Here is a 56,379-nt window from a genome sequence, read left to right as displayed (position 1 = left end):
CCGGCCATTGGTCGACATGGTCGTCGAGCGAACACTGCACATAGTAGCGGCTGCGTTTGGTCGAGCGCATGGTGCAAAGCGCAAAGCCGCGGGCGTGGTTGGAGTAGATCAGCTCACGGCTGACCGGCGGCGTCTCCGACAGGATGCCAAGCCAGCCGAACGGATAGACCCGCTCGAACTCCTCGATCGCCCCGGCCGGGACGCTGGCGCGGCTGACGCCGTGAAAACCGTCGCAGCCGGCGATGAAATCGCAATCGATCTCGTGGGTGACGCCGTCCTTGACCCAGGTTACGCGCGGGTGACTGCCGTCGAAATCATGCGGCTGCACGTCCCTGGCCTCATAAACCGAGATCAGACCGGCGGCTTTGCGCGCGTTCATCAGATCGAGCGTGACCTCAGTCTGGCCGTAGATCATGACCGTCTTGCCGGTCGCCGCCTTCATGTCGATGCGGTGACGGCGGCCGGAAAAGGCCAGCTCGATGCCTTCATGGACCAGGCCCTCGGCATGCGCCCGCGCCCCGGCGCCGATCTGGTCGAGCAGCGCGACGGTTCCCTCCTCGAGCAGACCGGCGCGGATGCGACCGAGCACGTAATCCGGGCTCTGCCGCTCCAGAATGACATTGTCGATGCCGTAAGCGTGCAGCAGTTGCCCAAGCAACAATCCGGCCGGTCCGGCCCCGATGATTGCGACTTTTGTCCGCAATACTTGCTCCTTCCGATCCTGTAGGCTTTGCGCGCGGCTCGCTTGTCGCGTTGCTCCGCGCACGATAATTATATCATATAACGGTTGGGCAAAAGGGGAGGGCCGTCGCCGGGCAGCGACAAATCCATGCAGCATGGCTGACGCAGACGGCGCGGCCAGGTGCGCGCCAGTTCCGGCTTGAACGCGCCGGCCGATTAGATAACATGTTAATTAACGAGACCGGGCCATCGAAGCCCGCCGTCGAAAACAGGGAGAGACGTGTGATGAGGAAAGCCTGTCTGGCGTTGCTGCTGGCCGCAAGCGTGACGCCTGCGTTTGCGCAGGACAAGACCTTCGATTTGAAGATCTCGCACTGGGTGCCGGCTTCGCATCCGCTGCAGAAGTCGCTGGAAGACTGGGCTGCCGCGGTCGAGAAGGATTCCGGCGGCACCATCAAGGGCAAGGTGTTTCCGGCCCAGCAGCTCGGCAAAGCATTCGACCACTACGACATGGCGCGCGACGGCATCGCCGACGTCACCTATGTCAATCCCGGCTACCAACCCGGCCGCTTCCCGATCGTCGGCGCCGGCGAGCTGCCGTTCCTGATCTCGGACGCCAAGGGCGGCTCGATGGGGCTGGACGCCTGGTATCGCAAATATGCCGAGAAGGAGATGAAGGACGTCAAATACTGCCTCGCCTTCGTCCACTCGCCCTCCTCCTTCCATTCCAAGTCCAAGAAGATCGTGCTGCCCGAGGACGTCAAGGGCATGAAGATCCGCCCGGCGCACGCCACCATGGCGAACTTCGTGACGTCGCTCGGCGGCACCAATGTGCAGTCCTCGGCGCCTGAGGTCCGCGACATCATCGAGCGCGGCGTCGCCGACGGCGTCACCTTCCCCTGGGGCTCCCTGGTGCTGTTCGGCATCGACAAGGTGACCAAGTACGACATGGAGGCGCCGCTCTACACCACGACCTTCGTGTTCGTGATCAACAAGGACAAGTACAACGCGATGTCCGACAAGCAGAAGGCCGCGATCGACAAGAACTGCTCGGTCGAAATGGCGGGCATGGTCGGCGAGCACTGGGGCAAGTTCGAGGATGCCGGCATCGACAAGGTGAAGGCGGAATCCGGTCACGAGGTCTACAAGCTGACATCCGAGCAGACCGCTGCCTGGAAGAAGGCCGCCGAGCCGCTGGTGAAGACCTGGTCCGAGGGCGCCAAGAAGGCCGGAGCCGATCCGGACGCCGCACTCGCGGATCTCAAGGCCTCGCTGAAGAAGTACAACGCGCTAGCGGAGTGAGGCCCAACGGCGCCCGCACACTCGCTCGACCTCCCCCGCTTGCGGGAGAGGTCGGCGCGTCCGGGCGATGCGAAGCATCGTCCCGCGCGCCGGGTGAAGGCTCTCTCCCCTTGGGGAGTCTCTCTGTGGAGGCACCCCCACCCCTCCCCCGCAAGCGGGAGAGGGAGCCCAGCACCGTCGTGGATGCAACGCACTCATCTTGAACAGGACCACCCCATGAAGCGCTCCTGGATGGACCGCATCATCGACACGATCGAATGGATCGCGGCCGGCTTCGTCGGCATCGTCGCGCTCGACATCTTCCTGTCGGTGCTGCTGCGCAACACGCTGAATTATTCGATCCCCGATTCGTTCGACATCGGCCGCATGTTGCTCGGCATCCTCATCTTCTGGGGCATCGCCGCGACCTCCTATCGCGGCACCCATATCACCGTGGACCTCGTCTGGGGCAATGTCGGACCGCGCCATCAGCGCTGGATCGACGTGTTCGCAACCCTGGTGCTGCTGTTCGTCGTGACGGTGCAGACCTGGACGCTGTTCGACAAGGTACGCGGCACCTACAACGACAATGTCCTGACCTTCGACATGCACATGCCGACATGGCCGTTCTTCGCGATCGCCTGGGTCGGTGACGTCTGCGCCGTGCTGCTGATCGCGATCCGCACCTACCGCCTGATCTTCCACCCCGAAGACATGCACGATCCCAAATTGAAGGCGACGGAGTAATCATGAGCACCGATGCCGTCGCCGTAATCGGCTTCGTCTCCCTGTTTGTCCTGATGCTGCTGCGCGTGCCCGTCGGCATGGCCATGGGCCTCGTCGGCGTCTCCGGCTTCGCCTATCTCGTCAACGGGACGGCGGCCCTGAAGCTGGTCGGCCAGACCTCGATGCGCACGGTGACCGACTACACCTTCGGCGTCATCCCGATGTTCCTGCTGATGGGCTCGTTCGTGTCCAATTCCGGCATGAGCCGCGAGCTGTTCCGCGCCGCCAACGGGTTCGTCGGACATTTGCGCGGCGGCCTCGGCATCGCCACCGTCGGGGCCTGCGGCGGCTTTGCCGCGATCTGCGGCTCCTCGGTCGCGACCGCCGCGACGTTCTCCGCCGTCGCTTACCCGGAGATGCGCCGTTTCGGCTATCCGCAATCGTTCGCCACCGGCGTGATCGCCGCCGGCGGCACGCTAGGCGCGATGCTGCCGCCCTCCACGGTGCTCGCGGTCTACGGCATCATCACCGAGCAGGACATCGGGAAGCTCTTCATCGCCGGCATCATCCCGGGCCTACTGGCGATGAGCATGTACATGATCACGATCTTCCTGATCGGCTATTTCCGCCCCGACTTCCTGCCCAAGGGCAAGGTGACACCGTGGCGCGAGCGCTTTGCGGGCCTGAAGGAGATCTGGGCGCCGGTGCTGCTGTTCGTGTTCGTGATCGGCGGCCTCTATGGCCTGCCCTATTTGCCGCGCTTCACGCCGACGGAAGCCGGCGGCGTCGGCGCCGCCGGTGCGTTCATCATCGGCGTGCTGACGGGCCGGCTCGACCGCGAGAAGATCCTGGCCTCGCTGCTGCAGGCGACGCGCACCGCGGCCGCCGTCTTCACCGTGCTGATCGGCGCGCTGATCTTCGGCTACTTCCTCACGGTAACGCAGACGCCGCAGAAAGTGACCGAATTCCTCACCGGCCTCGGCCTCGGCAGTTACGGCGTGCTGGCGCTGATCATGGTGATGTATCTCGTGCTCGGCTGCCTGATGGACGCAATGGCGATGATCATCCTCACCGTGCCGATCATCTTCCCCGTGATCACGCATCTCGGCTTCGACCCGATCTGGTTCGGCGTCATCATCGTCATGACCGTCGAGCTCGGCCTGATTCACCCGCCGGTCGGGATGAACGTCTTCGTCATCAAGAGCGTGGTGAAGGACGTCTCCTTCTCCACGATCTTCAAGGGCGTGATTCCGTTCGTGGTCACGGACCTGATCCGCCTCGTGATCCTGATCGCCTTCCCGCTGCTCGCGACCTGGCTGCCGACGCGGATGATGGCGCATTGACAGGGTGAAGCATGACGACACCGGCGCTCGAGACGAAATACGTCTTCACCATCACCGCGCGCATCGGCGACGTCGTCATCGCCGGCGAGACCGGCATCGGTGTCCGCCGCATCATCCCGATCATCGGCGGTGAGGTCACGGGCGCGATATCAGGCAAGGTGCTGCCGTTCGGCGCCGACTTCCAGACCATCCGACCCAACGAGCTGATCGACCTGGAGGCGAAATACGCCTTCGAGACCGACGACGGCGCCATTGTCTATGTCGAGAACAAGGGCATGCGTTTCGGACCGGTCGAGCTGCTGCAGAAGCTCAAGCGCGGCGAGCCGGTCGATCCCAAGCTGATCTATTTCCGAACCGTGCCGAAATCGAGACCGGGCACGACAAGTATCGCTGGCTGATGGAGCACATTTTCGTCGGCTCAGCCGCGCGCCACGCCGACCGCGTCGTGATCGACGTCCATCAGGTGATGTGACCATACGCTCTGCGGTCGTCCCTGCGAACGCAGGGACCCATACCGCGGAATCTATCGATTGCGGGCGGTGGCGAACGGCAAGTCTTCGCCAAACTCCTCCCTGGGGTTATGGGTCCCTGCGTTCGCAGGGACGACATCGAATGTGGGGAAGGATTTTGCTCCTAACCGGTTAACTCCACGAGTCAGCCCCTCCTTGACTCGCCCAAAATTCGTTATACAACATAACTATTCTGACAAGGACGCAAATGACACAGGGAAACGCCGAGACCGCTGACGCGGGTGCCTCCGGGCTACTCCGGATCGAGAGGGCGGACCGGGTTCTGACCGTGGGTCTGAACCGGCCGGCCAAGCGCAACGCGCTCAACGATGGCATCATCCTGGAAATCGGCGAGTGTTTTGCGTCCCTGCCCGAGGATATCGGCGCGGTCGTCATTCACGGCATTGGCGATCATTTCTCCAGCGGCCTCGACCTCTCCGAGCTTACCGAGCATGACGCGACCGGCGGCCTGCTCCATTCCCAGATGTGGCACCGGGTGTTCGACCGCATCCAGTACAGCCGCGTCCCCGTGATCGCGGCGCTGAAGGGCGCCGTGATCGGCGGCGGGCTGGAGCTTGCCTGCTCGGCGCATATCCGCGTCGCCGAGCCCTCGACCTATTTCGCGCTTCCGGAGGGCCAGCGCGGCATCTTCGTCGGCGGCGGCGGCTCGGTGCGTCTGCCGCGATTGATCGGCGTCGCCCGGATGATGGACATGATGCTGACGGGCCGCGTCTACAGCGCGACCGAAGGCGCCTCCTACGGCTTCGCGCAATATGTCACGGAGGCCGGCAACGGGCTCGGCAAGGCGATGGAGCTTGCGACCAAGGTCGCCTCCAACGCCCCGCTGACGAATTTCGCCGTGCTCCAGGCGCTGCCGATGATCGCGGAGGCCAATCCGCAGACCGGCCTGCTGATGGAATCGCTGATGGCGACCGTCGCGCAGAGCGACAAAGAGGCAAAGCGCCGGATCCGCGAATTCCTCGAACACAAGACCGCAAAGGTAAAGCCCAAGTCATGAGCGCGCAGCCGTCCTCTTCCAGCATGGAGCGCGGCGCGAGCACTTTCCCGCTGCGGCCCATTTCGTTCGGCGATCCCGTCGTCGACATCGAACGCCGCGACGACGGCACGATCTACCTCAGGCCGAAGCAGCCGCTCGGCGACTATCCGGTTCGCCTCACCGACCGCCTGCATCACTGGGCCAACACCACGCCGGACCGCGTCTTCATGGCCGAGCGCGAAGGCGGCCGTGGCTGGCGCAAGATCACTTACGCCGAGCTGCTCGTTGCCAGCCGGCACATCGCATCCGGCCTGATCGCGCGCGGCCTGTCGGCGGAGCGGCCGGTTGTCATCCTCTCCGGCAATTCGATCGACCACGCCTTGCTCGCGTTCGGCGCGTTCTACGCCGGCATCCCGTTCTGCCCGGTGTCGCCGGCCTATTCGCTGGTGTCGAAAGATTACGGCAAGCTGTCCTATCTGATGAAGCTGCTGACGCCCGGCCTCGTCTTCGCCGAGGACGCCGACAAATTCGCCGATGCGCTTGCCGCCAACGTCTCGCTCGGCACCGAGATCGCCGCGTCCTACGGCCAGGTGCCGGGCCGCGACGTCACCACACTCGCCGACCTCATGGCGACGCCGATCCGCAGCGATCTCGACGAGGTCCACGGCAAGATCGGCCCCGACACGATCGCGAAATTCCTGCTGACCTCGGGCTCGACCGGCAATCCCAAGGCCGTCATCAACACCCAGCGCATGATCTGCGCCAACCAGGTGATGTTGCGCGAGACGCTCGCCTTCCTCAAGGACGAGCCGCCCGTCATCATCGACTGGCTGCCCTGGAATCACACCTTCGGCGGCAACCACAATATCGGCCTGACGCTCTACAATGGCGGCTCGATGTATCTGGACGCCGGCAAGCCGATGCCCGGCGGCATCGAGGAGACCGTGCGCAATCTCCAGGAGATTTCTCCGACGGTCTATTTCAACGTGCCCAAGGGCTATGAATCGCTGCTGCCCTATTTGCGTGACGATCAGGGCCTGCGCGCAAAGTTCTTCGACCGACTGCATGCGATGTTCTTCTCCGGCGCCGCGCTGTCGCCATTCATCTGGGACAGCCTCGACGAGCTCGCGGTGAAGGAAAAAGGCTATCGGGTGCCGATGCTGACCGGGCTCGGTGCGACCGAGACCGCGCCGTTCTTCATGTCGGTCAATCCGCGCACCAGCCGCTCCGGCCATGTCGGTCTGCCCGTGTCAGGCAACGACGCCAAGCTGGTGCCGAACAACGGCAAGCTGGAAGTGCGCGCCAAGGGGCCGAATGTGATGCCCGGCTACTGGCGTCAGCCCGACATCAGCGCGAAATCCTTCGACGAGGAAGGATTTTACAAGATGGGGGATGCGCTCAAGCCCGCCGATCCCGATGATCTCAACGCCGGCTTCGATTTCGACGGCCGTGTCGGTGAAGACTTCAAGCTCGCCAGCGGCACGTGGGTCAGCGTCGGCCCGCTGCGCGCGCGCCTCACGGCGGCCTGCGCCCCGCTGGTGCGCGACGTCGTTATTGCCGGCATCAATCGCGACGAGGTCTCGGCGCTGGTTGTGCTCGACCTCGACGGTTGCCGGCTGATCAATCCGACGCTGCCGACCGACGATCTCGTCGTCGCGACACGCGACCGGCTGGTGCGCGAGGCGTTTCGCGAGCGCCTGGCCGGTTTCCTCAGCCAAGCCACGGGTTCCTCGACCCGGATCACGCGCGCGATCCTGATGGACGCGCCGCTCTCGATCGACAAGGGCGAAGTCACCGACAAGGGCTCGATCAACCAGCGCGCCGTGCTCGAGCACCGCACCGAATTGATCGAGGAGCTCTACGCTGCCAATCCGTCGGACCGTGTGATATCGGTCGGCTAACCCGGACATAAGCTACAGGAGAACGCCATGTTGTTGAAAGATCAGGCAGCCATCGTCACCGGCGGCGCATCGGGACTGGGCGCTGCCACCGCGCGAAAACTGGCGGCGCAGGGCGCCAAGGTCGCAGTGTGCGATCTCAACGCCAAGCTCGCGGAGACTGTCGCCGCCGAGATCAAGGGCGTGGCAATCACTTGCGACGTCTCCGATGCCGCTTCCGCTGAGGCTGCGATCGCGCAGGCGACCAAGGCTCTTGGCGCGCCGCGCGTGCTGGTTAATTGCGCCGGCATCGGCGTGGCCAAGCGCGTGGTCGGCCGCGACGGCCCGATGGCGCTCGCCGATTTCGACAAGGTGATCAAGGTCAATCTGATCGGCACCTTCAACATGCTGCGCCTGGCCGCGACCGAGATGTCCAAGCTGGAGCCGCAGGCGACCGGCGAGCGCGGCGTCATCATCAACACCGCCTCCGTTGCCGCTTATGACGGCCAGATCGGGCAATCAGCCTATTCGGCTTCCAAGGGCGGCATCGTCGGCATGACGCTGCCGATCGCGCGCGAGCTGGCGCAGTTCGGCATCCGCGTGCTGACCATCGCGCCCGGCCTGTTCCTGACCCCGCTGCTCGCGAACCTGCCGCAGGAAGCCCAGGACTCGCTCGCGGCCGCGATCCCCTTCCCGCGCCGGCTCGGCCACGCCGACGAATTCGCCGCGCTCGCGCTGCATATGGTCGAGAACTCCTACCTGAACGGCGAAGTGGTGCGCCTCGACGGCTCGCTGCGCATGGCGCCGAAATAGGGCGCGCGACACATGTTCGTGAACCGGCGCGACGTACAGATCCAGTGGGGCGATTGCGACCCCGCCAACATCGTCGACTACCCGCGCTATTTCGCGATGTTCGACGATTCGACCTCGACCCTGTTCGAGGTCGCCGGATTCTCCAAGCAGGATCTGGTCCGCAAATACGGCCTGGTGGGAATCCCCATGGTCGACACGCGATCCAAGTTCTACATCCCCTCGACCTATGGCGACTGGATCACCATCGAGACGAAGATCGAGAGCATCAGGCGCTCGAGCTTCGAGGTGAAGCACAACGTCTACAAGGGTGACGCGCTGGCGATCGAGGGTTTTGAGACCCGCGTCCTCGTCGGTCGCGATCCCGTTAACCCCGACAAGCTGAAATCGGCACCGTTCCCGGCGGAAATGGTAGCCAAATTCACGGGGAGTTAAGTCCGGAGCTAATCGCCGCATCGCCAAAAGAGGGGGCTGAATTACCCCCCGATTTCTGCTTTCAAAGAAACACGTAACGGGAGGAATAGATGAAACGCTTTTACCTGACCGCCGCCATCACCGCGGCGACGCTTGCCCTGCCGGCGCTGCCCGCGCTGGCCCAGACCAGCGAAATCACCATCGGCATCACCACCACCACGACCGGCCCCGGCGCCGCGCTGGGCATTCCCGAGCGCAACGCGCTGGAATTCGTGCCGAAGGAAATCGGCGGCGTGCCGCTGAAGGTGATCGTGCTCGACGACGGCGGCGATCCCACCACCGCAACCACCAACGCCCGCCGCTTCGTGACCGAATCCAAGGCCGACATCATCATGGGCTCGGCGCTGACGCCGCCGACGATCGCGGTCTCCAACGTCGCCAATGAAGCCGGCATTCCGCATTTCGGCCTGGCACCGTTCCCGATCACGCCCGAGCGCATGAAGTGGTCGGTGGCGATGCCGCAGCCGATCCCGATCGTGGGCAAGGTGCTGTACGAGCACATGAAGAGCAAGGGCGTGAAGACGCTCGGCTATATCGGCTATTCCGACTCCTATGGCGACCTCTGGTTCAACGATTTGAAAGCCCAGGCCGTGCCGATGGGCATGACCATCGTCGACGAGGAGCGCTTCGCCCGTCCCGATACGTCGGTGACCGGACAGGTCCTGAAGCTCGTTGCCGCCAATCCCGACGCGATCCTGGTCGGCGCGTCAGGCACCGCGGCCGCGCTGCCGCAGACCGAGCTGCGCGAACGCGGCTATCAGGGCCTGATCTACCAGACCCACGGCGCGGCCAGCATGGATTTCATCCGCATCGCCGGCAAGGCGGCGGAGGGCGTGCTGATGGCCTCCGGTCCCGTCATGGATCCCGAGGACCAGCCGGACAGCGCGCTCACCAAGAAGCCGGGCCTTGCGCTCAACTCGGCCTATGAAGCCAAGTACGGCCCGAACAGCCGCAGCCAGTTCGCCGGCCATTCCTACGACGCGTTTGAGATCCTCAAGCGCATCATTCCCGCTGCGCTGAAAACCGCAAAGCCCGGCACGCCGGAATTCCGCGAGGCGATTCGCCAGGCGTTGCTGTCGGAGAAGGAGCTGGCGGCGAGCCAGGGCGTCTACAACTTCACCGAAAAGGACCGTTACGGCCTCGACGACCGCTCGCGCATCCTGCTGACGGTGAAGAACGGCAAGTACTCGCTGGTGAAATAGACGCGGCGAAAGTTGAGAGACGACGAGAGCCGGCCCAATGGGCCGGCTCTTTTTGTTTTGGCCTGTAGAAACGAACTGTTTCCACCGTGTCGCTGCGCTCCCTCTCCCGCTTGCGGGGGAGGGTTGGGGTGGGGGTGCCTCCGCGTTGGGACTGTCTCCGAATTTCCGAGGAAATCCCCCAGAGGAGAGAGCCCCCACCCGGCGCTTCGCGCCGACCTCCCCCGCAAGCGGGAGAGGTTGCACCGAGCCCGCGGATACGCCGCGGCCCTAAGCCGCCTGCCGCAGCGGGGTCCAGGCGAACTCCGGATAGTAATTGTCCATCATGCGATCGACATAGGCGGTGAGGTTCGGAAAACCCTCGGCGCGCTCGCGCAGGGCCGATTCGAAGAACGGCGAGAGGATGCCGGCGAGCATACCGAAGGCGGTGGCGTCGACGCCGCAGGGCTTGTTGCCCATCAGATAGGACTTGTCGCCGAGCTGCACCGAGAGCGCGAACAGCGAGCGCACGGCGAGCTCGACATCGTCATCCGGCCCATGGCGGCCGAGCCCAGAGAGCAGATAGTTCTCGGCGACGCGGAATTGCGCATCCTCGCGCAGTTTCTCGCGGTTGTGCTCCGGCGCGCCGTCGAAGAAATGCGCGGGACCCTTGGCGAAATTCACCGGATCGACCCAGCGCGCCCCGACCAGCCCCCAGTAGATGTGGTGCTCGATCATGCGCTCGAACGCCCAGGCCTGCGCACGCTCGGTGAGCGACAGCCCGGCATCGAAATCGAAGCCGTAGCGGCGCTCGATATGGGCGCGAATGAAGGTGGAATCGGCCACCGCCTCGCCGCCGTCGTCGATGAAGGGCAACTGCCCCTTCGGCGAGGCCGGCGGCATCGCCCGCTCCTTCCGGTAGGGCAGTCCCGCCATCTTGAGCTGCACTTCCGTCTTGGTGACGAAGGGGCTGATTTCCGGCAGGCCGAAGCCGGTGCCAAATCCGTAGAGCGTGATCATGAAAGCTTCTCCTGAACCACCGAAAAAGTTGACGGAACCTAGTGCCGGGCTGCTGCCACCATGGTGGCAGCAGCCGTGATATCTTCTGCGAAACGGGCCCCCCGCCAGGCACGGCCCATCACATGGCGGACCAGCGCGTCCGCGGCCTGGATCAGCGGGCGTGCCACCACGCTTGCGAGGGCAAACCGGAGGTCGACGGCCATGAGATCGAGCGAAACGAGGCGACCGAACGCCGACGCGGACCACGCCTGTGCCCGCAACATCGGAATAGCCGGGCCGAAATGGGTCGGAATGATCATGGACAAATCCTCTTCAGTCGATGTGTTGTCCCGGTATAGAACCCCCCTGCTGCCAACATCCTGTCAGCAGCCGCGCGCCGCTTTCTGAAAAGACCACAACAAGAGACCCGTCATGAGACGCGCCGACCGGCTGTTTCAAATCATCCAGGTGCTGAGGCGCACGCGTAAGCCGCTGACGGCGGACGCCATCGCGGCCGAGCTCGAGACCTCGAAGCGCACGATCTATCGCGACATCGCAACGCTGATCGGCCAGCGCGTGCCGATCCGCGGTGAAGCCGGCATGGGCTACATCCTGGAAAAGGGATTTGATCTTCCGCCGCTGATGCTGACGCCCGACGAGATCGAGGCGGCGGTGCTGGGCGCACAGTGGGTCGCCGGCCATGCCGATTCGGCACTGGCGCGCGCGGCCGAGGATCTGATGGCCAAGATCGCGGACACCGTGCCCGAGCGGCTGCGTCCGTTCGTGCTGGAGCCCGCGAGCCGGGCACGGCCGAGCTGGAACAGGGAGCCGGACCGCCTGGACATGGTGCGCACGCGCACCCAGATCCATGAAGGCAAGAAGATCATGCTGCGCTATCGCGACGAGCAGGGCCGCGCCAGCGAGCGCATGATCTGGCCGATCTCGGTCGGCTATCTCGAAGCCGTGCGCCTGCTGGCAGCCTGGTGCGAGCTACGCGGCGACTTCCGCAGCTTCCGCACCGACCGCGTGGTCGACGCCAACTATCTCGACGAGAGATATCCGGAGCGGCGCGACGTGCTGCGCGCGAGATGGCGGCAGAGCCTGGTCTGGGGCCCGCCCAAAGACACCTGACAAGGACATTTGAGGACGATGGAAGAGAGTTCCCCCGTCGATCTGTCGAGCTGTTGCCAGAGTTGCGGCGCCTGCTGCGGCTATTCGGCCAACTGGCCGCGCTTCTCGATCGAGAGCGAAGAAGAGCTTGCCGCGATTCCGGAGGCGCTGGTCAACGACCGCCAATCCGGCATGCGTTGCCAGGGCGACCGCTGCTCAGCCTTGCAGGGGGATATTGGAAGAGCGACCGCGTGCGGCATCTATGCGGTACGGCCGGAGGTGTGTCGTACCTGCATGCCGGGCGACGCCGAATGCGCGATGGCGCGGCGGAAGTTCGGGCTTCCGGCTATCGAAGCTAGTTAGGCCGGAACGGCTTCGCCGATTTCGTCGTCGATCTCGTCGTCCAGCGGTGCGAGCACCGAGAGCGGCTTGGTCGACAGCGTGATCGGCTTGCGCCCGCCCGACAGCGACGGCGAGGATTTCGCCGTGCCTTCGCGCGACAGCGCATAGAGCGTCGAGCCGACGCGACCGCCGTTTTCGATCAGGTCGCGCTCGTTGCAGCTCGCTGCGATCGCGACCGCCAGCGAGTGCAGATGGCTGCGGCGATAGCAGAACAGCGCCAGCCTGGCGCGCGCGTCAGGGGAAACACTCTCAACCAGCCTCGGCAGGCCACTCTCGCTAGCGCGATACATCTCGCCAAGGAGCTCGTCGCGAACCGGGCAGAAATCGCTTTCAAAAGTATCGCGGCTTGAAAACATTGCAGTTCTCCCTCGTGTGCGGAAGATGCAGCGCAATTCTCTAATGAAAGGTTAACCACGCTACCCGGTAGTCACCCGGGGTGCTTGCGCGCTCGCGGCGAATCGGAAGGTGGCGGTGGGACCGGGAATTACCGCGCTGGCTGGAGAACGGGCGGCAGCGGCGTCATGGCCGGGCTTGTCCCGGCCATCCACGAACGGCCAAGACGCAGGAAGAACGTGGATGCCCGGGACAAGCCCGGGCATGACGACCTTTAGTGCCGATGAAGGCTTGCCCACTCAGAGGGCCGTCAGCCCTCAGTTCGCCGCCATGAAGATGGACAGACCGAAGCCGGTGAGATGGTGCAGCGCCTGGTCGACGCCGATCAGGGTCCAGAACCAGGGATGTGCAAGGTCGACGCCGAAATTGGCCGAGACGAACCCCTTGGCGCGGTCGATGGTGATGTGGATCACGAAGTCGATGAAGGCGACGAACCAGAATTTCGGCGCGACGATCAGGATCAACGGTAGCGCAACCGCAAGGTGAATCAGGCAATGCACCAGCAGCGGCAGGGCCCAGCCGTGCTTCTGGTCCTTGCCGTGCGCCATCCAGGCGGTCTGAAGAACGAAATCGGCGATGATGTGCTTGAAGGTGAGCAGCAGCATCCAGCCAATGAGCGCTTCGACCGGAACCGCCGATGACATGGATGGAAACGACAAAGCCGACGCCCTCATTGAGGTGACAAGAAAAATTGGAGCGTTCAGCGCAACTTCTTCTTGGACCGGTCAAATCGCCGGGACCTTCGATTTATGACATCTCCCGCGGCGGAATGCAGCCGGGGGGAACCGGAAAATCGCCAAGTGTGGCTAACTGGTGATAGGATGACCTTTCGCCGCGGCCACGTCGAGTAAGGTTACCCTCGGCTCGAAATTTGCTTTCCGGTCCCGGCGCGTTATCATTGCCGGCACAGAATATCATTCTTTTTTCAGATGTTTAGGAATTGCAGGGCGCCCGCCGCGATCACGTCCGCGAGCCGCCCGTGACCTGGGAATAAGGCCAGAGTGCTGCCATGAGTACTGAAGGCCCCACCACATCCCCGATCGAGCCGCCGCCGCGGCGCCCGAAGGTGATCAAGACCAATCAGCAACAGGTCTTCCTCTACGTCGTGCTGACCCTGCTGCTGTCGCTCGCCACCGTCTGGGGCGGCCGTGCCATGCTGCACAATTCGGAGACGCTGACCTTTGCCGTCGGCGCTCCCAACAGCGACGAGGCGCTGTTCGCGGCCAAGCTTGCTGCCGTGCTTAAGACCAACGCCTCGCGCTTCCGGATCAAGATCGTCAACAACGCAGACAATGCCAAGGCGCTCGCGCAGTTCGACCGCAAGCAGGCCGATCTGGCCGTGCTGCGCACCGACGCCAAGGTGCCACTGCGGGCGCGCACGCTCGCGATCCTCGAGCACGATCTCGTGCTTCTGCTCGGTCCCGGCAACAAGAAGATCAAGTCGATCGCCGAGCTGAAGAAAAAGAAGGTCGCCGTTCTCGCCGAGAACGAATCCTCCCTCGCCTTCGTCCGCAGCATCCTCGATATCCCCGACGGTCCGGACGCGGCCAAGATCCAGATGGCGCCGCAGGGCACGACGCTCGACAAGCTGTTCGCGCCGTCAAACGGCTTTGGCGCGGTGATCGCCATCGTTCATGCCTCCAGGGCAGTGCGCGACAAGGCCTATGAGCAGGTCGCCAAGCGTGGCGGCTTCACGCTCAACGCGATCGACGAGGCCAAGGCGCTGGCGCGCAAGCTCCCGGGCATTTCCAGCGAGACGCTGACGGCGGGCACGCTGTCGACGTCGCCGCAAATCCCCGATGACGATCTCGACACGATCGGGCTCGAATGGCTGCTGGTCACGCAATCCAGGATGTCGCCATCCACGGCGGGCGAGCTGGCGCGCACCATCTACGAGAACAAGTCCGCGCTCGGGCTCGACAACGGCTTTGCCAGCAGGATCGAGCCGGCCTCCGTCGAGAAGGACGCCTTTGTGATGGCGCACCAGGGGGCGGCCGATTACATCAATGACGACACCAAGTCGTTCATGGATAAGTACAGCGACTTGATGTATCTGGGCGCCGCCGCGCTCAGCGTCATCGGCTCGATCTTCGCGGCGATCTACGCCAAGATCACCCGGATCGCGCCGGAGAAGGCCAGCGAGCTCTCCACCGCCATCCTCGACATCGGCGAGCGGATCGAGCACGCCCACTCTCTGGATCAGCTCGAATGTCTCCAGGACGAACTGGAGGGCATTTTACGCGGGGCGGTCATCGGGCTCAGAGACGGCTCGATCAGTACCGACGGGCTCGACACCTTCAAGCTCGGCTACGAATTCGTCCGCGACGAGATCGGCATGCGTCGCGACTATCTGAAACGCCATGCCGGCGAAACCGAGAAGACGGTGCAGGACGGCGGCCCTGCCCAGCACGACGACAGCAATGTCGTGGTGGTGAAGACCGCCCAGAGTGCCTGACGGCCGCCCGATTGGGCCGCCCATCAATCTCTTGTCCCAGCAAGCCGCAATGCCGAAGGCGTTGCGGCGCCGAGCCGGGACCCAGGAACCGCAGCTTGCGCTGCTGGATGGGCCCCGGCTCTGCAGCGCATCACTCGGTGCTGCGCTGCGGGGCACAAGAGGGAGATCGTGACGGCCGGCCGTCTGGAACCCAGCCCACCTGCAACCGTTGGTTCGCGACTACAACCGGAGACCGCAGCATGCGTGCACTCCTCATCATCCTCCTTCTGGGAATGCTGGCGGCGGCCGGCTACTTCGCTTATTCCGCAATGGCGGTCGAAGGTGAGCCGATCCCGACGGAAGGCTATGTGGCGCTGGCACTGGGCGCGGGGTTTTCCGTCATTGTCGGCGTCGGGTTGATGGTGCTGCTGTTCTTCAGCAGCCGCCGTGGCTACGACGAGCCGCCGCATTTCAGGTAAGTGCATTCCGCCAACCATGGCGGCACGGACCGGCCGCCCGGCGCAGCAGTGCCGATCACGCCGCCTGCCTGTCGTTGACGGCCCCCGCCCAGGCGGGCACTTTGACGCCGGCGTCCCGCCGGGACCCGAGGACTTGTCTCAAGACCGAGCCGCCTGCCCGCATGTCCAAGCCGCTGATTTCCGCTCTGGCCCAGTTCGCGGCCGCCACGGCCGGCCGCAACATGACCAAGGCGGCCTATGTGGCTGTGACCGTCGGCGTGCTCAGCATGGTCCTGCTGTCGGACAAGCGCGCCCAGGAGGCGCATGGCTGGATCAACACCCTGCTATGGACCTGCCTCGCCTATTTCGTGTTCGAATGGCTGGTGCGGCTGCGCCACATGACGCAGCAGGGGCGGCTCTCGCTGTACATGTCCTCCTCCGCCGGGCTGGTCGACGCGATCGGGGCGCTGGCGGTGCCGGTCGCGCTTCTCCTCGGTGCCGAGCCGAAGACGGCCTGGCTGCTCAGCGTGCTCTGGGTGTTGAAGGTGGTCCCCGGCATCCCCGGCCTTCGGCAGCTTCGCCGCGTGCTGGTGCTGGAATCGGGCCCGCTGCTCAGCGTGCTCGTGATCTTCCTGATGGTGGTCTTCCTCGCCTCCGTCGCCGAATATTTCCTGGAGCGGGACGTGCAGCCGCAGACTTTTGGCAGCGTCCCCGCTGCGCTGTGGTGGGCCGTCGTCACACTTACGACCACCGGCTACGGCGACGTCGTGCCGGTTACGCCGCTCGGCCGCATCGTGGCGGCCGCGGTGATGATCTCCGGCCTCGGCGTGTTCGGCCTCTGGACCGGTATTTTGGCGACCGGATTTGCCGCCGAGACGCGGCGCGACAATTTCCTCAAGACCTGGGAATCCGTCAGCAAGGTACCGTTCTTCGCGGCGCTCGGCCCCGCCGCGATTGCCGACGTTACCCACATGCTGCGGACCATGGAGCTGCCGGCGCGCACCATGATCATCCGCAAGGGCGCGCAGGGTGACTGCATGTATTTCATCGCCGCCGGCGAGGTCGAGGTCGAGCTGCCCGGCAAGAAGGTGCAGCTCGGCGAAGGCGCCTTCTTCGGCGAGATGGCGCTGCTCGGCAACAACATGCGCGGCGCCAACGTCTCGACCACGAAAGTGTCGCGGCTTCTGGTGCTCGACCTCGTCGACTTCCGCGTGTTGATGGCGCGACATCCAGATCTCGCCGAGACCATTGACGCCGAGGCGAAACGACGCGCACTCGAAAACAGGTAAAAGGAGACAAGATGTCGGACATCACCGACGCAGCCACCGGCCCCGTGCTCGAACGCGACGGCGCACGCGCCACCATCCGCCTCAATCGGCCGAAGCATCTCAACCGGCTCCAAGCCGAAGACCTCGACGAGCTCGTCAGACTGTTCGATCTGGTCGAAGCCGATCCAGCCATCCGTGTGCTGGTGCTGACCGGCACCGGACGCGCCTTCTCGGCAGGCTATGACCTCAATTCGGTCGCCGAGCGCGCCGTCAGCGCCAACGAGCAGCAGAGCGCGGGCTCTGCATTTGAGCTGGTCGTCAACCGGCTGGAGGATCTGGGCGTGCCGACGATCTGCCGGCTCAACGGCGGCGTCTATGGCGGCTCGACCGACCTCGCGCTCGCCTGCGATTTCCGCATCGGCGTCGACACCGCCGAGATGTTCATGCCGGCAGCGCGGCTCGGGCTGCATTATTACAGGAGCGGCATCAAACGCTACGTCACCCGGCTTGGCGTCGACAACGCGAAGAAGCTGTTCCTGACGGCGCAGAAGATCAGCGCGCCGGAGATGCTGCGCATCGGCTATCTCACCGCGATGGTACCGGTGGAATTCCTCGACGAGGAGGTCGACAAGCTCGCCGGAATCCTCGCCGGCAACGCGCCGCAGGCGATGCGCGGCATGAAGCGCGCGATCAACGAATTCGCCCGCGGCGAGCTCGATGACCGCGCCGCCGACCAGCGCCACCGCGACAGCATGCGCGGCGACGAGATCAAGGAAGGCATCAAGGCGTTCGCGGAGAAGCGAGCGCCGAGGTTTTGAGGGGATTGGTCAGGGAGTACGAGCGCGCGGCAAGCGCAACTGTCGTCCCGGACAAGCGAAGCGCAGATCCGGGAGCCATAACCACAGGGAGTGGTTATGGAGCAAAGCTGATCACTCCGGGTCTTCGCAAAATATCTCCCTGTGGTTATGGGTCCCGGGTTCGCGCTACGCGCGCCCCGGGACGACAGTGGAGATTGAGGCGCTTGCTCAGCCTCCAACCGCCTTCGCATGCAGCGCCGCCATCTCGTCGTCCGCCGCATTGATGCGCTGGAACGCAGGCCGCGCGGTCATGCGCTCGGCATAGCGGACGAAGACGTCCTTCTTCGGCACGATGCCGAACATCATGGTCCAGCTGAACGCCACGCCCCACAACACGTCGGCAGCCGTCATCCGCTCGCCAAGCAAATAGGGCCCCTTCGACAGCTGCGCTTCGAGCGCACCTAACATGGTGTCGTAGTCGGCATAGGGCGACTGCGTGATCGGCGCCGGCTCGCGCTGCATGAACTTGTCGATCAGCGCCGGCTCGAAAGATGAGCCGTAATAGGCGATCCAGCGCAGATAAGGACCGCGCAGCGGATCGTTCAGCGCGGGCGTCAAACCGGCCTGCGGGAAGAGATCGGCGAGATGGATGGTGATCGCGACCTGCTCGGTCACCAGGGCATCGCCGTGGCGGATCGCCGGGACCTTGCCGAGCGGATTGATGGCGAGATAAGCGGGCTGACGCTGCTCGCCGGCCTTCATGTTGAGGACGTGCAGATCGTAGGGGGCACCCAGCTCCTCCAGCAGCACCCGACAGCGTGATGCGGTTCGGATCGGTCATGGCAGGTCTCCATCGGGCCAGCGGGCGGTGGCGCAGCTTGTAGCGGGCCATACCTGACATCCTGTGTCAGGTATGGTTTAAGCAATCATGCGCGCGAGCCGAATGTTGTCGATCCTCACCACCCTCCAGGCCAGGGGGCAAGTCACCGCGCCCGAGCTCGCGGAGGCCTGCGAGGTCTCGGTCCGCACGATCTATCGCGACATCGACGCGCTCGCGGCATCAGGCGTTCCCGTTTACGCCGACCGTGGCGCGGAGGGCGGCTATCGGCTGCTCGACGGCTATCGCGTGCGGCTGAACGGCCTGTCGCAGAGCGAGGCCGAGACGCTGTTCCTGGCGGGCTTACCGGGCCCGGCGGCGGCGCTCGGGCTGGATGCGGCAATGATCGCCGCGCAGAACAAGCTGATGGCGGCGCTGCCCGTCCATCTGCGCCAGGACGCCAGCCGGATGCAGGAACGCTTTCATCTGGACGCGCCGGGCTGGTTCGGCGAGGCCGAAGAGCCGAAGCATCTGCGCACGATTGCCGGCGCGGTGCTGCGCGGGACACTGATCAAGATCCGCTACCAGAGCTGGCGCGCGGAAAAGCAGCGTCGCCTCGCGCCGCTAGGTCTCGTGCTGAAGGGCGGGAGCTGGTATTTCGCCGGCGAGGTCGACGCCAGCGTGCGCACCTATCGCGTCGCGCGCGTGCTCGACTGCACAGCGCTCGACGACGGCTTCGATCGGCCGGCCGATTTCGATCTCGCCGCCTATTGGCAGGCCGCGACGCTGCGTCTCGAGGCCGAGATGCATCCCAATGTCGCGATCGTCCGGTTGTCGCCGTTCGGCGTCAAGCTGCTCGATGCGCTGAGCCAGCCCTACATCAAGGCGCGTACGGAGATTGAAGAGACCAGCGATGCAGACGGCTGGCGCATTGCGCGCGTGCCTGTCGGCAAGACGTCCTGGCACGCCGCGGCCGAATTGTTGCGGCTCGGCCCCGAGGCCGAGGTGCTGGAGCCCGCCGACCTCCGCGACAAGATGGCGGAGTTGACGCAGGCGATGGCCGCGCGCTATCGCACGGCGCGGAAAACATAAGGCCGGCATATCTCGCCGCAGCCCACGAAACACTCCTGAAACACGATTCTCCTCCTCACGGGTGAACGCATTCGCGTCTCGGCCCGACCGAGATGCAGGGACACAACAACGGCCTTAGCGCCACACTGGAGAATGAAGATGTTTCGTAAGCTTGCTCTCGGTCTGATCGCCGCCGGTTCGCTCGGCGTTGCCGCTCTCGCGCCCACCGCCGCCTCGGCTGGCGGTTTCCACCATCACCATTGGGGTCATGGCTGGGGTCCGGGCTGGGGCTTCGGCGGCGTCTACGTCAACACTGGCGTCAGCAACTGCTACCAGGAGCGCCTCGTTCAGACCCGTCACGGCATGCGCGTCCGCATCGTGAACGTCTGCGCGTACGGGATCTACTGATATCCCGCCTTCCAAACAAAGCTCCGGTCGCGCCGCGGCCGGAGTTTTGCGTTGAGTTAGCCGGCCTGCCGCTGCCGGCGAAACCAGGCCCAGGTTTCGCGCGTCGTCTGGATGTAGCCGCGGCCGCGATAAACGATCTCACCGTCGACGATCTCGTTCAGCTTCGGCAGCGCGTGAAACGGGATCGAGGGATAGGCGTGGTGCTCGACATGGTAGGGCATGTTCCACGCGAACCATTTGACCAACGCAGCGGTGTAGGTGGTACGGGTGTTCTGAAAAGCGCTGCGGGTCCGCTCGCAGCCGGTGTGCTCGGCATAGAGATAGGGCCGCAGGAAGAACTGCCCGATGACGAGCGGGACGATCCAGACCCAGAGCAGCAGCGCTGATGAGAACCCCAGCGAGAGCGCGAGCAGCAGGACATAGACCGCGACATAGGCACGCGCCTCTCTCACGATGACGGCGCGTTTGTTTTCGGGGATCCAGGGCACGGTGACCTTTCCGGTGACCGCATGGCCAAGCATCAGCCGGAGACGACCGGCGACCTGGAGCAGGCCGCTATAGGCGAGCGCGAGCTGCGTGTCGGATGTCGGTTTCAAGCCGACGATCAGCTCGGGATCCTTGTCCGGATCCTGGGTGTAGCGGTGATGGTCCCAGTGAAACAGGCAGTAATATTCGTAAGGCAATCCGATGAGGAAGGCCGAGAGATAACCGACGACGAGGTTGAGGCTGCGGCTTTTGAACGCGGTCTTGTGCGCGGTCTCGTGCACCGCCATGAACAGGAAGGCGACGACATAGCCCTGCACCGCCATCAGCGGCAGCGCCCAGAGCACGCCCCACGTCGACGAGATCTTCCAGATCAGCGCGCCCACCAGCATGATCACGCCGTAATGGCCAAGGCTCTGCGCCGCGCCTCTGAGATTGGAGCGGACCGACAATTCGCGCAGCAGGGCCGGCGTCAGCGGCTTCAGGCGGTGGCCGGACTCTGAAACGGTCGCGTCGGTCATGATCAAAATGCCTGCCTTACTTGCCGAGAAGCGCCGCGACCTCGGCCTTGAGAAAAGCCTGGTCGCGCGGATTGCCAACGGGATTGCCGGCGCGATGGCCATGCAGCGACGGGATCGGATGCAGCACGGCCGATTTCGCGTTGACCAGCCGGCCGAGCTCATCCTCGTTGTCGCGGACGTCGAAATAGCGGTCGGTCGCGCCCGGCATCAGCAGCATGTGCGCCTTGATCGCCGCCAGTGCGCGATTGAGATCGCCGCCGAATGCCTCACAGCGGCTGATGTCGCCCCGCTGCCAGATGCCGACCTGCGCCAAGAGATCGTTGGCGTCGCGCCGGGCGAACGTCGCGTCCCAGACGCGGACGAGATAATCTTCCAGCGAGGTGAAGCCGGCCTCGCGCCAGAGCTCGTCGCGATAGAAGCCGTGCGACATCGCCCAGCCGGCATAGACCCGCCCCATGGCGCGATAGCCGGCGACGGGTTTCTCGGCGAAGCGGCCGTCGCGGAAGGCGGGATCTGCGGTGAGCGCGGCCTTCACACTTTCCAGGAAAACGTAATTGTAGGGCGCGCAGCGGGCACTGCCGCAGACCACGGCTGCACGCTCGACCATGTCGGGGTGCAGCGCCGCCCAGTGATAGGCCTGCATGCCGCCCATCGACCACCCATAGACGAGGGCCAGCTTTGAAATGCCGAAGCGCTCGGCGAGCAGCCGGTGCTGGACCGCAATCGCATCGTGATAGGTCACCGCGGGGAACGGCGCTGCGCTATTCGACGGCGAGGACGACAGGCCGTTGCCGAACAGGTTCGGGATGATGATGAAGTAGCGCGCGGGATCGAGCACGCCGTCGGGCCCGATCAGCCACTCGGTGTCAAAATGCTGCGCGCTGAACGAGGTCGGATAGAGGATGACGTTGTTCTTTGCAGCGCTCAGCGTGCCATAGGTCTTGTAGGCAAGCTTCAGCGAAGGAAAAACGGTCCCGGACTGGAGGACAACGTCGCCAGCCTCGAAGATCTCGTAGTGCGCCGTCATGAACCGAACTCCGTTTACGCGGCCGCACAGCGCCGCGGCTTCCACGATGCATCGATCATGCCGGGCTCGCAGCTGCGTCATGGCAGCAGATTTAATAACTGTACTTATAGTACAGTTATTCGAGGCCGGCAAGATAAATCAAATCCGCTCGCCGGCTCAGCTGATGGCCGCGATGTAGCGCTCCACCGACGCCGCAAAGGCGGCCTTGGCGCCGCCAGCGATGTTGCGGCCCCACCAGGCGCCATAGATGCGATCGAAGGCAAGCGGCTCGACAGCGGCCGCAATCCGCCGCACCGCGGCGGCGTTGAGCGGCATGTAGTTGGGGTAGGAATACATGAAGCTGACGAAGCGGCGGTCCATCGTCACCTGGGCGATGTCGCCGGCGAGCAGCGCGCCCCTGCCCTCGGCACCGCGTTGCCAATGCAGCATGGTGGCGCCGGCGAAATGACCGCCGGTGCGTAGCAGCAGCACATCGTCTGAGATGCGGTGGCTCTCGCCGGTCCAGTGCACGATCGAGGGATGCGGCCGCGTGACGAAAGCGCGATCGTCGGCATGCAGATAGACCGGCACGCCGCCAAAGGTATCGCTCCAGTCGGCGACCGCGCCGTAGTAATGCGGATGCGAGATCGCGATCGCCTTCAGTCCGCCGAGCGCTGCGACGTATTCGATGGCCTCATCGGTTGCGAGCGGAATGCAATCCCACATCACGCAGCCGTCGCCCTGAGGCACCAGCAGCGCGCGCTGTCCGATGGCGAAGCTCGGCTCCAGGGCGATCCCGGTGAGGCCAAGATCGTCGCGTCCCACCAGTCGGTGCCCCCGCGCGAGCTCCTCGCGCGTGAGAAAGGTCTGCCCTTTCCAGTTCACGAACTGCCGCTCGTCCTCGCAGATCACGCAGGAGGCGGGCGGATTTCCGCCGTTCGGGAATTGCGCACCGCAGGTTTCGCAGGTCCAGAGAGGCATGACCAGAGCTCCGTGGGAAGATCGCAGGATGACATTGCGACCGCGCTTTCGGCAAGATCGATGAGCGCAAGGACAGACTGGAACCAACGCGGCGAGCGCCCGTTACGTTCAGGTCCACGCCGGAAGGCTTGGTCAAGAGGATCGCGACACACGAAGAGCATGTTTGGGTATCGATGACATCGCGGCCTCCCTCCTCGTCCCGTATCTGGCCTCTGTTCGCGCTCAACTTCTTCATGGCCGACATGCAGTCGGGCATTGGGCCGTTCGTCGGGGTCTTCCTCCAGGAGCGCGGCTGGGCGACCGGGCTGATCGGCACCGCGATGACGATCGGCAATGTCGCGGGCATGCTGGTCACGACTCCGATCGGCGGCTTCATCGATTCCAGCCGCAACAAACGGCTATGGGTCGTCATTCCCGGCATCTGCGTCGTTCTCGCCTCCGCGATCATCCTGATCTCGCAGAACTTCTGGGCGGTGACGTTCTCGCAAGTGGCGCAATCGCTGGCGAGTGCCGCCATCGTACCGGCGGTAACGGGCATCACGCTCGGCATCGCCAAGCAGAAGGGATTCAACGCGCTGAACGGCCGCAACCAGGCGTTCAACCACGCCGGCAACATGGTCGGCGCCGCATTGTCTGGCTATCTCGGCTACAGGTTCGGCTATGTCGCCGTGTTCGTGCTGGCGGCCGTGTTCGGCGCCATCGCGATCGCCTGTGTGATGATGATCCCCGCCAAGGCGATCGACGACCGTGCCGCACGCGGCAGCAAGGAAGACGACTCCAAGGCTCCGCCGGATGCGATGACGATGCTGCTCAAGCACAAGCCGCTGCTCGTGTTGGCACTTGCGCTCGCCCTTTTCCATCTCGGCAATGCCGCCATCGTTCCGCTCTACGGACTTGCGGCGGTGGCCGAGGGACAGGCCAACGGCCCGAGCTTCGTCGCGACCACCGTGGTGATCGCGCAAGGCGTCATGATCGTGACCTCGCTGATCGCGATGAAGGCCGCGAGCAAGCGCAATTACTGGCCCGTGATCCTGGTGTCCTTCATGTTCCTGCCGATCCGCGGCGTGCTGGCCTTCTTCGTCACGGGATGGTGGGGCGTCGTACCGATGCAGGTGCTCGACGGTATCGGCACCGGCCTGCAGACGGTTGCCGTCCCCGGCATGGTCGCGCGCGCGCTGAACGGCAGCGGCCGCATCAATCTCGGCCAGGGCGCCGTGATTACGGTGCAGGGCATCGGCGCCAGCCTCAGTCCGGCGCTCGGCGGCTGGATCGCGCAATGGATCGGCTACGGGCCGACCTTCCTGCTGCTCGGCGGCTTCGGCCTCGCCTCAATGGTGCTGTGGCTGGCGTTCGGGGCGGCAGTGAAGAAGTACTGAAGCTCACCGCCACCCGAACGCCACGGCGCAAAGTGCTTTTGCACTCCACGCACACGGGGACTGCGGCACCTGGTCGCGGTCTCTGCGCGCCATTGCGAGTGGCTTATCACGCAATCGGCCGCTTTTGCCGTTGCGGGCCACCGGCCTGACGATACAACCTGCCGTAAACCGCCAACAAACCTGCCCTTCCGATCGATGATCCAGCCACAACTCTCATTCGATGGCGACCCGAATGGCCCGGCCTATGAAAGATGGCGCGAGCAGTTTTGCCGTCAGGTGGCTAACGTCGATTTCGTGCCGGTCGGCGACGGGCGTGTCCACCGGACCATAGCGCCGGCAATTCTTCCTCGTGTCAGGCTCTCGGCCTCTTTCGGCACGCCAATGTCTTTCGTGTCATTGGGCACGAACGACGAATTGATCATTACGATGTCGCCCAATTCGGCGCTGTCCGGGGCCATGGGAAGGCGCCCGCTGGAGATCGCCGCGGGCGACGTCACCATCGGCGACCCCTCGATCAAGGGCGCATGCATCACCCAGATCGAGCACGGCAATTTCCAGACCGCACTGCTGCCCCGCAAGGCGCTGCTGCGCGCGTGCCCGAATGCCGAGGATTTGATTGCACGCTCGATCCCCGGCGCCAATCCGATCACATCGATGTTCCTGCGCTATTATGATCTCGCGCATGAGTATGCCGACAAGCTCGGCCCCGCCGAGCTGGACGCGGTCTCGCAGCACCTGTTCGATCTTTCGGTGCTGATGATCGGAGCGCGCGGCGATGTCGCCGAGCAGGCTCGCATGCGCGGCCTGGCGGCAGCGCGTCTCGAAACCCTCAAGTCCGACATCCTGGCGCAGCTCGACAGCCCTGCACTGTCTCTCACCCTGCTTTCAGCCGCGCACCGGGTCAGCCCGCGCACGATCCAGCTGCTGTTCGAGCAGGCCGGCATCACCTATAGCGGCTTCGTGTTGGAGCAGCGTTTGCTGCGCGCCGAACGCCTGCTGCGAAATCCCGCCATGCGCATGCGCAAGATCATCGAGATCGCGCATCTCGCGGGCTTCCACGACGTATCCTACTTCCATCGCGCATTCCGCCGCCGCTTCGGGCAGACGCCCGACGACGTCAGGAAGCTGGCCGGCGGCGCCGGCTAGCGAACTCGATCACGACGCAGCCAATAGCCGCCCGGCCTTACGCGCCAAAATTCTTCTGGATCGCCTTGTCGAGCGTCTCGCCGCCGACGAAGCGCTGGCGCAGCTCGCGCTTGAGCAGCTTGCCGCTCGGATTCTTCGGCAAGGCATCCACGAAGATGACGCGCTTGGGCACCTTGAAATGCGCCATCTGGCCGGCGCAGTGCTTGATGACGGCGTCCTCGTCCAGCTTTTCGCCGCTCTTGACCACGACGATGGCGGTGACCGCCTCGATCCAGCGCGGATCGGGCAGGCCGACGACGGCGACCTCGGAAACCGCCGGGATACGATACACCATCTCCTCGACCTCGCGGCTGGCGACGTTCTCGCCGCCGGTCTTGATCATGTCCTTGACGCGGTCGACCACCGTGATGTGGCCCTCTTCGTCGACGGTGGCGAGGTCGCCGGAGTGAAACCAGCCGCCGGCAAACGCTGCCGCAGTCTTCACGGGATCGTTGTAATAGCCGGACAACAGATGCGGCGAACGGTGCACGATCTCGCCGACCTCGCCGACCTCAACGTCTTCCATCGACGTGTTGACGACGCGCGTCTCGACATTGAGCACCGGCTTGCCCGCCGAGCCTGCCTTGCGCAGCTGGTCCTCCGGCCGCAGCACGGTCGCGAGCGGCGCGATCTCGGTCTGGCCGTAGAAGTTCCAGAATCTTACGGCGGGCAGGCGGCGCTGAAGCTCGAGCAAAACTTCCACCGGCATGATCGAGGCGCCGTAATAGCCCTTCTGCAGGGACGACAGGTCCGACTTGTCGAAATTCGGCGAGCGCAGCATCGCGATCCAGATCGTCGGCGGCGCGAAGAAGGAGGTAATCTTGTGGGCCTGGATCAGGGCCAGGATGTTGTCGGCGGTCGGCTTGCCCGTGATGACGCCGGAGGCGCCGAGATAGATCTGTGGCCCGAGGAACACGTCCAACTGGGCGCAGTGATACAGCGGCAGCGCGTGCAGGAACTTGTCGTCCACGCTCATGCCGCCGTCGATGATACAGCTGACATACTGCCACATCACCGCTTCGTGGGTCAGCATCGCACCCTTGGGCAGCGATTCGGTGCCTGAGGTGTAGACGATCTGCGCGAGATCGCGGCTATCGACCGAGGCATCCAGGAACGAGCCCTCGGAATGAAGCAGATCGTCGAAGGTGGTGAGGCCCGCCGGCGCCGACGCGGGATCCTCGCCCGGCAGCCAGATCATTTTTTCGACCGCACAGTCTTTCGCGCTGGCGGCCTTCGCCGGCTCGACGAAATCGGGACCGGTCGCGAGTAACTTTGCGCCGGAGCTTTTCAGGATGAAATTGATCTCGTCCGGATTGAGCATGAAGTTGATCGGCACCAGAACCGCGCCAATCCGCGCCACTGCGAAGCGCAGCGCGGCGAAGGCGTGCGAATTGCGCGACAGCACCGCGAGGCGGTCGCCCTTCTTCACGCCGAGCCCGAGCAGACCGCGGCCGAGCCGGTTGCAGATCGCGTCCATCTCGGCAAAGGTCCAGCTCACATCCCCGCAACTCACCGCGAGCTTGTTCGGTTCGCGCCCTGCCGAGCGGCGCAGGAGATCGCCGATGGAATGTTCGCGTGCCTTCGCGATGGTGGCTGCGGTCTCGCTCATGTGTCCCTCCGGGTGATGTCTTTGTTTGTTGGATTTCTTGTTTGAGATCTTGCGTCTTCTCTTTTGCGCATGATCTTGCCGGAAAACCGCTTCACACTTTTCCGGATCATGCGCCGCTATCTTCGCCGGGCCGCCTGCGCGTGCTCCATGTACATGTGCTCGACCGAGCGATCGAGCGAAGCAATCTTCTCGAAGCCGCGGCGCCAGTCCTGCAAATGCCGGCGTGTCCAAAGCACGCCGGCCTCGCGGTCGCGGTCGCGGATCGCGTCGATGAGATGGCGGTGCGCCGCGACGAGACGCGGACCGCCTTCGGCGACACCGGTCACGATCATCTCGGTGGTCGGATAGAACAATTGCGCCGCGGGCTCGCGCGCGAGCTGGAGCACGCGGTTCTGCGAGGCTTTTGCGACCAGCACGTGGAATTCGGCGTCGCATTCGGCCAGCATCGCGGGATCGCCGACCACGGCCTCGCTGCGCAGCAGATTGGCGTCGAGCTCGGCGAGGTTCTCGTCCGTCGCGCGCTCCACGGCGCCCTCGATGCTGGCGACCTCCAGCGTCATCGAGGCTTCATAGAGCTCGCGGAAGGTGACCTCATGCAGCACCAGCGCGCGGCTGAGACGGCTTGCGAGCTTGCTGTAGCGCGGCAGGCAGGCGTGCAGGCGGCGCGAGGAATCGCGCCGGATCAGCCCGCCCTCCTCCAGCACACGAATGCCTTCGCGAATGGTCGAGCGATTGACGCCGAACTGGCGGACTAGGTCGTGCTCGGTGCCGATGGGATCGCCGGGCTTGATTCGGCCATTGACGATCTCGCGTTCGATGGCGTCGGCGACCTTCTGATAGGCCGGCGCGACATCGATCGGTCGGAACAGCGGCGCGATGGGCAAACCGGCCTCCAATGGCGATTGTCGGACAAACTATAGGCGCTGACGTCAGGTGCGTCAAACTACATCATTCATAACATCCGCGGAGGAAATTGACTCCGCCGGAACCCGGCTCTAGCTTTGTCGGACAAAGGGACAGAGTAGCCCCGCTCAAGAGGAAACGTATCCATGAGACCCATCGCAGCACTCGTGTCTGCGGCCGGCTTGCTGTCGGCTGCCCTGATCACCCCTGCCTCGGCCCAGCAGGCGCCGCTCAAGATCGGCGTGCTCTCCGACTTCTCCTCCGTCTATTCCGACATCGGCGGCATGGGGAATGTCGAGGCGACCAAAATGGCGATCGAGGATTTCGGCGGTCAGATGTTCGGCAAGCCGATCGACATGGTCTCGGCCGACGTGCTCAACAAGCCCGACGTCGCCTCCACCATCGCCCGCAAATGGTGGGAGACCGAAGGCGTCGACATGATCATCGACCTGCCGACGTCGGCGACCGCGCTCGCGGTGATGGAGTTGTCGAAGCAGTACGAGAAGATCATGATCGTGACGGATGCGGCCAGCTCCGACATCACGGGAAAATCCTGCTCGCCCTACACCGCGCACTGGACCTACGACACCTATGCCAACGCGCACACCGTCGGCAGCGCCATCGTCAAGAACGGCGGCGACACCTGGTTCTTCCTCACCGCCGACTACGTATTCGGCCATTCGGTCGAGCGCGACACCGGCGATGTCGTGAAGGCCGCGGGCGGCAAGGTGCTGGGCAGCGTCAAGCATCCGCTCAATACCGCCGATTTCTCCTCGTTCCTGCTCCAGGCCCAGGCTTCCAAGGCCAAGATCATCGGGCTCGCCAATGGCGGCGGCGACACCATCAACGCGATCAAGCAGGCCGGCGAGTTCGGCATCGTCGCCGGCGGCCAGAACCTGGCCGCGATCGTGATGTTCATCTCCGACGTGCACAGCCTGGGCTTGAAGCTCGCGCAAGGCCTGATCATCACCGAGGCCTATTACTGGGATCTCAACGACAAGACCCGTGCCTTCGGCAAGCGCTTCCTCGAGCGCGTCAAGCGCATGCCGACGATGAACCAGGCGGCGACCTACAGCGCGACGCTGCATTACCTCAAGGCGGTGCAGGCCGCCGGCACCAGGGACACCAAGACGGTGATGGCGAAGATGCGCGAGCTGCCGGTGAAGGACGCCTTCACCGACAACGGCGTGCTGCGCGAGGACGGCCGCATGGTGCACAGCATGTATCTGTTCCAGGTGAAGAAGCCGGAGGAATCGAAGGGGCCGTGGGATTACTACAAGCTGCTCGCCGAGGTGCCCGCCGATCAGGCGTTTCGGCCCCTGAAGGATGGCGGTTGCCCGCTGGTGAAGTGAAGCGGCCTGGATCGCGGATGGTCATCTGTTCAGCAAGCCTCGCTCGTCCGCTTGGGCAATCTGTGCGGACGAGCGGCGACGATGGCGCGCCGCCCAAACATGAGGCACGGGTGCAGCGCGCCGCCGTCTGATCTGCATCAAGTTGCGATGCAAAATTCGCTGCAATGTTGGGCTCGCCCTTCCGCGCCTTCGGCGGCCGGGCGTTCGTGTCTCAACAGTGGGCGCCGCCTCACGGCGTTTTGAACAGATGAACTTCACCCCGGGTCGCGTCATCGCCGCGATCGCCGTGCTCGTTGCTGGCGGCGGCTATTACTATTGGCAGCACCGCGATACCAACACACTGCCGGCAGGCTTCGCCCGCGGCAACGGCCGCATCGAGGCGGTCGAGATCGACATCGCGACCAAGACGCCGGGCCGGATTCGCGAAATCCTGGTCAACGAAGGTGACTTCGTGCGCGCGGGCCAGGTTCTGGCGCGCATGGACACCGAGCAATTGCAGGCCCAGCGCCGCCAGGCCGACGCGCAGCTCAAGCGCGCGACGATCAATGTCGAGACCGCGAAGAGCCTGGTGAACCAGCGTGAAGCCGAACGCAGGGCCGCCGAGGCCGTGGTCGACCAGCGCATCGCTCAGCTCGACACCACGAGCCGCAAGCTCGATCGTTCCGAGCAACTGATCAGAACCAGTGCGGTATCGCAGCAGGTGCTGGACGACGACCGTTCCGCCAACGCCACGGCCAAGGCGGCGCTCGCCGCGTCCCACGCTCAGGTCGCCGCATCCGAGGCCGCGATCAGCTCCTCTCGCGCCATGGTGATCGACGCCGGCGCCTCGGTCGACGCTGCGAAGGCCGCGATCGAGAGCATCAATGCCGACCTCAACGACAGCGTGCTGAAGGCGCCGCGCGACGGCCGCGTACAGTATCGCGTGTCGCAGCCCGGCGAGGTGCTCGCCGCCGGCGGCCGCGTCCTCAACATGGTCGATCTCGGCGACGTCTACATGACGTTCTTCCTGCCGACGGCCGATGCCGGGCGCGTCGCGATGGGCGCCGAGGTTCGCCTCGTGCTCGACGCCATCCCGCAATACGTGATCCCAGCCAAGGCCACCTTCGTCGCCGACGTCGCACAGTTCACGCCCAAGACCGTCGAGACCGAGGAGGAACGCCAGAAGCTGATGTTCCGCATCAAGGCGCATATCGCGCCGGAGCTGCTGCGCCAGCACATCGAGCATGTGAAGACCGGCCTGCCCGGCATGGCGTATGTGCAGCTCGATCCGGCCGCGCAATGGCCCGGCAATCTCAACATCAAGCTGACGAGATGAGCACGACGGCCGCAGCCGAGCTGCCTGCCGGGCGCGGCAGCGTGGTGCATCTGGAAGGCGTGGGCTTGAGCTACGGCAAGGCCCGGGCGCTAGATGCCATCACGCTCGACCTGCCGTCCGGCTGCATGGTCGGACTGATCGGCCCCGACGGCGTCGGCAAATCGAGCCTGCTGTCGCTGATCGCCGGGGCCCGCGCGATCCAGCAGGGGCGCATCAACGTCCTCGGCGGCGATATGGCGAGTTCGCGCCATCGCCGCAACGTGTGCCCCGACATCGCCTACATGCCGCAGGGCCTCGGTAAGAATCTGTATCCGACGCTGTCGGTGTTCGAGAACATCGACTTCTTCGGCCGCCTGTTCGGACACGACAAGGCCGAGCGGCACAGGCGGATCGCCGGCCTGCTGCGCGACACCGGGCTCACGGCTTTCGCCGACCGGCCGGCGGCAAAACTCTCCGGCGGCATGAAGCAGAAGGTCGGCCTGTGCTGCGCCCTGATCCACGATCCCGAGCTCTTGATCCTGGACGAGCCGACCACCGGCGTCGATCCGCTGTCGCGCCGCCAGTTCTGGGAATTGATCAGCTCGATCCGCGACAGCCGGCCCGGCATGAGCGTGATCGTATCGACCGCCTACATGGAAGAGGCCGCGCAGTTCGATGTCCTGATCGCGATGAACGCCGGCCGCGTGCTGGCGACCGGAACGCCTGCCGAGCTCAAGCGGCAGACCGGGGCCGACACGCTCGATGACGCCTTCATCCGCCTCTTGCCCGAAGCGGATCGCGGCGACCATACCGATGTCGTGATCCCGCCGCGGAGTGAAGACCACGACGAGATAGCGATCGAGGCCGACCACCTGACCCGACGGTTCAACGGCTTCGTCGCCGTCGACGACGTCAGCTTCCGCATCAGGAAGGGCGAGATCTTCGGCTTCCTCGGCTCGAACGGGTGCGGCAAGACCACGACCATGAAGATGCTCACCGGCCTCCTGCCCGTAAGCGAAGGCACCGCGCGGCTGTTCGGCAAGACCATCGATGCCGGCGACATGTCGGTGCGGCGGCGCATCGGCTACATGTCGCAGGGCTTCTCGCTCTATTCGGAGCTCACGGTCGCGCAAAATCTCGACCTGCATGCGCGGCTGTTCGAGCTGCCGGCGGACACCGTCGCCCCGCGCATCAAAGAGATGATCGGCCGGTTCGACCTCGCCGACGTCGCCGACGCCCCGCCCGATGCGTTGCCGCTCGGGCTGCGGCAGCGATTGTCGCTGGCGGTGGCCATGATCCATGCGCCCGACATCCTCATCCTCGACGAGCCGACCTCCGGCGTGGACCCGGTCGCCCGCGACCGCTTCTGGCAGATCCTCGCCGAGCTCTCCCGCAAGGACAACGTCACCATCTTCGTCTCGACCCATTTCATGAACGAGGCCGAGCGCTGCGACCGGGTCTCGCTGATGCATGCGGGCAAGGTGCTGACGTCGGACACCCCCGCCGCGATCGTGGCCGCGCGCGGCACCGCGACGCTGGAGCAGGCCTTCATCGCCTGCCTGGAGGAGGCGATCGCGGATACGGCGGAGCCGGCCGGCCAGCCTGCGATCGCATCGCCCCTACCGGCCGCGACAGCGGAGCCGCCGCGCAAGCGCGGTGCGACGTTCAATCCGACGCGCATGCTCGCCTATTCCCGGCGCGAGGCACTCGAACTGCGGCGCGACCCGATCCGCGCCACGCTCGCAATCCTCGGCAGCGTGCTGCTGCTGTTCGTGCTGGGCTATGGCATCAGCATGGACGTCGAGAACCTGACCTTCGCCGTGCTCGACCGCGACGACAGCGCGATCAGCCGCGACTACAGCCTCCAGATCGCGGGCTCGCGCTATTTTACCGAAAAATCCCCTATCACCGATTACGCCGATCTCGACCGCCGCATGCGCGCCGGCGAGATCGGGCTCGCCATCGAGCTGCCGGCGGGCTTCGGCCGCGACGTCAGCCGCGGCCGCCATGTCGAGATCGGCGCCTGGGTCGACGGCGCCAATCCGACCAGGGCCGAAACGCTGCGCTCCTATGCCCAGGCGATCCACGCCACCTGGCTCGCGCAGAAGGGCCGCGAGCTCTATGGCGAGGCGGCAATCGCCGGCTCCTATCAGCTCCAGCTGCGCTATCGCTACAATCCCGATGTCATCAGCGTCGTCGCCATGGCGCCGGGCATTATTCCGCTGCTGCTGGTGATGATCCCGGCGGTGCTCGCGGCGCTCGCGGTCGTGCGCGAGAAGGAGCTCGGCTCGATCGTCAATTTCTACGTGACGCCGGTGACGCGGCTGGAATTCCTGCTCGGCACGCAGCTGCCCTATGTCGTGCTGGCGTTCGGAAACTTCCTCCTCCTGGTCGGCTTTGCCCTCGTCGTCTTCCGCGTGCCCTTCACTGGGAGCTTTCCGACCTACGCGCTCGCCGCGCTGCTTTACGTCACGGCGACGACCGGCATGGGGCTGGTGATCTCGGCCTTCATGAACAGCCAGATCGCGGCCCTGTTCGGCACGGTGCTGATCACGCTGATTCCGGCCATCCAGTATTCCGGGCTGATCGACCCGGTGTCGTCGCTGCAGGGGACCGGCGCGCTGATTGGACGGCTCTATCCCGCCACCTATTTCGTCACGATCTCGCGCGGCACCTTCTCCAAGGGCCTGGCGTTCGACACCCTCCACAACGATCTCCTGGCGCTCGCAGTCATGGTGCCCGTCCTGGTGATCGCCGGCGCGATGCTGCTGAAGAAACAGGCCCGCTGACCATGCGCTTCGACAACGTATTCCAGCTCGGCATCAAGGAATTGCGCGGCCTGGTGCGTGACCCCACTCTGCTCGTGCTCATCGTCTATTCCTTCACGCTGGCGGTTTATGCCGGCGCAAAGGCGCTGCCGGAAACGTTGAACCGCGCCGCGATCGCGGTCGTCGACGAGGACCATTCGCCGATCTCGACCCGCATCGAGATGGCGTTCACCGCGCCCTATTTCTCCGCGCCGCGCCTGATCTCGCAATATGAGATGGACCGGAGGATGGACGCCGGCCTCGACACTTTCGCACTCGACATCCCGCCCGACTTCCAACGCGACCTGCTGGCGCGCAAATCGCCCACGATCCAGCTCAACGTCGATGCGACACGCATCTCGCAGGCGTTCAACGGCGGCGGCTATGTCGAGCAGATCGTCAGCGCGGAAGTCGCGGAGTTTTTGGCGCATACGCGCGATGCCCAGGCCCCGCCGATCGAGCTGGCGCTGCGGGCGCGGTTCAATCCGGAGCTGAAGAAATCCTGGTTCGGCGCCATCGACCACGTGATCACCTCGATCACGATGCTCTCGATCATCCTGACGGGTGCGGCGCTGATCCGCGAGCGCGAGCACGGCACCATCGAGCACCTCCTGGTGATGCCGGTCACGCCGCTGGAGATCATGGTGAGCAAGGTCTGGTCGATGGGGGCCGTGGTGCTGGTCGCCTCTGGGCTGTCGATCGCCTTCGTCGTCAAGGGATGGCTGGAGGTGACGATCGACGGCTCGCTGGCGCTGTTCCTCGTCGGCGCCGCGCTGCAGCTGTTTGCCACCACCAGCATGGGCATCTTCCTCGCCACCGTCGCCGGCTCGATGCCGCAGTTCGGGCTGCTGCTGATCATGATCCTGCTGCCGCTGCAGACCCTGTCGGGCAGCATGACGCCGCGGGAGAGCATGCCGCAATTCGTCCAGGACATCATGCTGGCGGCGCCCAACACGCATTTCGTGATGCTCGCCCAGGCGATCCTGTTCCGCGGCGCGGGCCTGGAGGCGGTGTGGCCGCAGCTGGTCGCGCTCGCCGTGATCGGCGGCATCTTCTTCCTGATCGCGCTGCGGCGGTTCCGCGCATTCCTGGCTTAGCGCGCGGCTCTACAGCTTGTGCCCCTTCTGGCGCAGCGCCTCGATCAGGCGCTGCTTCAGTTCGTCGGCGGCCTTCTGGCTGACGTCCTGGCCGATTTGCGCACTCGCCTGCGCCAGCGCGTCCGACTTCTCCAAAAACTTCTTCCCGGCCGGCTGGGCATAGAACGCCTCGATCTGGCGCAGCTCGTCCACCGTGAAGCTCTGGGCATAGAACGCCGCGATCTGCTCGACCATGGACGCTACGAACGGAGCATAGATCTCTGAGCCGGGTGCCGTCACCGCATCGTAGTCGCGCTCAATCTCCGGCCTGTCCTGCGCAACCACGGGCCGAAGCTTGAGCAGGAGCTGCGGCAGCAATGCGCGGTATTGATCGGCGATCTTCAAGGTGACGACGAGCTTGCGTGCCGCGCTCATCGCCTCCGGCGACGGCGCCTGTGCCGATGCACCGCAGGCGAGAAACAGGAGAGTGCCGGCGATCGTCAACAAACGTTTGGACATTGGGCTCTCCCGGAAATGCGGACGATGCTTCAGCGGCTCGCGGGAGCCGCGCCGGCGGTCGCCGCCTGCGCGCTCTCGACCATCTCCGGCTCCTCGACCTCCGTCACCTTCACGAACAGGTTCGGCACGCGCTCGGCGCGGTTGAGCAGCCAGGCCGCGCCGACCATGATGACGATGCCGACGATGGAGACGGCGAACTGCTCCCAGACGCCCTTGGTGTATTGCGTCAGGATCCAGTGCGCCGAGAACGACAGGAACACACCGAGACAGAAGATCGGCAGCGAGTGCTGGCCGCAGAGGATCACGGGGCGCAGCCAGACCCCATGCAGCGCCCGCCATTTGCGCGAGAGGAAGTGGGTGACCCAGATTGCCAATGCCAGGAAATGCGTGAAGCGCAGCATGTCGAGGTCGGTCTTGTCGATCGGGTAGATCGCCTTGATCATCCATTTCGGGATCAGCGCCTCGAGCGCGGGGACGTGCCAGGTCATCACGATCAGCAGCGCGAACACCAGCCAGGCCGCGGCCAGACCCATCGCCGCCCTCGACCACACCCATCTGGCGATCTTGTCGATCTGGCCGACGCCGCACCAGGCCGCGAACACGAACATCAACTGCCAGCAGAACGGATTGAAGTACCAGGTCGTGCCGGGCGGGTAGGAAGCGATGTTCCAGTTGAACCAGCGCGCCAGCACGTAGAGCACGACCGAGGCGGCGAGCGTCAGGTTCGGCCGGCGCACCAGGCACCAGACGATGAAAGGTGAGGCGAGCACCAGCGTGATGTAGAGCGGCAGCACGTCGAGATTGACCGGCTTGTATTTCAGCACGATCGCCTGCCCGATCAGTTCGTCCGGATGCGCCAGGAAGTTGAACACGTTGAACTCATGCTGGTACATCGGATTGTCGAAGCGGCGCGCGGTGCGGGCGATCTGCGCGGTGAACAGCAGGAACAGCATGATGTGCGCGACATACAGCTCGGCCGCACGCCGCCACAGCCGCTTCATCGCGGCGAGAAACCAGCCCCCGGCGACGATCGGGCCGTAGATCCAGCCGACCAGATAGCCGGAGATGAAGACGAAGAATTCGGCCGCATCGCTGAAGCCGTAATTGCGCAGCGTCAGCCAGGCCACGACGTCGTGCGGGATGTGATCGAGGAAGATCATCCACAAGCCGATGCCGCGGAAGAGATCGAGCCTGAGGTCGCGCTCGACCGGCGCCAACAAAGCTGACTGGTCCCGTGTGATCATGGCCCCGCCTCATCCGGTAGGCGTCGCGCCATGGCGGCGCCGGCAAAATGCGATGCTAAAAAATCGAGATCAAAAGTCACCTGGCCCTGCGGCTAGTCACCAACGGTAGCCCACCTTGGCGTTGGTGCAAGGGGCTCGTCACTGCGGTGAGCGGGGCTGCCTCTCGCAGCCGTCTGGAGGCGGCGCCCGACCAATTCTGTCGAAAACAACCCCATGCACAGTAGCTAACCCTTTGTGCTGCCTACGAGATTCGTTCGGCATTTTGGGCCGGCGATTTGGTGAGGCGCAGACCTTGCCGGGCGCGGCGTCAGATCAGCTCGCTGCCCTGGGCGAGCACCTCGGTCAGCATCGCCTCGGCCTTGCGCTGGAGCGGCCCCGCGCCGCTTTCGGAGGCGATCGCGATGGCGGCGCGCAGCGCGGCGAGTATGGCCGCCCTGCTCTCGGTACTCGAGGCGGGCGTCACAACGGCTTCGCCGAACAGGGCCTCGGCCTCGAGGCCCGAAAACCCCTGCTGGCGGGCGGTGTTGCGCGCCTCGCGCAGCATGTTCTGCGCGGTCCTGACATCGCCGAGGCGGCAGGTCGCGAGCGCAAGGTAGATCGAGCTGCGCAGCACCGCCGAGGTGTAGCCGACCGCCTTGGCCTCCTCGCGCGCCTCGGTCAGCATGCCGCGCGCCCGGTCGAACAGCCCCTGCTCCAGATAGGCCATGCCGAGGTGGCAGGCGAGCACCGGCACGAACAGGCGGATGCCGTGCTTCTGCGCCAGCACAAACCCGTCTTCGAGAATGGCGGCGGCCGCCGCCGGGTCGCCCCGGCCGAGCATCAGGCAGCCGCCGCTATAGGCGGCGGCGACGCGGTCGTAGGGACGTCCGGTCTCCTCCGCGATCGCAGCCGCCTGTTGCTGAAGCTGCTCGGCGGTGTCGAGCTCGCCCATGACGGTGTGGGTGATGGCGTTCATCATGCAGCAGAGGAGGAGCAAGGATCGTGGAGTCGTGCCGATAGGGGCACTCGATGCCGAGCCCACGAGACCGGCACGTGCCGCGGCCAGCATCTTCTCGGCGCTATGATAGCGGCCGCAGAGAAAATAGGCCTGCCCAAGACCATATTGTGCGAGATTACGCCAGCCGGGATTGCCTGAGCTTTCCGCCAGACGCACGACCTCTTCCCCGATCGCGACAGCTTCGACCGGCGTTCCGTAGAAGTTCTGCGCGCCTGCTCTCACGGTCATGGCCGCGATCTTGCGCCCGATGTCGTCGATTGCATCGGCGCGCCGTTCGGCTTCGCGTCCCAGATCCAGGGCTTCGGCGACGCGCCCCGATCCGGCAAAGGCCAAACGCGCCTCCATCCGGAGATCGATGGCGTCTGCTTCTCGCGCTTGCGTCACCGGGGTCTTGTCGAGAGACCCCATCGCGATCTCGAAATAGTCGACCGCGTCGGCATAGGCTGAGCGCACCAGACATTTTCGAGCGGCGCTTCTGCCATGGTGAAACGCCTTCTGCCAATCCTTCGCCCTCGTCGCGTGATAGCAGAGCGCGTCCGGCCCGTCGTTCGATGCCTCGTCGTCCTCGAGCGCTGCGAGGATGCTGGCATGGATGCTTTCGCGCACCTTTTCGACCATGGAATCGTAGGTCACCTGCCGGACCATCTCGTGCCGAAATTCGAGCGAGTCCTCCAACTCGCTATCGATCCTGACGAGCAGTTCGGCCCGGTCGAGCGCGGTGAGGCAATCCTGCAGCACGCCTTCCGGCAAGGCCGCGATCTTCCGAAGCAGGGCCTGGTTTGTCCGGGGACCAAACGCCGCGGCGATCTGCAGGAGCGACCGTTCCTGTCGTGACACGCGATCGAGCCGCGCCGCGATCACACCTTGAATGCTGGTGGGAATGCCGAGCTCTTCCACGGGACGCGCAAGAGACAGGTCGCCCCACTGACCGAGGAGCAAGCCGCTATCCTTCAGACTGCGGCAGACTTCCTCGATGAACAGCGGGACGTTGGCGGTGTGGGAGATGATCCGGTTCTTCAGGTCCGCGTTGGTGGTGGCGGGGCCGAGCATTTCCGCGAGCATGGCCAAGCCCGAATCGTCGTCGAGGGGCCGCATGGCCACGATCTCTGCGTGACAGCGCGCAATCCACACCGGCATCCCGTTGGGCCGCGTGGTCAGCAGCACGAGCAAATCGGGACATTGCAGCGCGGAGAGAGTGGCCATGACCGTATCGCTGGCCCGATCGATCCAATGCAGGTCTTCGATCAGAAGGATCGTGCGCTGACGACGGGCGATGCTCTCGACGATCGCGCAGCTCGCATCTGAAATCGCGCGCCCGCGCGCGTGCGGCTCCAGTTCGTCCCATTGCGGATCGGAGATCGGCAGGTCCAAGACCGCGTCGATGGCCCGCTGCTGCACGGCCGGCAACGCCCCTCTGGGATCATCCGCCCTGACCTGATCCCTTGCGGCCAAGTCGAAGATCGACAGCAACAATCGCTTGAGGGCGCTGTACGGCGCGCCCTGGAGATTCGGGCTGCACTCGGCATCGATCAGCCGCCAGCCGCTGGCGCGAAGATCCTGCGCGAACTCGTGCGCAAGCCGCGACTTTCCGATGCCGGCGTCACCCATGAGCAGAACGGTCTGGCGGCTGGCGCTGACCCTTTCGGCCGCACGCCACAGCAAGGCCCGCTCCGTCGTGCGGTCGACAAATCGGGAAACACTGCGCGCACGCCGGACCCGCCAGCTCGAAAGATCGCTCGCGCCCATGACCCGGTATACGGGCATCGGCTCGCCGAAACCGCGGAGCGTCTTGCGACCCAGGAATTCGAAGCGGACATGGCCGTCCGCCAGCTTCTGACAGGCCTCAGAGACGTAGATCTGGTTCGCCTCGGCCGCCGCTTCCAGCCGCGCGGCCAGATGCTGGGCGGCCCCGCCGATCTCATAAACCTTGGAAAATTCGCTGGCGACCATGTAGGCGACCACATGGCCCGAGTGGAGCCCGACCCGGACCTGAAGGCCGGGATCGCCCAGGCTGCCAACACGCCGGACGAGCTCGATGGCCGCGTGGCAGGCGAGCGGCGCGTGGTTGTCGTCGGCGATCGGGGCACCGAACACCGCGGCCAGCCCGTCCCCGAGCTCCTTGCTGACGATGCCGCCAAACTGGCGCACCGCGCCTCTCATCGCCGCGAGAGCCGGTTCAAGGCGCGACACCGCCGCCTCCGGCTCCAGCTCGGCAACAAGTCCAGTGGAATCGACGACGTCGGCGCGCAAAATGGTCACGAACCGCCGCTCGCTGTCGGGCTCAGCGCGCTCGCGGACCGCCGCTCCGCATTTGGAGCACCAGCTATCGCCCGGACCGATCGCCGACTGACACGCGAAGCAATGCATTCCAGCGCCTTCAAACGACTGCCTCAGCAGTCTTCGCTACCCGCGCCCGCGAGACCTTCAGCTTACATTACCAATAGAGGACTACATGGCAATTAGGCTTGCGGGATACGCGACCTTACCGGATGGTAGCTCGCTGGACGAAGTACAGTCGTGGATGGTAGCGTGCCTGCACACAACAAATTGTGTGATCGGCCGCCGCGTGACGCGAAGTTGCGGCCAGACGCTACGGTTTTTGACAAACAGACATATCGAGGAAAGAGGCGATGGCCGGACTGGTATATAGCGGCAAGGCATTTCGAGACTTGATGAACGCCAATTACTATCCCCTCGCGAACATGAAAAAGAGCGTCGCCAAGCTCAAGGCATCCGATGACATCGACCTGCCGACCCTGGAATACGGCCAATACCATTTGATCTTGAACCCGCCGTCGATATGGCCGCAGGGCAGCGCCAAGTACTGGCACAAGGAGAAGGGCCGGGCTCGGGTCGACCTGAGCACGCAGCCGAACACGGTCCCGCTCTCCAAGGACGAGCCCGGCGTCATCCCGCTGACACGATGTGACCTGCTCGATGCCTGCGTGCGGAAATGCTTCAACTCGGAGCCGCCGATCCCGATGAAGACGAAGATCATCAGCCACGCGGCAAGCGATGCCTATGCCCATCGGCACGAGATCCGGTTGGAGTGGGAATACAAGAAGGGCTCGGACAAGCCGACGCTGCTGAATCTGACGATGGTCTGTCCGCACAGGTCTTGATCTGCAGACGCAACCGGCTTCGATCGTCGCCCGCGCACTTGAGGTGCGCGGGCGTTTTGTTTGCCAGGGCCGCGCGCGCGTCGCGCCCGTCCCGCGCGCGGGGGGCGCCGCCTCAAGGGAGCGACCGCGCCGGTTTGGGAGGAGCGGCGCGATGCCCGTTGGACTCTTGGAGGTCGAAGGCACCATCAAGGTCGGCCAGTTCTGGCCGGAGGGGCGGTCGGATGCCGACAGCACCAAGATCGTGGTGGGCATCGCGCCGGATGCGAGCGAGCCATCTTCGCAGGTTGCGGACGCGCAACTAGCTATCGCTCCCGAAGAACCGATTCAGCTCAAGGGCCGTCTGCTGCGGAATATCCTCCGGAAAGAAATGTCCTCCATCGAGCGGCTTTCCTTGCACGTCATCGGCCCAGGACCGCCATAGCCCCAAGGGACCGCCCTCGCTCGCATACCAGGAATTCAACGGGCCGCGGCGGCTCCAGAGGATCAGGACAGGGCAATCAATCCGGCGGCCGGAATTGCGATCCGCCAGATCGTGCTCATGATCGATCGTCGCCGCCGCGCGATATTCCTCGCAGATCGCGTGAACATGCGCCTCATCGCGCAACGCCTCGACATAGGACGTCCGGACGGCCTGACTGAAACTGTCTGCTCGCGACCCCCAGCCATGGAGCGCATTGTCGATGACGGCATCGGGGGCTGCGGACAATAGCCGCTCAGGGAGAGGTTCAGGCTGCGCGAGCAACGACCAGGGCCAATAGCCGACCGCCAGTTCTTTGTCGGCACGCTCCCAGGCATCGGCGATCGGAACGACGTCGAGGACGGCGAGCCGCTCCACGCGGTTGCCATGGTCGAGCGCGAGCCGGTAAGCGACACGGCCACCGCGATCATGGCCCGCAACCGAAAAGCGGTCGAAGCCAAGCCTTGCCATGACGGACACCATGTCCTTTGCCATCGCCCGTTTCGAATATGGCGCGTGGTCCGGGCTGGAGGGCGGACAAGCGCTGCGACCATATCCGCGAAGATCGGCGCAAACGACCGTGAAGTCTTGCGCGAGCAACGGCGCAACGTCTCGCCACATCAGATGCGTCTGGGGAAATCCGTGCAGCAGGAGAATCGCCGGTCCCGAACCGGCCCGACGGATGAAAATCCGCGCTTCCTCCGCCTGAACATCGGCGGCCTCGAAATCCTCGAACTTCATTGGACCAGCCCTTCCGAATGACAGACAGCCGGAAAGCAAGTGCCTGATGGGCCCGGCGACAAAGATGACGCGCGGATCGAGACCGTGTTCCTTCAATCATGCAGTGCTGTTGCGCGCGGCATGCACGCCAATGGAGCGGCGGCCCGTCATGTCCCTGTCCGAACCAGCACCAAAGAATCGCGGCTTCGCGCGGTCGTCCCCCAAACAAAAATGGCCCGCGTGATGCGGGCCCTTTTCATATTGGATCCGGTAAAATCCGCGGTGGCGCCCTTTGCTTCCTGAACGCTCGCATCACCAGGAGTACCGCAGCGCCACTGTGCCGGCGTAGAGGTCCGAGCGCTTGGCAAATTCACCATCGAATTTGGCAAGCAGTTTCCAGTTCTGGTTCAGATACCAATCCGCACCGATCGAGGCGAGGCCGGAGTCGTGCGGGATCGGCGCGCCGAACACCGTGAAATTCGAGAGCGGCAACGCCTGAAACGCCGCATTGAGCGAAGGCGTGTCGACGAAATCGTGTGCCCAGGCCAGCCGCGCGCGCACGATCAGCGGCGTGCCACCGAGCAATGTCGGATGATCAAAACGGGCCCCGAGCTCGGTGCGAACATCGGTGGCTTGTTTGGCTGTATAGGTCAGGCCGAAGCCCAGATTATTCACGTCGGTCTCGCTGTAGGCGCCGGAGCGAAATGCCTGCGCCTGCGCCGCCGCATAGGGCGTGATCCCGAAGTTGGGCGTCACGGCAAGACGGTAACCTCCTTCGATGCGTGCGCCGATGCTCTGGCCGGTGAAGGTCGCACGCAGATTGCCGCCGAGCGCGGTTCGGTCGGTCGTGAACCAGTGATTGGCAAAGGCGATCGACTCGGCGATGTAGGCCGGGCCGATCACGGTCCTTGCATAAGCGCCGATTTGCGCGGACTCGCTGCGGCCGCTGCCGAGACTGTTCGACAATCCCCAATTGGTGCCGCCGCCGGCCGCGGCCAGGCCGATCACCGTCGAGGGCGAGAGGCGATAATCGATACCGCCGGCGAAACCGTAGGTGCTGAGGCGGGTGTCGGTCGAGCCGATCACGGGATCGCCGCTGGTCTTGCCGCTGCCGCCGAACGCCGCATTCCACAGGCTCCAGCGCTGCTCGAAGCTTGCAGGTGGCGGCGCCTTGAACATCGATGCGTAGGCCTGCGCCAATTCCGGCGGCAGATTGGCCTGCTCCTCCGGCGCAAAGCCGGTGACACCACCGCCCGTGACGGCGCCGAAATGGCCGTCGACAAAGGGATTGAGCATCAAATTGAGAAACTGGTCCATGAAGCGGAAGGAGGCGCGCTGCGCCCCTGTCGCCGCTTCGCCATCAAGGACCGTGAACGCGGCGCGCGCCTGCGCGGCGGAAAGACCCACAAGGGCGTTGAAGAGCGGCCCGCTGAAGCCATTGGCGTTGCCAGCGGCGTTCAGCGCGGACGCGACGTTGAACTGGTTGACCGTCTGCGTCACCGTCGTGAAGTCCACAGTGCCGCCTGCGCCGTTGCCGGTAATGTTCAGGTAGACGTGCGTCGCATCGTACGACAGCGATTCCTGCAGGAAGGCTGACGTCGATGACGCGGAGAGCGAGGCAAACGTGCCGCTGATGGCGCTGGCCGTGATGATGGCGTGCTGGCCGAGCGGACTGCCCGAACCGCCGGCGATCGTCGCCGACACCGTCGCGCCGGACACCGTCGCAACGCCGGTGGCGGTGATGGAATCGTTGGCCGCGCCGCCAACGCGGATGGTGTAGGCCGAACCTGGCGCCAGGAACATCGGACCGTTGACGTTCAGCGTTGCGCCAACCGTCGAGCCGGGCAGCGCCGGCATCAGCGAACCAGCCTGCAATTGGATTCCGCCGGTGATGGTGCCGCCCGGACTGATGGCATTAGAGCCACCGGTCAGCTCGATCGCAAATTGCCTGACGGTTCCGCCGCCATCGAGACCGCCGCTGATCGTGCCGCTGTTGCTGATTGTGAGGCCGGAGCCAATGACGCCGGCACCGCCGGCACCTTTATTGGGACCGAATGAGGCACCGCCATCGCCGCCGGAAATCTGGCCGGAATTGACGAGCCTCGCTCCGGACGCCGCGAATTGCACCCCGGCCCCGCCTTGCCCCCCGGCTATCAACCCAATGCTTGCACCTCCCGCGCCGCCGGCGACAGATCCTGCGTTGTTGAAAAACGAGTTGGCTCCGCCAAACAGAACACCTGTACCGCCGGCGCCACCCATGGCCGCGTCGCCTACGTTCGACGTGATGGATTGGAGCAAACCACTTATCGTATGCGCGGCACTGCCGCCGGTTCCGCCGCCACCACCGCTTCCGGCCTGCACTGCGCCGAGATTGGTGAAGCTGACACCCGAACCGATAAACACTGCACCGGCACCGCCGATGCCTCCTTTGCCACCGTTCCCGCCGGTTGAGACAACCGTGGCGAATTCGCCCGATGCAGTGGCGTTGGCGGCACCGCCGTGACCTCCAGCGCCGCCGTTGCCGCCGGTTGACGTTGCTGCGTTGATCACGGTCACGTTCGAGCCCGTGACTTCAAGCCCTGCACCGCCGTTGCCTCCGGTGCCGCCGGTCCCACCAGTCGCCGTCGTGCTTGCAGCACCGTCGACCGCGTTGCCAGTTGCTTTTGCGATACCCTGGCCGCCAGCCCCGCCCGCACCACCCGCGCCGCCGATGCTGTTGGCATTGAAGGTAAACGACCCGACTTGCAAATTTCCGACGCCGCCATTGCTGCCGTTGCCGCCGTTGCCTCCAGTTCCGGTCGCATTCGCAGTTGCTCCCGAACCGGTCGCCGTAACATCAGCGTTGCCCTCGCCCCCTATTCCGCCCGCGCCTCCAGCGCCGCCGACGCCGCTGGTGCTGAACGATCCGCCTTGCAGGTTGCCCACGCCGCCATCGCCACCGTTTCCGCCACCGCCGCCACTGATAATCGCCGTGACAATATCCCCTGCGCCTGACGATGAGGCGCTCATTATCGGTGTCCCTCCGCCGCCACCCGCGCCGCCAGATCCGCCGGTGCCAATGCCAGAGCCACCGCCGCCGCCGCCACCGCCGCCGGCCCCATCGACAGCAAAGGTTCCAGCGACAAAAACGCCGCCCGTAACGCTTTGCCCACTGCCTCCGTTGCCGCCGTTGCCCCCCACGACGCCGTTGAATCCACCACCGCCGCCGCCACCGCTGTTACCTATCGCTCCGTTTGGAGAACCCGCCGTGCCGCCCGCGCCACCCGGACCGCCGAGAATGCCGCCGCCCGCGCCCCCGCTTCCGCCTCCGCCGGCACCACCACCGCCGCCGCTGCCGAAACTGTTAGCGCCGTTTACGTTGGAAGTACCGTCACTTCCCGCCGCGCCGGAATCGCCGATACCCCCCGCACCGCCAGCGACCAAGCCGGACGCACCGCCGGTTCCGCCGTCGGCATGTCCCGCCGTCGTGAGGCCGCTTGCCAGAATCAAGCCCAGAGCCGCGCTGGTCAGCAATGCGTTTCGCCTGCGATCGAACAACGTGCTGAACTTCATGACCCCTCCAAGGGAAACGCTTTGGCGTCCCATTCCCTAATGTCAGCGCGGCGCGCTGCGCTGCCGACAAACCCGTAACCAGCGGCGCGCTCGGCGTTGAATCGAGCGCTCGGGACAATCTGGCATGGTTGGCGCGGGAGGGCTGTCGTCGAGGCGCAACAACGCTTTCCGCGCGCTTGATCTAAGGCGCGACGGGCTTTGCAAATTGCGAGTCGGCGAGGAACGGGCGGCGCCGTTTCAACAGCATTGCAACGCATGAGACGAGGTTGTCCACGCTTGTGCACGCGCGTCGCATGAGGAATCGGGCGTTCGGCGCGATGGCTGGTCGTTGATCTATTGCGAACTCGCTCTTTTCTTTTTGCGAACACTTCCCCGCGCCAGCGCCGAAAAAAGCAGCATAACACCGTCGCTATGCACGTTGCCGTACTTAAGCCGAATGGTTACGGTTGCCGAAACTTCCCGGTGCCAATCGCCATGCATGTCGATGACATTGACCCAAAGCCGACGCGGTTTACGACGGACGAGCTTCCCGAACGTGACAGGCTGACCCGCTGGCGGGAGGAGTTCGGCAGGACCATCGTCAGTGTCGATATTGCGCCGTTGGCGCCGGAGGTCCCGTTCCGCGCCGAGGCCATGTTGCAGCGATTGCCGGGCGTGCGAATGGCGCTGTGCGACGGCACGGCGGCGGCGCTCGAGCGGACGCGCGCGCAGGCGGCGGCCAGTGACGACTCCGTCGGAATGATCGTCAATCTCGGTGCGTCGGCACTGGCGTTTCAGCGTGGTACCGAGGTGACGCTGAACCTCGGCGACGCGGTGCTCGTACGTCCGGACGAGCCCGGCCGGCTGTGCGGAACAACTCACCTCGCGCTGCTCTTTCCGCGAACGCCGCTCGCCGAGCGCCTGCATGATGTCAGCAGCGTGTTCATGAAGCCGGTGTCCGGCCGCCAGCAGGCGCTGCAGCTGTTTCTGCGCTACCTCCGGATGATCCAGGCCGATATGGAGCCGACCGAGCCTGCCTTGCAGCAGGTGATCGTCAATCACATCCACGACCTTGCCGCGCTCGCCATTGGCGCGAACCGCGGCACGCTCGAGCAAGGCAAGGGCGCCGTTGCCGCGGCGCGGCTTGCATCGGCCATCGAGCATATCGGCAAGCACTTCGCCGATCCCGCGCTTTCGGTCGCAAGCGTCGCGCGCCAACAGGACATTTCGCCGCGCTACCTGCAGGAATTGCTCGAGCAGTCCGGCGCATCATTCGTCGCGCGCGTCAACGAGCTGCGGTTGAAGCGCGCCTTCGCGCTGCTCACACGGTTTCCGAACCGGCCCATCGCCGAGATCGCCGCGCAAGTCGGATTCTCCAGCGTGTCGCATTTCAACCGCCTGTTCCGGCTGCGGTTCGGCGACAGTCCGAGCGGAGTGCGCAGCCGGGACTAAAGCGCGATGAGCCTGGAATGAATCGTCATGGCGCTGACGGCCCGAGACAAGTTCGACGATCCGTCGCCCAAAACAAAAATGGCCCGCTTTTCGCGGGCCATTTTCGTATCGGATCCGGTAAAATCCGAATTTGGTTGCGGGGATAGGATTTGAACCTATGACCTTCAGGTTATGAGCCTGACGAGCTACCGGGCTGCTCCACCCCGCGTTAAACACTTGCTTTGCCTTCAGTTGGATCCCGGGGACGGTCGGTTGAGGCCTGCGCTGTTCGCGTGGCTTTTCTCGTCCGTCCCAAAGGCTTCCTTGGAAGGCAACCCGGGGCAAAGCCCGTCGGGTGCGGGGCGTATGTATCAAGGCGAGCTGCCTTTGGAAAGGGCTGCGGGAACGTTTTTTTCGACTTTATGACAGGGGAAGCGACCGATTTCGGCTGCGTTCCCTGTGCTCTTGCCAGAAGTTCCACAAAGGGCCAGCTTGCGGCAACAAGATTAAGGCTGAAACGCCGGTGAGGGAGGATCGCCGTGGACAAATCCCTGACGAGCGCCCCGGTCGGAGCGCTGGAGGAGGCCTTCCACGCCATGGTCGTGCCGTCGCGGGACCAGCCGCCGGCCGGCCTTGCCGAGCGGCTTGACCGGCTGGCGCGGCTGCGCAGCGTGGTCGCCGACAACGAGGAGCGTTTCCGGCAGGCGATCTCGGCCGATTTCGGCCACCGCTCGGCGGTCGAGACCACCATCGCAGAGACGATGCTGCTGTTCTCCGAGATCCGGCACGCCACAAAGTACCTCAAGAGCTGGATGGCGCCGCAGCGCGTCGCGACCGCGCTGCAATTCCTGCCGGCGCGCAACCGGCTGATGCCGCAGCCGCTCGGCGTCGTCGGCATCATCGCGCCCTGGAATTATCCGCTCCAGCTCACGCTCGCGCCCGCGATCGGCGCGCTAGCCGCCGGCAACCGCGTCCTGATCAAGCCGAGCGAGCTCACGCCGCACTTCGCAGGCCTGCTGAAGGAGACGGTCGCCGCGCGATTCGATGCGACCGAGCTGCTCGTCACCGGCATCGAGGGCGAGATCGCAGAGGCGTTTGCGCGCCTGCCGTTCGATCACCTCGTGTTCACCGGCTCGACCCGGGTCGGGCGGCTGGTCGCGGAGGCCGCGGGGCGTAACCTGACGCCGGTTACCCTCGAGCTCGGCGGCAAGTCGCCTGCGATCATCGACGCCTCGGCCGACCTCGATGAAGCGGCCGAGCGCATCGCCTACGGCAAGTTGCTCAATGCAGGGCAGACCTGCATCGCGCCGGACTATGTGCTGGTGCCGGAGCGCTCGTTGCAGGCCTTCGCCGAGAACGTGCGCGCCCAGATGCGGCGGATGTTCGGCACCGATCCGGCGAACAAGGACTACACCTCGATCATCTCGGACCGGCACTACACCCGGCTCGAAGGCCTCGTCGCGGACGCGGCGGAGCGCGGCGCCAAAATCCTGCAGCCGGCGAAAGCGGACGATCCGAACTGGAAGGCGCACCGCAAATTCCCGCCGACGCTGATCGTCGGGGCGACCGACGCGATGGCGGCGATGCAGGAGGAGATTTTTGGGCCGGTGCTCCCGATTCTCGGCTATCGCGATCCCACTGACGCCATCGCCTTCATCAACCATCGCGATCGGCCGCTGGCGCTGTACTGGTTCGGCAAGGACGGCACCGCGCGCGACGAGGTGCTGGCCCGCACCATCTCCGGCGGCGTCACCATCAACGACTGCCTGTTTCACTTCACGCAAATCAACCAGCCGATGGGCGGCGTCGGCGCATCCGGCACCGGCGCCTATCACGGCGAATGGGGCTTTCGCACGTTCAGCAAGTTGAAGCCGGTATTCTATCGCTCCAAGTTCAACCGCCTCGCCGATCTCTATCCGCCCTACGGCGGCAAGATCGCGCGGTTGGAGAAGTTGATGCGGTTCATGTCGTAGGGGGCAATCGTTCCGGGGCGCGAAGCGCGAACCCGGAACCTCGAGATTCCGGGTTCGATGCTCCGCATCGCCCCGGAATGACAATGACGGGGGAAACAAGTGACCGATACATTCGATTTCGTCGTCGTGGGCGCGGGCTCCGGCGGCTGCACAATTGCGGGGCGGCTGTCGGAGGATGCGGCGACGTCCGTGGCGTTGCTCGATGCGGGCGGGACGAACGACAATTGGCGCATCACCACACCGTTTGGGCTCGCCCTGCCCTACAAAACGGCCAACTGGGCTTTCGATACCGTGCCGCAGAAGGGACTGAACGGCCGCATCGGCTATCAGCCGCGCGGCAAGGGCCTCGGCGGCTCCTCGGCGATCAACGCCATGGTCTACATTCGCGGCCACAAATGGGACTACGACCACTGGGCTTCGCTCGGCAATGCCGGCTGGTCGTATGCGGACGTGCTGCCCTATTTCAAGCGCTCGGAGAACAATTCCGATTTCGACGGCGAGTATCACGGCAAGGGCGGCCCACTGCATGTCAACCGGCTCCGCTCGAACAATCCGATCCATGATGTCTTCCATCAGGCCGCACGCGAGGCGCAGTTCCGCATTCGCGAGGACTTCAATGGTGAGGATCACGAAGGGCTCGGCAGCTATCAGGTGACGCAGCACAATGGCGAACGCTGGAGCGCGGCGCGCGCCTATGTGCATCCCCACATCGACAAGCGCACAAATCTGCGCGTCGAGACGGGGGCACACGCCACGAAAATCCTGTTCGAAGGAGGGCGCGCAGTCGGCATCGAATATGTGCAGGGCAAGCAGACGAAGCAGCTGCGCGCGCGCCGCGAGGTGATCCTTGCCGGCGGCGCCTTCCAGTCACCGCAATTGCTGATGCTGTCGGGCATCGGCGATGGCGATGCGCTTCGAACGCACGGCATTGGCGTGCTCCATCATCTGCCCGGCGTCGGGCGCAATCTGCAGGACCACCCGGATTTCGTGTTCGTCTACGCCTCCGACTATCCGCACTTCGTTCATGCCTCGCTCGGCCGGTTGCCGTCCCTGCTCCGTGCCATCCAGCGCTATCGCCGTGAACGGCGCGGCCTGATGACCACCAATTTCGCCGAGTGCGGCGGCTTTTTGAAAACCCGGCCTGACCTCGACGTACCGGACATCCAACTTCACTTCGTCATCGCGATGCTCGACGACCACGGCCGCAAGAAGCACAAGGAGGCGGGCTTCTCGTGCCATGTCTGCCTGCTGCGGCCGAAGAGCCGCGGCAGCGTGTCGCTGAAGAGCGCCGATCCGCTCGCAGCGCCCATGATCGATCCGAACTTTTTGGGCGAAGCGGAGGATCTCGAGACGATGGTCGCGGGCTTCAAGACCACGCGGCGGCTGATGGAGACGCCCGCGCTGCGCGCGCTGCAGAAGAAGGACATGTTCACGTCCGACGTGAGAACAGACGACGACATCCGCAACATTTTGCGCAATCGCGTCGATACCGTCTATCACCCCGTCGGCACCTGCAAGATGGGGACGGATGCGTTGGCCGTAGTCGATCCGGCACTGAAGGTACACGGCGTCGAGGCCTTGCGCGTCGTCGACGCCTCGATCATGCCGACGCTGATCGGCGGCAACACCAACGCGCCGACCATCATGATCGGGGAGAAGGCGGCGGATATGATCCGGGCGGGTTAGTCGGCCGCTGCGGTTATGTATCCCGGATCTGCGCGCGCTTGAGGCGCGCTTGTCCGGGACGCCAGTGAGACTTAGTTCAACAGGAAACCACCGTCGACGGTAATCACACTCCCCGTCATGTACCGCGACGCCTGTGACGCCAGCAGCAGAATCGCGCCGTCGAGATCGGACTCGGCGCCGACACGGCGCTGCGGGATGCGCTTGGCCAGGCGCTCGCCTGCGGGGGTCGACCAGAAGGCGTGGTTCATCTCGGTGTCGATATAGCCGGGCGCGAGCGCGTTGATGCGGATGTTCTGGCCGGCGAGCTCCAGCGCCATCGCCTTGGTGGCCTGGATGATGCCGGCCTTGGAGATCGCGTAAGGCGACACCGCCTTCAGGACGCCGGTGCCGAGCACGGAGGCGATGTTGACGATGTTGCCTGACTGCTTGCGCGCGATCATGCGCCGCGCGACTTCCGTCGCGAGGAAATAGGCGCCCTTGAGATTTGCGCCAATCACCGCGTCCCAATCCGCTTCGGTCTGCTCGGTGGCGAGCTTCTCGATGGCGATGCCGGCATTGTTGATCAGCACCGTGACGGGACCGAGCGCAGCCTCTGCCGCATCGACGGCCCGCGCGATCGAGGCGGTGTCGGTGACGTCGAGCGCGACCGCGGCGGCGCGGCCGCCCTTGCCGCAGATTTCCTCCTCCAGGCTCTTCAGCTTGTCGGCCTGACGCGCCGCGAGCGCGACGGCCGCCCCGTGAGCGGCGAGCACCCGGGCAAATTGCCGCCCCAGCCCCTGGCTCGCGCCCGTGACGAGGATGGTTTCTTTACTGACGTCGAATAGGCCTGACATTGGCGTAACCCTCGAGCTTTTGGAGCCATCAATACAGACGATTTTAGCGATCTGAAACCGGAATGATCGGTCCGGCGTTCATTCGTTCCATTGAGGCAGGTTTGCTCATGAACAATTTCGATCTCGCCGTCTATGCCGCGCTCGCCATCGCGGCCGGCTTCGGCTTCAGGACCGGCCTGCTCCGCAGCGCCATGACCATCCTCGCCTATCTCCTCGCTGCGCCGATCGCGGTCGCGCTGATGCCGCTGATCGCGCCGCAAATCGCCGGCAATCCGAATGCGCCTCTGCTGCAGAACTGGATCTGGCTGTTCGGCATCTTCGTGGTGGTCGGCATGCTGTTCGGCTATATCGGCCGCCTGGTGCTGAACGACACCATCCGCGACGCCGGTATCGGCGACCGGCTCGGCGGCGCCGCGCTCGGCGCCATCAGGGTCGGTCTCGTCGCCACCACGCTGGTCCTGGTGTTCGACCAGATCGTGCCGGCCAACAAACAGCCGCCGTTTCTCGCCGGCTCGCATCTGCGGCCGCTGTTCTCGACGGCGGGTCAGATGGGCTTCAAATCGCTGCCCCCGGAAGCGAGCTCCGCGATCGACCGCCTCAAGCAGGAGCGGCGCATCTGACGCGCGAGAAGATCGCGCCTTTGTTGTTTGGGCATGATCTTTTCGGAAAACCGCTACGCACTTTTCCGGATCATGCCTGCGCATTTGCATCGCCGCGCGGACGCGCCATGCATTTTGATGCGAGCCCATGCCTTATCAGCGGCACCGATGTTGGCTAGAATAGCGGCATCCAAAACCTGCCTGACATTACGGGAGTGAAACAGTGGATCTTGGGATCAAAGGTCGCCGCGCCATCGTCTGCGCATCCAGCAAGGGTCTCGGGCGCGCCTGCGCCATCTCGCTGGCTGATGCCGGCGTTGACGTCACGCTGACCGCGCGCGGCGCGGAAGCTTTGAAGAAAACGGCGGACGAGATCCGGAAGGCCTATCCTGATGTGAAGGTCACCGAGATCGTCGGCGACATCACGACGCCGGCTGGGCGCGAAGCCGTGCTGAAGGCCTGCCCCGAGCCCGACATCCTGATCAACAATGCCGGCGGTCCACCGCCCGGCGATTTCCGCAACTGGACCCGCGACGACTGGATCAAGGCGATCGACGCCAACATGCTGACGCCGATCGAGCTGATCAAGGCGACCGTGGACGGCATGATGGCGCGCAAGTTCGGCCGCATCGTCAACATCACCTCGGCCGCGGTGAAGGCGCCGATCGACATCCTCGGCCTCTCCAACGGCGCGCGCGCCGGCCTCACCGGCTTCATCGCCGGCCTGTCGCGCAAGACCGTGATCAACAACGTCACCATCAACGGCCTGCTACCCGGCCCGTTCGAGACCGACCGCCTCACCGGCACCGCAAAGGCCGAGGCCGACAAGCGCGGCGTCTCGGCCGAGCAGATCCTGACCGAGCGCGCCAAGCTCAACCCCGCCGGCCGCTTCGGCCAGCCCGACGAATTCGGCTATGCCTGCGCCTTCCTGTGCGGCGCCAAGGCCGGCTTCATTACGGGGCAGAACATCCTGCTGGATGGCGGCGCGTTCCCGGGGACGTTGTAACCCATCATCGCATCCGCAGCGGCGCATTCCACGAAAGATCGTCGTGCCCCGGGCTTGTCCCGGGCATCCACGTTCTTTGTGCGGCAAAGTAAGACGTGGATGGCCGGGTCAAGCCCGGCCATGACGATGTGGAGGCGTCAGAGCCCGATCATCATCGCTGCTTCGTCGGTTCGTCTTCGTCCTGCTGGCTCGGACCAGACGAGTCGGCCGTCGTGCGCTCGTCGGTCCAGTCGATGCCGAATTCGTCGAGACCATCGGCGAGCAGATCGCCCAGCATCGGCTCGCCAAGCAGATAATGCACGGTTTCGCGGCGCGGGCTGCGATATTCGGTGCGCGCCTCCACCGCGCGGGCGCGCAAATCGTCCCACTCGTCGATCGTGCCGTCACCGCGACCGAGCCATGTCAGCGCGACGAGATCGAGCTGCTCGTCCTCGTTCAGGGCGATCATGAAGCTTCCGAGTTCTTGGACGACAGGATCGGAGCCGTCATCCTCGAGAACATCGAGCGCGTCGTCATCGCTCGCGTTCGAGCCGGAATCCGGATCGGAATCGCCCTCCTTGACGTCGAATTCACGCGCCTTCTCGATGATGAAGGCGACCTTCTCCGCGGAAATCGCAAGCTCTGGCATGGCTTCCTCTTCGGCTTTTTCCTGGGGTTCCCGCGATAACGCCGCACCGCGTCAGATGATCCATTGCGCTTGATGGCGGAAACGGCGCATCTTTCGGCATCAAGGCAAGAACATGGGAAGGCGCCGGATGCAGTGGAAGGTCGGCCAAGTCAAAATCACCAAGATTGTGGAGCTGGAGACGGTCGGCTCGACCCGCTTCATCCTGCCGCTCGCGAGCAACGCAGAGGTTCAGAAGCTTCCCTGGCTGATCCCGCATTTTGCCACCGAAGAGGGCCGGCTGAAAATGTCGATCCATTCGCTGGTGGTGGAGACGCCTTCGCGCCGCATCGTTGTCGATACGGGCCTCGGCAACGACAAGCAGGGCCGCAATGTTCCGACCTGGAACAACCGCACCACGCCGTTCCTGGCGACGATGATGGCGGCGGGCTTTGCGCCCGACAGCATCGACACGGTGCTATGCACGCATCTTCATGTCGATCATGTCGGCTGGAATACGCGGCTGGTCGACGGCCGGTGGGTGCCGACATTTGCCAAGGCACGCTACGTCTTCGGCAAGACCGAATACGAGCATTGGCTGGAACATTCGACCGAGCCGGACAAGCGGGCCGTGTTCGAGGATTCCGTGAAGCCGATCGTCGATGCCGGCCGGGCCGATCTGATCCCGAGCGATCATCAGCTGTGCGAGGAGATCAGCATGATCCCGACCCCCGGCCACAGTCCCGGCCATATGAGCATTCTCATCCGATCGGATGGCGAACATGGTCTGCTCACGGGTGACGTCGCCCATCACCCTTGCCAGATGGCACATCTCGACTGGTCCTCGACCGCCGATTCCGACCAGACGCAGTCGGCCGAAACACGGCGCGAATTGTTCGGCCGCTTTGCCGACACGCCGACGCTGGTGATCGGCGGCCATTTCTCGGCCGGGCATATCAGGCGGGATGGAGAGGCATTCAGGTTTGTGGCGCTAGCCTAAGTCTCGTGCCCCGGATGCTGCGCAGCACGAAGTGATGCGCTGCTAAGCCGGGGCCCATGTATCTGGGTCCCGGCTCTGCGTCGCGTCATTTCATGCCGCGCCGCGTCCGGGACACAAGAGCGCCGTCTGCCCATCGAATCCAGAGGGCTGCAATGCGCCCCGCTCTGGGCGGTTGAATTTCCCGCCGCCCTGTTCCATGAAGCTGTTTAACCGATCGGTCCATTCCTAGGGAGAAACGAGAATGAAGCTTGTTCGTTATGGCGAGAAGGGCGCGGAAAAGCCCGGCCTGATCGACAAATCCGGCCAGTTGCGCGACTTGTCGGCGCATCTGAAGGACCTCACCGGCGAGGCCTATTCGCCCGAGAGCCTGAAGAAGCTGGCGGCGCTCGACCCCGCCTCGCTGCCCGCGGTCTCCGGCAAGCCGCGGTTCGGCGCGCCCGTCACCGGCATCTCGAAATTCGTCGCGATCGGCCTCAACTACTCCGACCATGCCAAGGAGACCGGCGCCGATATCCCGAGCGAGCCGATCATCTTCATGAAGGCAAACACATCGCTGTCCGGCCCGAACGATGCGGTCGAAAAGCCGCGCGGCTCGACCAAGCTCGACTGGGAGGTCGAGATCGCCGCGATCATCGGCACCCGTGCGAAATATGTCTCGGAAGCCGACGCGCTGAACCACGTCGCCGGCTACTGCGTCTGCAACGACGTCTCCGAGCGCGCCTTCCAGATCGAGCGCCTCGGACAGTGGACCAAGGGCAAGTCGCACGACACGTTCGGCCCGCTCGGTCCGTGGCTCGCAACCAAGGACGAGATCAAGGACGTTCAGAACCTGTCGATGTGGCTGGATGTCAACGGCCAGCGCCGCCAGACCGGCTCGACCAAGACCATGATCTTCTCCATGGCCAAGTGCATCTCCTATGTCTCGCAGTTCATGACGTTGCTGCCCGGTGACGTCATCACGACCGGCACCCCGCCCGGCGTCGGCCTCGGCATGAAGCCGCCGACCTTCCTCAATGTCGGCGACGTCGTCAGCCTCGGCATCGAGGGTCTCGGCGAGCAGAGGCAGGAGATTATCGCGGCGTAAGCCGCCGCCCTCATCCTGAGGAGCGCGCAACGCGCGCGTCTCGAAGGATGCGCCACAAGCACGGTTGCCCGGCGTTCGCGCCGGGCAACGAGAGAGCGTCCCTCGTTGTCCATCCTTCGAGACGCGCGCCAAGAGGCGCGCTCCTCAGGGTGAGGACTGTGTGCCTGAATAGAGGTTATTTCCAATGAAACTCACCTTCTCCCCCGCCTCGCCCTTCGCCCGCAAGGTGCGCATCGCTGCGATCGAGCTCGGGCTGATCGACAAGATCGAGCTCGTGCCCGCAAGCGTCGCACCGGGCACGGCCAATGAGGACTATTCGAAGATCACGCCGCTGAAGAAGCTGCCGGTGCTGATCACCAATGATGGCGACGTCATCCTGGATTCCTACGTCATTGTCGAATATCTCAACGAGATCGCCGGCGGCAGCCTGATCCCGGATTATGGCCCGCGGCGCTGGAAGGCCAAGACCAATCATTCCCTGATCAACGGCATGCTCGATTCCATGCTGCTGTGCCGCTACGAGAAGATGGTGCGGCCGCAGGGCCTGCAATGGCAGGCGTGGTCGGACGACCATTGGAACCGCGCCTGGACCGGCATGGCGCGCTTCGAGAACATGCCCGAAGTCCTCAATGGTCCCTTCGACATCTCGCAGATCGGCCTCGTTTGCGTGCTCGGCTATGCCGATTTCCGCTTCGCCGATTGCGGCTGGCGCAAGGCCTATCCGAAGCTCGACGCCTTCCACCAGAAGATGTTGGAGCGGCCCTCCGTGAAGATCTCGGTGCCGCCGGCCAGCTAAAGCGCGATGATCGTCATCGCGCTTTAGCTTGATTGTCTGGGCATGATCCTGTCGGAAAACCGCTGCACACTTTTCCGGAATCATGCTGTACAACCGGAGTTCTCATGAGCCTGAAGTTCTCGGTCGGCGATCTCACCATCCATCGCGTCAT

The 56,379-nt window shown here is 64.6% G+C and carries 50 protein-coding genes, 1 tRNA gene and 1 pseudogene (2 of these 52 running past the window's edge); 33 read left to right on the top strand and 19 right to left on the bottom strand.

Annotated features, from left to right (window positions below; translation table 11 throughout):
* Window positions 1-703, bottom strand: partial view of a 4-hydroxybenzoate 3-monooxygenase gene (pobA, locus tag GGD62_RS35385; protein ID WP_183713020.1) — the 5' portion only. It extends 467 nt beyond the left edge of the window; the window shows 703 of its 1,170 coding nt (coding positions 1-703); it begins with the start codon at window positions 701-703; its stop codon lies off the left edge, out of view.
* A 263-nt stretch (window positions 704-966) separates the two neighbouring features.
* On the opposite strand from pobA, the gene GGD62_RS35380 reads away from it, so the two are divergent.
* The 9 genes and pseudogenes from GGD62_RS35380 to GGD62_RS35340 all read left to right on the top strand — a co-directional run bounded on the left by GGD62_RS35380 (window position 967) and on the right by GGD62_RS35340 (window position 9,900).
* Complete coding sequence (locus tag GGD62_RS35380) at window positions 967-1,983, top strand: TRAP transporter substrate-binding protein (protein WP_018321430.1); 1,017 nt, start codon at window positions 967-969, stop codon at window positions 1,981-1,983.
* A gap of 216 nt (window positions 1,984-2,199) precedes the next feature.
* Window positions 2,200-2,709, top strand: a complete 510-nt coding sequence (locus tag GGD62_RS35375; protein WP_018321429.1) for a TRAP transporter small permease — start codon at window positions 2,200-2,202, stop codon at window positions 2,707-2,709.
* Between the two features lie 2 nt (window positions 2,710-2,711).
* Entirely contained in the window at window positions 2,712-4,031 is a 1,320-nt protein-coding gene (locus tag GGD62_RS35370; protein ID WP_018321428.1) for a TRAP transporter large permease, read from the top strand.
* A gap of 11 nt (window positions 4,032-4,042) precedes the next feature.
* Window positions 4,043-4,503, top strand: a pseudogene (locus GGD62_RS35365) (DUF3237 domain-containing protein).
* Between the two features lie 245 nt (window positions 4,504-4,748).
* On the top strand, window positions 4,749-5,558 hold the full coding sequence (locus GGD62_RS35360) for a crotonase/enoyl-CoA hydratase family protein (protein ID WP_028142148.1): 810 nt from the start codon (window positions 4,749-4,751) through the stop codon (window positions 5,556-5,558).
* Window positions 5,555-7,438, top strand: a complete 1,884-nt coding sequence (locus tag GGD62_RS35355; RefSeq protein ID WP_183713017.1) for a feruloyl-CoA synthase — start codon at window positions 5,555-5,557, stop codon at window positions 7,436-7,438. Before GGD62_RS35360 ends, GGD62_RS35355 begins: the two co-directional genes overlap by 4 nt.
* 27 nt (window positions 7,439-7,465) lie before the next feature.
* Window positions 7,466-8,227 (top strand): SDR family NAD(P)-dependent oxidoreductase, encoded by a 762-nt coding sequence (locus GGD62_RS35350; RefSeq protein WP_018321424.1) that lies wholly within the window; start codon window positions 7,466-7,468, stop codon window positions 8,225-8,227.
* 12 nt (window positions 8,228-8,239) lie between these two features.
* Window positions 8,240-8,659 carry a thioesterase family protein gene (locus GGD62_RS35345; protein WP_183713014.1) on the top strand — a complete coding sequence of 140 codons (420 nt, stop codon included), beginning with the start codon at window positions 8,240-8,242 and terminating at the stop codon, window positions 8,657-8,659.
* Between the two features lie 89 nt (window positions 8,660-8,748).
* On the top strand, window positions 8,749-9,900 hold the full coding sequence (locus tag GGD62_RS35340; protein ID WP_018321422.1) for an ABC transporter substrate-binding protein: 1,152 nt from the start codon (window positions 8,749-8,751) through the stop codon (window positions 9,898-9,900).
* 267 nt (window positions 9,901-10,167) lie between these two features.
* On the opposite strand, the gene GGD62_RS35335 is transcribed toward GGD62_RS35340, so the two are convergent.
* Window positions 10,168-10,896, bottom strand: a complete 729-nt coding sequence (locus tag GGD62_RS35335) for a glutathione S-transferase family protein (RefSeq protein ID WP_018321421.1) — start codon at window positions 10,894-10,896, stop codon at window positions 10,168-10,170.
* 38 nt (window positions 10,897-10,934) lie between these two features.
* Window positions 10,935-11,195, bottom strand: a complete 261-nt coding sequence (locus GGD62_RS35330; protein ID WP_018321420.1) for a hypothetical protein — start codon at window positions 11,193-11,195, stop codon at window positions 10,935-10,937.
* A gap of 112 nt (window positions 11,196-11,307) precedes the next feature.
* Between GGD62_RS35330 and GGD62_RS35325 the strand changes: the two genes are divergently transcribed.
* The gene (locus tag GGD62_RS35325; protein ID WP_026202551.1) at window positions 11,308-12,006 is read left to right on the top strand and encodes a YafY family protein; all 699 of its coding nucleotides are present in this window, start codon (window positions 11,308-11,310) and stop codon (window positions 12,004-12,006) included.
* An 18-nt stretch (window positions 12,007-12,024) separates the two neighbouring features.
* Window positions 12,025-12,348, top strand: coding sequence for a YkgJ family cysteine cluster protein (locus GGD62_RS35320; RefSeq protein WP_183713011.1), 324 nt, complete (start codon window positions 12,025-12,027; stop codon window positions 12,346-12,348).
* Here GGD62_RS35320 and GGD62_RS35315 read toward each other — a convergent pair.
* A complete protein-coding gene (locus GGD62_RS35315) occupies window positions 12,345-12,743 on the bottom strand; it encodes a hypothetical protein (protein ID WP_026202549.1) in 399 nt (132 codons plus the stop codon). The genes GGD62_RS35320 and GGD62_RS35315 overlap by 4 nt on opposite strands.
* Before the next feature lie 294 nt (window positions 12,744-13,037).
* Complete coding sequence (locus tag GGD62_RS35310) at window positions 13,038-13,385, bottom strand: DUF3307 domain-containing protein (RefSeq protein WP_049832502.1); 348 nt, start codon at window positions 13,383-13,385, stop codon at window positions 13,038-13,040.
* Window positions 13,386-13,789: 404 nt separating this feature from the next.
* On the opposite strand from GGD62_RS35310, the gene GGD62_RS35305 reads away from it, so the two are divergent.
* The 4 genes from GGD62_RS35305 (at window position 13,790) to GGD62_RS35290 (ending at window position 17,758) form a co-directional block, all read left to right on the top strand.
* Entirely contained in the window at window positions 13,790-15,235 is a 1,446-nt protein-coding gene (locus GGD62_RS35305) for a TAXI family TRAP transporter solute-binding subunit (protein ID WP_183713008.1), read from the top strand.
* A gap of 239 nt (window positions 15,236-15,474) precedes the next feature.
* Entirely contained in the window at window positions 15,475-15,693 is a 219-nt protein-coding gene (locus GGD62_RS35300; protein ID WP_018321417.1) for a hypothetical protein, read from the top strand.
* 161 nt (window positions 15,694-15,854) lie between these two features.
* Complete coding sequence (locus GGD62_RS35295) at window positions 15,855-16,961, top strand: cyclic nucleotide-gated ion channel (RefSeq protein WP_018321416.1); 1,107 nt, start codon at window positions 15,855-15,857, stop codon at window positions 16,959-16,961.
* Between the two features lie 11 nt (window positions 16,962-16,972).
* A complete protein-coding gene (locus tag GGD62_RS35290; protein WP_179737982.1) occupies window positions 16,973-17,758 on the top strand; it encodes an enoyl-CoA hydratase/isomerase family protein in 786 nt (261 codons plus the stop codon).
* Between the two features lie 207 nt (window positions 17,759-17,965).
* Here GGD62_RS35290 and GGD62_RS35285 read toward each other — a convergent pair whose 3' ends face one another.
* Window positions 17,966-18,547, bottom strand: coding sequence for a glutathione S-transferase family protein (locus GGD62_RS35285; protein WP_312014322.1), 582 nt, complete (start codon window positions 18,545-18,547; stop codon window positions 17,966-17,968).
* Between the two features lie 118 nt (window positions 18,548-18,665).
* On the opposite strand from GGD62_RS35285, the gene GGD62_RS35280 reads away from it, so the two are divergent.
* Both GGD62_RS35280 and GGD62_RS35275 read left to right on the top strand, forming a co-directional pair.
* Window positions 18,666-19,646: a YafY family protein gene (locus tag GGD62_RS35280; protein WP_183713005.1), complete on the top strand. Its 981-nt coding sequence runs from the start codon at window positions 18,666-18,668 to the stop codon at window positions 19,644-19,646.
* Window positions 19,647-19,784: 138 nt separating this feature from the next.
* The gene (locus GGD62_RS35275; RefSeq protein ID WP_026202545.1) at window positions 19,785-20,033 is read left to right on the top strand and encodes a hypothetical protein; all 249 of its coding nucleotides are present in this window, start codon (window positions 19,785-19,787) and stop codon (window positions 20,031-20,033) included.
* Between the two features lie 56 nt (window positions 20,034-20,089).
* Here GGD62_RS35275 and GGD62_RS35270 read toward each other — a convergent pair whose 3' ends face one another.
* From GGD62_RS35270 to GGD62_RS35260, 3 genes are all read right to left on the bottom strand, one after another.
* The gene (locus GGD62_RS35270; RefSeq protein ID WP_183713002.1) at window positions 20,090-21,037 is read right to left on the bottom strand and encodes a fatty acid desaturase; all 948 of its coding nucleotides are present in this window, start codon (window positions 21,035-21,037) and stop codon (window positions 20,090-20,092) included.
* Window positions 21,038-21,053: 16 nt separating this feature from the next.
* Window positions 21,054-22,064: an alpha/beta fold hydrolase gene (locus tag GGD62_RS35265; protein WP_183712999.1), complete on the bottom strand. Its 1,011-nt coding sequence runs from the start codon at window positions 22,062-22,064 to the stop codon at window positions 21,054-21,056.
* 156 nt (window positions 22,065-22,220) lie between these two features.
* Entirely contained in the window at window positions 22,221-23,024 is an 804-nt protein-coding gene (locus GGD62_RS35260; protein ID WP_183238125.1) for an MBL fold metallo-hydrolase, read from the bottom strand.
* 173 nt (window positions 23,025-23,197) lie between these two features.
* Here GGD62_RS35260 and GGD62_RS35255 point away from each other — a divergent pair, with 173 nt between their 5' ends.
* Both GGD62_RS35255 and GGD62_RS35250 read left to right on the top strand, forming a co-directional pair.
* Window positions 23,198-24,400 (top strand): MFS transporter, encoded by a 1,203-nt coding sequence (locus GGD62_RS35255; protein ID WP_183238124.1) that lies wholly within the window; start codon window positions 23,198-23,200, stop codon window positions 24,398-24,400.
* A gap of 426 nt (window positions 24,401-24,826) precedes the next feature.
* Window positions 24,827-25,546: an AraC family transcriptional regulator gene (locus tag GGD62_RS35250; protein ID WP_246783508.1), complete on the top strand. Its 720-nt coding sequence runs from the start codon at window positions 24,827-24,829 to the stop codon at window positions 25,544-25,546.
* 37 nt (window positions 25,547-25,583) lie between these two features.
* Here the strand turns inward: GGD62_RS35250 and GGD62_RS35245 are convergent, their stop codons facing one another.
* Both GGD62_RS35245 and GGD62_RS35240 read right to left on the bottom strand, forming a co-directional pair.
* Entirely contained in the window at window positions 25,584-27,194 is a 1,611-nt protein-coding gene (locus tag GGD62_RS35245) for an acyl-CoA synthetase (protein WP_183712996.1), read from the bottom strand.
* A 116-nt stretch (window positions 27,195-27,310) separates the two neighbouring features.
* Entirely contained in the window at window positions 27,311-28,078 is a 768-nt protein-coding gene (locus GGD62_RS35240) for a FadR/GntR family transcriptional regulator (protein WP_049815037.1), read from the bottom strand.
* Between the two features lie 165 nt (window positions 28,079-28,243).
* Between GGD62_RS35240 and GGD62_RS35235 the strand changes: the two genes are divergently transcribed.
* From GGD62_RS35235 to GGD62_RS35220, 4 genes are all read left to right on the top strand, one after another.
* The gene (locus GGD62_RS35235) at window positions 28,244-29,449 is read left to right on the top strand and encodes an ABC transporter substrate-binding protein (RefSeq protein ID WP_091955879.1); all 1,206 of its coding nucleotides are present in this window, start codon (window positions 28,244-28,246) and stop codon (window positions 29,447-29,449) included.
* Between the two features lie 247 nt (window positions 29,450-29,696).
* Window positions 29,697-30,764: an HlyD family secretion protein gene (locus GGD62_RS35230; RefSeq protein WP_183712993.1), complete on the top strand. Its 1,068-nt coding sequence runs from the start codon at window positions 29,697-29,699 to the stop codon at window positions 30,762-30,764.
* On the top strand, window positions 30,761-33,532 hold the full coding sequence (rbbA, locus tag GGD62_RS35225; RefSeq protein ID WP_183712990.1) for a ribosome-associated ATPase/putative transporter RbbA: 2,772 nt from the start codon (window positions 30,761-30,763) through the stop codon (window positions 33,530-33,532). Before GGD62_RS35230 ends, rbbA begins: the two co-directional genes overlap by 4 nt.
* A 2-nt stretch (window positions 33,533-33,534) precedes the next feature.
* Window positions 33,535-34,647: an ABC transporter permease gene (locus GGD62_RS35220; RefSeq protein WP_183712987.1), complete on the top strand. Its 1,113-nt coding sequence runs from the start codon at window positions 33,535-33,537 to the stop codon at window positions 34,645-34,647.
* A 9-nt stretch (window positions 34,648-34,656) separates the two neighbouring features.
* On the opposite strand, the gene GGD62_RS35215 is transcribed toward GGD62_RS35220, so the two are convergent.
* From GGD62_RS35215 to GGD62_RS35205, 3 genes are all read right to left on the bottom strand, one after another.
* On the bottom strand, window positions 34,657-35,145 hold the full coding sequence (locus tag GGD62_RS35215; protein WP_018321400.1) for a DUF2059 domain-containing protein: 489 nt from the start codon (window positions 35,143-35,145) through the stop codon (window positions 34,657-34,659).
* A gap of 29 nt (window positions 35,146-35,174) precedes the next feature.
* Window positions 35,175-36,389 carry an OpgC domain-containing protein gene (locus tag GGD62_RS35210; RefSeq protein WP_179737964.1) on the bottom strand — a complete coding sequence of 405 codons (1,215 nt, stop codon included), beginning with the start codon at window positions 36,387-36,389 and terminating at the stop codon, window positions 35,175-35,177.
* Window positions 36,390-36,696: 307 nt separating this feature from the next.
* Window positions 36,697-39,753: an AAA family ATPase gene (locus tag GGD62_RS35205; protein ID WP_183712984.1), complete on the bottom strand. Its 3,057-nt coding sequence runs from the start codon at window positions 39,751-39,753 to the stop codon at window positions 36,697-36,699.
* A 263-nt stretch (window positions 39,754-40,016) separates the two neighbouring features.
* On the opposite strand from GGD62_RS35205, the gene GGD62_RS35200 reads away from it, so the two are divergent.
* Window positions 40,017-40,508 (top strand): hypothetical protein, encoded by a 492-nt coding sequence (locus GGD62_RS35200; protein ID WP_018321397.1) that lies wholly within the window; start codon window positions 40,017-40,019, stop codon window positions 40,506-40,508.
* 298 nt (window positions 40,509-40,806) lie between these two features.
* Here GGD62_RS35200 and GGD62_RS35195 read toward each other — a convergent pair whose 3' ends face one another.
* On the bottom strand, window positions 40,807-41,706 hold the full coding sequence (locus GGD62_RS35195) for an alpha/beta fold hydrolase (RefSeq protein WP_183238116.1): 900 nt from the start codon (window positions 41,704-41,706) through the stop codon (window positions 40,807-40,809).
* Window positions 41,707-41,997: 291 nt separating this feature from the next.
* Complete coding sequence (locus GGD62_RS41605) at window positions 41,998-45,237, bottom strand: autotransporter outer membrane beta-barrel domain-containing protein (protein WP_183712981.1); 3,240 nt, start codon at window positions 45,235-45,237, stop codon at window positions 41,998-42,000.
* A gap of 474 nt (window positions 45,238-45,711) precedes the next feature.
* Here GGD62_RS41605 and GGD62_RS35185 point away from each other — a divergent pair, with 474 nt between their 5' ends.
* Window positions 45,712-46,668 carry an AraC family transcriptional regulator gene (locus GGD62_RS35185; RefSeq protein WP_183712978.1) on the top strand — a complete coding sequence of 319 codons (957 nt, stop codon included), beginning with the start codon at window positions 45,712-45,714 and terminating at the stop codon, window positions 46,666-46,668.
* A gap of 131 nt (window positions 46,669-46,799) precedes the next feature.
* Here the strand turns inward: GGD62_RS35185 and GGD62_RS35180 are convergent.
* Window positions 46,800-46,876 (bottom strand) — tRNA-Met (locus GGD62_RS35180).
* Window positions 46,877-47,243: 367 nt separating this feature from the next.
* On the opposite strand from GGD62_RS35180, the gene GGD62_RS35175 reads away from it, so the two are divergent.
* Window positions 47,244-48,620, top strand: coding sequence for a coniferyl aldehyde dehydrogenase (locus GGD62_RS35175; RefSeq protein WP_246800414.1), 1,377 nt, complete (start codon window positions 47,244-47,246; stop codon window positions 48,618-48,620).
* Window positions 48,621-48,719: 99 nt separating this feature from the next.
* Entirely contained in the window at window positions 48,720-50,306 is a 1,587-nt protein-coding gene (locus GGD62_RS35170; RefSeq protein WP_183712973.1) for a GMC family oxidoreductase, read from the top strand.
* Between the two features lie 71 nt (window positions 50,307-50,377).
* Here GGD62_RS35170 and GGD62_RS35165 read toward each other — a convergent pair whose 3' ends face one another.
* The gene (locus GGD62_RS35165) at window positions 50,378-51,139 is read right to left on the bottom strand and encodes an SDR family oxidoreductase (RefSeq protein ID WP_183712969.1); all 762 of its coding nucleotides are present in this window, start codon (window positions 51,137-51,139) and stop codon (window positions 50,378-50,380) included.
* A gap of 107 nt (window positions 51,140-51,246) precedes the next feature.
* Between GGD62_RS35165 and GGD62_RS35160 the strand changes: the two genes are divergently transcribed.
* Both GGD62_RS35160 and GGD62_RS35155 read left to right on the top strand, forming a co-directional pair.
* Complete coding sequence (locus tag GGD62_RS35160) at window positions 51,247-51,759, top strand: CvpA family protein (RefSeq protein WP_026202541.1); 513 nt, start codon at window positions 51,247-51,249, stop codon at window positions 51,757-51,759.
* A 202-nt stretch (window positions 51,760-51,961) separates the two neighbouring features.
* Window positions 51,962-52,744, top strand: coding sequence for an SDR family oxidoreductase (locus tag GGD62_RS35155; protein WP_018321389.1), 783 nt, complete (start codon window positions 51,962-51,964; stop codon window positions 52,742-52,744).
* Window positions 52,745-52,895: 151 nt separating this feature from the next.
* Here the strand turns inward: GGD62_RS35155 and GGD62_RS35150 are convergent, their stop codons facing one another.
* Complete coding sequence (locus GGD62_RS35150) at window positions 52,896-53,372, bottom strand: DUF3775 domain-containing protein (protein ID WP_026202540.1); 477 nt, start codon at window positions 53,370-53,372, stop codon at window positions 52,896-52,898.
* Window positions 53,373-53,499: 127 nt separating this feature from the next.
* Here GGD62_RS35150 and GGD62_RS35145 point away from each other — a divergent pair, with 127 nt between their 5' ends.
* The 4 genes from GGD62_RS35145 to GGD62_RS35130 all read left to right on the top strand — a co-directional run.
* Window positions 53,500-54,348 carry an MBL fold metallo-hydrolase gene (locus GGD62_RS35145; protein ID WP_183712966.1) on the top strand — a complete coding sequence of 283 codons (849 nt, stop codon included), beginning with the start codon at window positions 53,500-53,502 and terminating at the stop codon, window positions 54,346-54,348.
* 241 nt (window positions 54,349-54,589) lie between these two features.
* On the top strand, window positions 54,590-55,432 hold the full coding sequence (locus tag GGD62_RS35140) for a fumarylacetoacetate hydrolase family protein (protein WP_183712963.1): 843 nt from the start codon (window positions 54,590-54,592) through the stop codon (window positions 55,430-55,432).
* 184 nt (window positions 55,433-55,616) lie between these two features.
* Window positions 55,617-56,228 (top strand): glutathione S-transferase family protein, encoded by a 612-nt coding sequence (locus GGD62_RS35135; protein ID WP_092254243.1) that lies wholly within the window; start codon window positions 55,617-55,619, stop codon window positions 56,226-56,228.
* Between the two features lie 104 nt (window positions 56,229-56,332).
* Window positions 56,333-56,379: the 5' end (the start) of an MBL fold metallo-hydrolase gene (locus tag GGD62_RS35130; protein ID WP_183712961.1), read on the top strand. It continues 832 nt past the right edge of the window; only the first 47 of its 879 coding nucleotides appear in the window; the start codon lies at window positions 56,333-56,335; its stop codon lies off the right edge, out of view.

This window comes from Bradyrhizobium sp. ERR14 (genome assembly GCF_014198235.1).
Lineage (GTDB): Bacteria > Pseudomonadota > Alphaproteobacteria > Rhizobiales > Xanthobacteraceae > Bradyrhizobium.
The sequence above is the reverse complement of the archived record's forward strand: the minus strand, read 5'-3'. Positions and strand labels throughout refer to the sequence as shown.

Excerpts from the sequence above, each read along its gene's own strand:
- GGD62_RS35380 (WP_018321430.1), top strand. The coding sequence starts at position 967 with ATGAGGAAAGCCTGTCTGGCGTTGCTGCTGGCCGCAAGCGTGACGCCT.
- GGD62_RS35375 (WP_018321429.1), top strand. The coding sequence starts at position 2,200 with ATGAAGCGCTCCTGGATGGACCGCATCATCGACACGATCGAATGGATC.
- GGD62_RS35370 (WP_018321428.1), top strand. The coding sequence starts at position 2,712 with ATGAGCACCGATGCCGTCGCCGTAATCGGCTTCGTCTCCCTGTTTGTC.
- GGD62_RS35360 (WP_028142148.1), top strand. The coding sequence starts at position 4,749 with ATGACACAGGGAAACGCCGAGACCGCTGACGCGGGTGCCTCCGGGCTA.
- GGD62_RS35355 (WP_183713017.1), top strand. The coding sequence starts at position 5,555 with ATGAGCGCGCAGCCGTCCTCTTCCAGCATGGAGCGCGGCGCGAGCACT.
- GGD62_RS35350 (WP_018321424.1), top strand. The coding sequence starts at position 7,466 with ATGTTGTTGAAAGATCAGGCAGCCATCGTCACCGGCGGCGCATCGGGA.
- GGD62_RS35345 (WP_183713014.1), top strand. The coding sequence starts at position 8,240 with ATGTTCGTGAACCGGCGCGACGTACAGATCCAGTGGGGCGATTGCGAC.
- GGD62_RS35340 (WP_018321422.1), top strand. The coding sequence starts at position 8,749 with ATGAAACGCTTTTACCTGACCGCCGCCATCACCGCGGCGACGCTTGCC.
- GGD62_RS35335 (WP_018321421.1), bottom strand. The coding sequence starts at position 10,896 with ATGATCACGCTCTACGGATTTGGCACCGGCTTCGGCCTGCCGGAAATC.
- GGD62_RS35330 (WP_018321420.1), bottom strand. The coding sequence starts at position 11,195 with ATGATCATTCCGACCCATTTCGGCCCGGCTATTCCGATGTTGCGGGCA.
- GGD62_RS35325 (WP_026202551.1), top strand. The coding sequence starts at position 11,308 with ATGAGACGCGCCGACCGGCTGTTTCAAATCATCCAGGTGCTGAGGCGC.
- GGD62_RS35320 (WP_183713011.1), top strand. The coding sequence starts at position 12,025 with ATGGAAGAGAGTTCCCCCGTCGATCTGTCGAGCTGTTGCCAGAGTTGC.
- GGD62_RS35315 (WP_026202549.1), bottom strand. The coding sequence starts at position 12,743 with ATGTTTTCAAGCCGCGATACTTTTGAAAGCGATTTCTGCCCGGTTCGC.
- GGD62_RS35310 (WP_049832502.1), bottom strand. The coding sequence starts at position 13,385 with ATGCTGCTGCTCACCTTCAAGCACATCATCGCCGATTTCGTTCTTCAG.
- GGD62_RS35305 (WP_183713008.1), top strand. The coding sequence starts at position 13,790 with ATGAGTACTGAAGGCCCCACCACATCCCCGATCGAGCCGCCGCCGCGG.
- GGD62_RS35300 (WP_018321417.1), top strand. The coding sequence starts at position 15,475 with ATGCGTGCACTCCTCATCATCCTCCTTCTGGGAATGCTGGCGGCGGCC.
- GGD62_RS35295 (WP_018321416.1), top strand. The coding sequence starts at position 15,855 with ATGTCCAAGCCGCTGATTTCCGCTCTGGCCCAGTTCGCGGCCGCCACG.
- GGD62_RS35290 (WP_179737982.1), top strand. The coding sequence starts at position 16,973 with ATGTCGGACATCACCGACGCAGCCACCGGCCCCGTGCTCGAACGCGAC.
- GGD62_RS35280 (WP_183713005.1), top strand. The coding sequence starts at position 18,666 with ATGCGCGCGAGCCGAATGTTGTCGATCCTCACCACCCTCCAGGCCAGG.
- GGD62_RS35275 (WP_026202545.1), top strand. The coding sequence starts at position 19,785 with ATGTTTCGTAAGCTTGCTCTCGGTCTGATCGCCGCCGGTTCGCTCGGC.
- GGD62_RS35270 (WP_183713002.1), bottom strand. The coding sequence starts at position 21,037 with ATGACCGACGCGACCGTTTCAGAGTCCGGCCACCGCCTGAAGCCGCTG.
- GGD62_RS35265 (WP_183712999.1), bottom strand. The coding sequence starts at position 22,064 with ATGACGGCGCACTACGAGATCTTCGAGGCTGGCGACGTTGTCCTCCAG.
- GGD62_RS35260 (WP_183238125.1), bottom strand. The coding sequence starts at position 23,024 with ATGCCTCTCTGGACCTGCGAAACCTGCGGTGCGCAATTCCCGAACGGC.
- GGD62_RS35255 (WP_183238124.1), top strand. The coding sequence starts at position 23,198 with ATGACATCGCGGCCTCCCTCCTCGTCCCGTATCTGGCCTCTGTTCGCG.
- GGD62_RS35250 (WP_246783508.1), top strand. The coding sequence starts at position 24,827 with ATGTCGCCCAATTCGGCGCTGTCCGGGGCCATGGGAAGGCGCCCGCTG.
- GGD62_RS35245 (WP_183712996.1), bottom strand. The coding sequence starts at position 27,194 with ATGAGCGAGACCGCAGCCACCATCGCGAAGGCACGCGAACATTCCATC.
- GGD62_RS35235 (WP_091955879.1), top strand. The coding sequence starts at position 28,244 with ATGAGACCCATCGCAGCACTCGTGTCTGCGGCCGGCTTGCTGTCGGCT.
- GGD62_RS35230 (WP_183712993.1), top strand. The coding sequence starts at position 29,697 with ATGAACTTCACCCCGGGTCGCGTCATCGCCGCGATCGCCGTGCTCGTT.
- rbbA (WP_183712990.1), top strand. The coding sequence starts at position 30,761 with ATGAGCACGACGGCCGCAGCCGAGCTGCCTGCCGGGCGCGGCAGCGTG.
- GGD62_RS35220 (WP_183712987.1), top strand. The coding sequence starts at position 33,535 with ATGCGCTTCGACAACGTATTCCAGCTCGGCATCAAGGAATTGCGCGGC.
- GGD62_RS35215 (WP_018321400.1), bottom strand. The coding sequence starts at position 35,145 with ATGTCCAAACGTTTGTTGACGATCGCCGGCACTCTCCTGTTTCTCGCC.
- GGD62_RS35210 (WP_179737964.1), bottom strand. The coding sequence starts at position 36,389 with ATGATCACACGGGACCAGTCAGCTTTGTTGGCGCCGGTCGAGCGCGAC.
- GGD62_RS35205 (WP_183712984.1), bottom strand. The coding sequence starts at position 39,753 with ATGCATTGCTTCGCGTGTCAGTCGGCGATCGGTCCGGGCGATAGCTGG.
- GGD62_RS35200 (WP_018321397.1), top strand. The coding sequence starts at position 40,017 with ATGGCCGGACTGGTATATAGCGGCAAGGCATTTCGAGACTTGATGAAC.
- GGD62_RS35195 (WP_183238116.1), bottom strand. The coding sequence starts at position 41,706 with ATGAAGTTCGAGGATTTCGAGGCCGCCGATGTTCAGGCGGAGGAAGCG.
- GGD62_RS41605 (WP_183712981.1), bottom strand. The coding sequence starts at position 45,237 with ATGAAGTTCAGCACGTTGTTCGATCGCAGGCGAAACGCATTGCTGACC.
- GGD62_RS35185 (WP_183712978.1), top strand. The coding sequence starts at position 45,712 with ATGCATGTCGATGACATTGACCCAAAGCCGACGCGGTTTACGACGGAC.
- GGD62_RS35175 (WP_246800414.1), top strand. The coding sequence starts at position 47,244 with ATGGTCGTGCCGTCGCGGGACCAGCCGCCGGCCGGCCTTGCCGAGCGG.
- GGD62_RS35165 (WP_183712969.1), bottom strand. The coding sequence starts at position 51,139 with ATGTCAGGCCTATTCGACGTCAGTAAAGAAACCATCCTCGTCACGGGC.
- GGD62_RS35160 (WP_026202541.1), top strand. The coding sequence starts at position 51,247 with ATGAACAATTTCGATCTCGCCGTCTATGCCGCGCTCGCCATCGCGGCC.
- GGD62_RS35150 (WP_026202540.1), bottom strand. The coding sequence starts at position 53,372 with ATGCCAGAGCTTGCGATTTCCGCGGAGAAGGTCGCCTTCATCATCGAG.
- GGD62_RS35145 (WP_183712966.1), top strand. The coding sequence starts at position 53,500 with ATGCAGTGGAAGGTCGGCCAAGTCAAAATCACCAAGATTGTGGAGCTG.
- GGD62_RS35140 (WP_183712963.1), top strand. The coding sequence starts at position 54,590 with ATGAAGCTTGTTCGTTATGGCGAGAAGGGCGCGGAAAAGCCCGGCCTG.
- GGD62_RS35135 (WP_092254243.1), top strand. The coding sequence starts at position 55,617 with ATGAAACTCACCTTCTCCCCCGCCTCGCCCTTCGCCCGCAAGGTGCGC.